At 64.3% G+C, this 55,114-nt stretch carries 58 protein-coding genes, 2 tRNA genes and 1 other RNA gene (1 of these 61 only partly in view); 35 read left to right on the forward strand and 26 right to left on the reverse strand.

The window, feature by feature from the left end:
• From CXY72_RS13300 to CXY72_RS13320, 5 genes are all read left to right on the forward strand, one after another.
• A protein-coding gene (locus CXY72_RS13300) for a S1C family serine protease (RefSeq protein WP_104128150.1) crosses the window boundary here: on the forward strand, positions 1–138 show its final stretch. Its footprint begins 1,482 nt before the window's first position; the window shows 138 of its 1,620 coding nt (coding positions 1,483–1,620); the start codon falls outside the window, past its left edge; the stop codon is at positions 136–138.
• Positions 139–337: 199 nt separating this feature from the next.
• Complete coding sequence (locus CXY72_RS13305) at positions 338–1,336, forward strand: glycosyltransferase family 2 protein (RefSeq protein ID WP_104128313.1); 999 nt, start codon at positions 338–340, stop codon at positions 1,334–1,336.
• 4 nt (positions 1,337–1,340) lie between these two features.
• Complete coding sequence (locus CXY72_RS13310) at positions 1,341–2,165, forward strand: CDP-alcohol phosphatidyltransferase family protein (protein ID WP_104128151.1); 825 nt, start codon at positions 1,341–1,343, stop codon at positions 2,163–2,165.
• A complete protein-coding gene (locus CXY72_RS13315; protein WP_233197828.1) occupies positions 2,152–3,060 on the forward strand; it encodes a glycosyltransferase family 2 protein in 909 nt (302 codons plus the stop codon). The genes CXY72_RS13310 and CXY72_RS13315 overlap by 14 nt, the downstream gene beginning before the upstream one ends.
• Before the next feature lie 19 nt (positions 3,061–3,079).
• Positions 3,080–4,354: a CDP-glycerol glycerophosphotransferase family protein gene (locus CXY72_RS13320; RefSeq protein ID WP_104128152.1), complete on the forward strand. Its 1,275-nt coding sequence runs from the start codon at positions 3,080–3,082 to the stop codon at positions 4,352–4,354.
• A 10-nt stretch (positions 4,355–4,364) separates the two neighbouring features.
• Here CXY72_RS13320 and CXY72_RS13325 read toward each other — a convergent pair whose 3' ends face one another.
• Positions 4,365–5,210, reverse strand: a complete 846-nt coding sequence (locus CXY72_RS13325; RefSeq protein WP_233197829.1) for a hypothetical protein — start codon at positions 5,208–5,210, stop codon at positions 4,365–4,367.
• Positions 5,211–5,358: 148 nt separating this feature from the next.
• Between CXY72_RS13325 and CXY72_RS13330 the strand changes: the two genes are divergently transcribed.
• Positions 5,359–5,700 carry a helix-turn-helix domain-containing protein gene (locus tag CXY72_RS13330; protein WP_104128153.1) on the forward strand — a complete coding sequence of 114 codons (342 nt, stop codon included), beginning with the start codon at positions 5,359–5,361 and terminating at the stop codon, positions 5,698–5,700.
• Here the strand turns inward: CXY72_RS13330 and CXY72_RS13335 are convergent.
• The 3 genes from CXY72_RS13335 to CXY72_RS13345 form a co-directional block, all read right to left on the reverse strand.
• A complete protein-coding gene (locus CXY72_RS13335) occupies positions 5,676–6,425 on the reverse strand; it encodes an ABC transporter ATP-binding protein (protein WP_104128315.1) in 750 nt (249 codons plus the stop codon). The two genes, CXY72_RS13330 and CXY72_RS13335, sit on opposite strands and share 25 nt — an antisense overlap.
• A gap of 23 nt (positions 6,426–6,448) precedes the next feature.
• Positions 6,449–7,249 carry an ABC transporter permease gene (locus CXY72_RS13340; protein ID WP_233197830.1) on the reverse strand — a complete coding sequence of 267 codons (801 nt, stop codon included), beginning with the start codon at positions 7,247–7,249 and terminating at the stop codon, positions 6,449–6,451.
• A gap of 140 nt (positions 7,250–7,389) precedes the next feature.
• Entirely contained in the window at positions 7,390–8,082 is a 693-nt protein-coding gene (locus CXY72_RS13345; protein WP_104128317.1) for an NTP transferase domain-containing protein, read from the reverse strand.
• Between the two features lie 1,158 nt (positions 8,083–9,240).
• On the opposite strand from CXY72_RS13345, the gene CXY72_RS13350 reads away from it, so the two are divergent.
• Genes CXY72_RS13350 through CXY72_RS13360 form a run of 3 tightly spaced genes read left to right on the forward strand, consistent with a single transcriptional unit; the run spans position 9,241 to position 11,857 of the window.
• Positions 9,241–9,990, forward strand: a complete 750-nt coding sequence (locus tag CXY72_RS13350) for an ABC transporter ATP-binding protein (RefSeq protein ID WP_233197845.1) — start codon at positions 9,241–9,243, stop codon at positions 9,988–9,990.
• Complete coding sequence (locus CXY72_RS13355) at positions 9,966–11,540, forward strand: hypothetical protein (protein WP_104128155.1); 1,575 nt, start codon at positions 9,966–9,968, stop codon at positions 11,538–11,540. The genes CXY72_RS13350 and CXY72_RS13355 overlap by 25 nt, the downstream gene beginning before the upstream one ends.
• A gap of 32 nt (positions 11,541–11,572) precedes the next feature.
• Positions 11,573–11,857, forward strand: coding sequence for a DUF3039 domain-containing protein (locus CXY72_RS13360; RefSeq protein ID WP_104128156.1), 285 nt, complete (start codon positions 11,573–11,575; stop codon positions 11,855–11,857).
• Positions 11,858–11,875: 18 nt separating this feature from the next.
• Here the strand turns inward: CXY72_RS13360 and CXY72_RS13365 are convergent, their stop codons facing one another.
• Positions 11,876–13,147 (reverse strand): nicotinate phosphoribosyltransferase, encoded by a 1,272-nt coding sequence (locus tag CXY72_RS13365; RefSeq protein ID WP_104128157.1) that lies wholly within the window; start codon positions 13,145–13,147, stop codon positions 11,876–11,878.
• A 131-nt stretch (positions 13,148–13,278) separates the two neighbouring features.
• On the opposite strand from CXY72_RS13365, the gene murI reads away from it, so the two are divergent.
• From murI to CXY72_RS13385, 4 genes are all read left to right on the forward strand, one after another.
• Entirely contained in the window at positions 13,279–14,163 is an 885-nt protein-coding gene (murI, locus tag CXY72_RS13370; protein ID WP_104128158.1) for a glutamate racemase, read from the forward strand.
• Positions 14,160–14,894, forward strand: a complete 735-nt coding sequence (gene rph / locus CXY72_RS13375) for a ribonuclease PH (protein ID WP_104128159.1) — start codon at positions 14,160–14,162, stop codon at positions 14,892–14,894. The genes murI and rph overlap by 4 nt, the downstream gene beginning before the upstream one ends.
• A gap of 3 nt (positions 14,895–14,897) precedes the next feature.
• Positions 14,898–15,491: an RdgB/HAM1 family non-canonical purine NTP pyrophosphatase gene (gene rdgB / locus CXY72_RS13380; protein WP_104128160.1), complete on the forward strand. Its 594-nt coding sequence runs from the start codon at positions 14,898–14,900 to the stop codon at positions 15,489–15,491.
• Between the two features lie 101 nt (positions 15,492–15,592).
• Positions 15,593–16,501, forward strand: coding sequence for a cation diffusion facilitator family transporter (locus CXY72_RS13385; protein ID WP_104128161.1), 909 nt, complete (start codon positions 15,593–15,595; stop codon positions 16,499–16,501).
• Between the two features lie 18 nt (positions 16,502–16,519).
• On the opposite strand, the gene CXY72_RS13390 is transcribed toward CXY72_RS13385, so the two are convergent.
• The 9 genes from CXY72_RS13390 to CXY72_RS13430 form a co-directional block, all read right to left on the reverse strand.
• Positions 16,520–17,257, reverse strand: coding sequence for a VTT domain-containing protein (locus CXY72_RS13390; RefSeq protein ID WP_104128162.1), 738 nt, complete (start codon positions 17,255–17,257; stop codon positions 16,520–16,522).
• Between the two features lie 306 nt (positions 17,258–17,563).
• A tRNA-Leu gene (locus CXY72_RS13395) sits at positions 17,564–17,645 on the reverse strand.
• Positions 17,646–17,712: 67 nt separating this feature from the next.
• On the reverse strand, positions 17,713–18,657 hold the full coding sequence (locus tag CXY72_RS13400; RefSeq protein WP_104128163.1) for a LysR family transcriptional regulator: 945 nt from the start codon (positions 18,655–18,657) through the stop codon (positions 17,713–17,715).
• A gap of 12 nt (positions 18,658–18,669) precedes the next feature.
• Positions 18,670–19,713, reverse strand: coding sequence for a phosphotransferase (locus CXY72_RS13405; protein WP_104128164.1), 1,044 nt, complete (start codon positions 19,711–19,713; stop codon positions 18,670–18,672).
• Positions 19,710–20,969 (reverse strand): aminoglycoside phosphotransferase family protein, encoded by a 1,260-nt coding sequence (locus CXY72_RS13410; protein WP_104128165.1) that lies wholly within the window; start codon positions 20,967–20,969, stop codon positions 19,710–19,712. Before CXY72_RS13410 ends, CXY72_RS13405 begins: the two co-directional genes overlap by 4 nt.
• 2 nt (positions 20,970–20,971) lie before the next feature.
• On the reverse strand, positions 20,972–22,780 hold the full coding sequence (locus tag CXY72_RS13415) for an ABC transporter ATP-binding protein (RefSeq protein ID WP_104128166.1): 1,809 nt from the start codon (positions 22,778–22,780) through the stop codon (positions 20,972–20,974).
• Positions 22,777–24,012 (reverse strand): glycosyltransferase family 4 protein, encoded by a 1,236-nt coding sequence (locus CXY72_RS13420; RefSeq protein WP_104128167.1) that lies wholly within the window; start codon positions 24,010–24,012, stop codon positions 22,777–22,779. Before CXY72_RS13420 ends, CXY72_RS13415 begins: the two co-directional genes overlap by 4 nt.
• On the reverse strand, positions 24,012–25,289 hold the full coding sequence (locus CXY72_RS13425; RefSeq protein ID WP_104128168.1) for a glycosyltransferase family 4 protein: 1,278 nt from the start codon (positions 25,287–25,289) through the stop codon (positions 24,012–24,014). Before CXY72_RS13425 ends, CXY72_RS13420 begins: the two co-directional genes overlap by 1 nt.
• The gene (locus tag CXY72_RS13430) at positions 25,279–26,466 is read right to left on the reverse strand and encodes a glycosyltransferase family protein (protein WP_104128169.1); all 1,188 of its coding nucleotides are present in this window, start codon (positions 26,464–26,466) and stop codon (positions 25,279–25,281) included. Before CXY72_RS13430 ends, CXY72_RS13425 begins: the two co-directional genes overlap by 11 nt.
• A 320-nt stretch (positions 26,467–26,786) precedes the next feature.
• Here CXY72_RS13430 and CXY72_RS13435 point away from each other — a divergent pair, with 320 nt between their 5' ends.
• The 11 genes from CXY72_RS13435 (at position 26,787) to CXY72_RS13480 (ending at position 35,347) form a co-directional block, all read left to right on the forward strand.
• On the forward strand, positions 26,787–28,193 hold the full coding sequence (locus CXY72_RS13435) for an MFS transporter (RefSeq protein ID WP_104128170.1): 1,407 nt from the start codon (positions 26,787–26,789) through the stop codon (positions 28,191–28,193).
• A 184-nt stretch (positions 28,194–28,377) separates the two neighbouring features.
• Positions 28,378–29,199 carry a 3-hydroxybutyrate dehydrogenase gene (locus tag CXY72_RS13440; protein WP_104128171.1) on the forward strand — a complete coding sequence of 274 codons (822 nt, stop codon included), beginning with the start codon at positions 28,378–28,380 and terminating at the stop codon, positions 29,197–29,199.
• 95 nt (positions 29,200–29,294) lie between these two features.
• On the forward strand, positions 29,295–30,527 hold the full coding sequence (locus tag CXY72_RS13445) for a CpaF family protein (RefSeq protein WP_104128172.1): 1,233 nt from the start codon (positions 29,295–29,297) through the stop codon (positions 30,525–30,527).
• Positions 30,524–31,381, forward strand: a complete 858-nt coding sequence (locus tag CXY72_RS13450; RefSeq protein ID WP_104128173.1) for a type II secretion system F family protein — start codon at positions 30,524–30,526, stop codon at positions 31,379–31,381. The genes CXY72_RS13445 and CXY72_RS13450 overlap by 4 nt, the downstream gene beginning before the upstream one ends.
• Before the next feature lie 13 nt (positions 31,382–31,394).
• Positions 31,395–32,327, forward strand: a complete 933-nt coding sequence (locus CXY72_RS13455) for a type II secretion system F family protein (protein ID WP_104128318.1) — start codon at positions 31,395–31,397, stop codon at positions 32,325–32,327.
• 23 nt (positions 32,328–32,350) lie between these two features.
• Positions 32,351–32,545: a hypothetical protein gene (locus tag CXY72_RS19600; protein ID WP_158252573.1), complete on the forward strand. Its 195-nt coding sequence runs from the start codon at positions 32,351–32,353 to the stop codon at positions 32,543–32,545.
• A gap of 9 nt (positions 32,546–32,554) precedes the next feature.
• On the forward strand, positions 32,555–32,986 hold the full coding sequence (locus tag CXY72_RS13460) for a TadE/TadG family type IV pilus assembly protein (RefSeq protein WP_233197831.1): 432 nt from the start codon (positions 32,555–32,557) through the stop codon (positions 32,984–32,986).
• A gap of 46 nt (positions 32,987–33,032) precedes the next feature.
• Complete coding sequence (locus CXY72_RS13465) at positions 33,033–33,419, forward strand: hypothetical protein (protein ID WP_233197832.1); 387 nt, start codon at positions 33,033–33,035, stop codon at positions 33,417–33,419.
• Complete coding sequence (locus tag CXY72_RS13470; RefSeq protein WP_104128175.1) at positions 33,416–33,862, forward strand: pilus assembly protein TadG-related protein; 447 nt, start codon at positions 33,416–33,418, stop codon at positions 33,860–33,862. Before CXY72_RS13465 ends, CXY72_RS13470 begins: the two co-directional genes overlap by 4 nt.
• Positions 33,863–34,108: 246 nt before the next feature.
• Positions 34,109–34,378 carry a hypothetical protein gene (locus CXY72_RS13475; protein WP_104128176.1) on the forward strand — a complete coding sequence of 90 codons (270 nt, stop codon included), beginning with the start codon at positions 34,109–34,111 and terminating at the stop codon, positions 34,376–34,378.
• 84 nt (positions 34,379–34,462) lie between these two features.
• Positions 34,463–35,347, forward strand: a complete 885-nt coding sequence (locus tag CXY72_RS13480; protein ID WP_104128177.1) for a DMT family transporter — start codon at positions 34,463–34,465, stop codon at positions 35,345–35,347.
• Between the two features lie 50 nt (positions 35,348–35,397).
• On the opposite strand, the gene CXY72_RS13485 is transcribed toward CXY72_RS13480, so the two are convergent.
• The 3 genes from CXY72_RS13485 to CXY72_RS13495 form a co-directional block, all read right to left on the reverse strand.
• Positions 35,398–36,054, reverse strand: coding sequence for a pentapeptide repeat-containing protein (locus CXY72_RS13485; protein ID WP_104128178.1), 657 nt, complete (start codon positions 36,052–36,054; stop codon positions 35,398–35,400).
• Positions 36,055–36,056: 2 nt separating this feature from the next.
• Entirely contained in the window at positions 36,057–36,494 is a 438-nt protein-coding gene (locus tag CXY72_RS13490; RefSeq protein ID WP_104128179.1) for a nitroreductase family deazaflavin-dependent oxidoreductase, read from the reverse strand.
• Positions 36,495–36,739: 245 nt separating this feature from the next.
• Complete coding sequence (locus CXY72_RS13495) at positions 36,740–38,200, reverse strand: MFS transporter (RefSeq protein ID WP_146071180.1); 1,461 nt, start codon at positions 38,198–38,200, stop codon at positions 36,740–36,742.
• Between the two features lie 40 nt (positions 38,201–38,240).
• On the opposite strand from CXY72_RS13495, the gene prfB reads away from it, so the two are divergent.
• The 5 genes from prfB (at position 38,241) to ssrA (ending at position 42,552) form a co-directional block, all read left to right on the forward strand.
• Positions 38,241–39,353 carry a peptide chain release factor 2 gene (gene prfB, locus CXY72_RS13500; RefSeq protein ID WP_104128181.1) on the forward strand — a complete coding sequence of 371 codons (1,113 nt, stop codon included), beginning with the start codon at positions 38,241–38,243 and terminating at the stop codon, positions 39,351–39,353.
• A 77-nt stretch (positions 39,354–39,430) separates the two neighbouring features.
• Positions 39,431–40,567 (forward strand): cell division ATP-binding protein FtsE, encoded by a 1,137-nt coding sequence (gene ftsE, locus CXY72_RS13505; protein WP_104128182.1) that lies wholly within the window; start codon positions 39,431–39,433, stop codon positions 40,565–40,567.
• Entirely contained in the window at positions 40,564–41,478 is a 915-nt protein-coding gene (ftsX, locus tag CXY72_RS13510; protein WP_104128183.1) for a permease-like cell division protein FtsX, read from the forward strand. The genes ftsE and ftsX overlap by 4 nt, the downstream gene beginning before the upstream one ends.
• A 102-nt stretch (positions 41,479–41,580) precedes the next feature.
• Entirely contained in the window at positions 41,581–42,057 is a 477-nt protein-coding gene (gene smpB, locus CXY72_RS13515) for an SsrA-binding protein SmpB (protein ID WP_104128184.1), read from the forward strand.
• A gap of 120 nt (positions 42,058–42,177) precedes the next feature.
• Positions 42,178–42,552: a transfer-messenger RNA gene (gene ssrA / locus CXY72_RS13520) on the forward strand.
• 84 nt (positions 42,553–42,636) lie between these two features.
• Here ssrA and CXY72_RS13525 read toward each other — a convergent pair.
• Positions 42,637–43,368: a PIG-L family deacetylase gene (locus CXY72_RS13525; RefSeq protein WP_104128185.1), complete on the reverse strand. Its 732-nt coding sequence runs from the start codon at positions 43,366–43,368 to the stop codon at positions 42,637–42,639.
• A complete protein-coding gene (locus CXY72_RS13530) occupies positions 43,365–44,549 on the reverse strand; it encodes an XdhC family protein (protein WP_104128186.1) in 1,185 nt (394 codons plus the stop codon). Before CXY72_RS13530 ends, CXY72_RS13525 begins: the two co-directional genes overlap by 4 nt.
• 173 nt (positions 44,550–44,722) lie before the next feature.
• On the opposite strand from CXY72_RS13530, the gene CXY72_RS13535 reads away from it, so the two are divergent.
• The gene (locus CXY72_RS13535; RefSeq protein ID WP_104128187.1) at positions 44,723–46,453 is read left to right on the forward strand and encodes a SulP family inorganic anion transporter; all 1,731 of its coding nucleotides are present in this window, start codon (positions 44,723–44,725) and stop codon (positions 46,451–46,453) included.
• A gap of 108 nt (positions 46,454–46,561) precedes the next feature.
• Here the strand turns inward: CXY72_RS13535 and CXY72_RS13540 are convergent, their stop codons facing one another.
• The 3 genes from CXY72_RS13540 to CXY72_RS13550 all read right to left on the reverse strand — a co-directional run bounded on the left by CXY72_RS13540 (position 46,562) and on the right by CXY72_RS13550 (position 49,867).
• Positions 46,562–48,082 (reverse strand): CYTH and CHAD domain-containing protein, encoded by a 1,521-nt coding sequence (locus tag CXY72_RS13540; RefSeq protein WP_104128188.1) that lies wholly within the window; start codon positions 48,080–48,082, stop codon positions 46,562–46,564.
• A 61-nt stretch (positions 48,083–48,143) separates the two neighbouring features.
• Positions 48,144–49,307, reverse strand: coding sequence for a globin domain-containing protein (locus CXY72_RS13545; protein WP_104128189.1), 1,164 nt, complete (start codon positions 49,305–49,307; stop codon positions 48,144–48,146).
• 116 nt (positions 49,308–49,423) lie between these two features.
• Positions 49,424–49,867 carry an Rrf2 family transcriptional regulator gene (locus tag CXY72_RS13550; protein ID WP_104128190.1) on the reverse strand — a complete coding sequence of 148 codons (444 nt, stop codon included), beginning with the start codon at positions 49,865–49,867 and terminating at the stop codon, positions 49,424–49,426.
• Positions 49,868–49,922: 55 nt separating this feature from the next.
• On the opposite strand from CXY72_RS13550, the gene CXY72_RS13555 reads away from it, so the two are divergent.
• Positions 49,923–50,666: a trimeric intracellular cation channel family protein gene (locus CXY72_RS13555; RefSeq protein ID WP_104128191.1), complete on the forward strand. Its 744-nt coding sequence runs from the start codon at positions 49,923–49,925 to the stop codon at positions 50,664–50,666.
• Positions 50,667–50,669: 3 nt separating this feature from the next.
• Here the strand turns inward: CXY72_RS13555 and CXY72_RS13560 are convergent, their stop codons facing one another.
• A complete protein-coding gene (locus tag CXY72_RS13560) occupies positions 50,670–51,500 on the reverse strand; it encodes an inositol monophosphatase family protein (protein ID WP_104128192.1) in 831 nt (276 codons plus the stop codon).
• A gap of 125 nt (positions 51,501–51,625) precedes the next feature.
• Here CXY72_RS13560 and CXY72_RS13565 point away from each other — a divergent pair.
• Positions 51,626–51,698 (forward strand) — tRNA-Lys (locus CXY72_RS13565).
• A gap of 80 nt (positions 51,699–51,778) precedes the next feature.
• Here CXY72_RS13565 and CXY72_RS13570 read toward each other — a convergent pair.
• Positions 51,779–52,912 (reverse strand): tyrosine-type recombinase/integrase, encoded by a 1,134-nt coding sequence (locus CXY72_RS13570; RefSeq protein WP_104128193.1) that lies wholly within the window; start codon positions 52,910–52,912, stop codon positions 51,779–51,781.
• Between the two features lie 159 nt (positions 52,913–53,071).
• Positions 53,072–53,314 carry a hypothetical protein gene (locus CXY72_RS13575; RefSeq protein WP_146071181.1) on the reverse strand — a complete coding sequence of 81 codons (243 nt, stop codon included), beginning with the start codon at positions 53,312–53,314 and terminating at the stop codon, positions 53,072–53,074.
• 95 nt (positions 53,315–53,409) lie between these two features.
• On the opposite strand from CXY72_RS13575, the gene CXY72_RS13580 reads away from it, so the two are divergent.
• Together CXY72_RS13580 and CXY72_RS13585 are read left to right on the forward strand one after the other, a co-directional pair.
• Positions 53,410–53,646 (forward strand): helix-turn-helix transcriptional regulator, encoded by a 237-nt coding sequence (locus CXY72_RS13580; RefSeq protein WP_104128195.1) that lies wholly within the window; start codon positions 53,410–53,412, stop codon positions 53,644–53,646.
• Entirely contained in the window at positions 53,646–53,840 is a 195-nt protein-coding gene (locus tag CXY72_RS13585) for a helix-turn-helix domain-containing protein (RefSeq protein ID WP_104128196.1), read from the forward strand. Before CXY72_RS13580 ends, CXY72_RS13585 begins: the two co-directional genes overlap by 1 nt.
• Before the next feature lie 140 nt (positions 53,841–53,980).
• On the opposite strand, the gene CXY72_RS13590 is transcribed toward CXY72_RS13585, so the two are convergent.
• Complete coding sequence (locus CXY72_RS13590) at positions 53,981–54,220, reverse strand: hypothetical protein (RefSeq protein WP_104128197.1); 240 nt, start codon at positions 54,218–54,220, stop codon at positions 53,981–53,983.
• A gap of 128 nt (positions 54,221–54,348) precedes the next feature.
• Between CXY72_RS13590 and CXY72_RS13595 the strand changes: the two genes are divergently transcribed.
• Positions 54,349–55,104, forward strand: a complete 756-nt coding sequence (locus tag CXY72_RS13595) for a phage antirepressor KilAC domain-containing protein (protein ID WP_104128198.1) — start codon at positions 54,349–54,351, stop codon at positions 55,102–55,104.
• Positions 55,105–55,114 lie beyond the last annotated feature (10 nt).

Here is a 55,114-nt window from a genome sequence, read left to right on the forward strand (position 1 = left end):
GGCGTGCCGATCACAGACGCGATCGACCTCACCGCTCAGGTACGGGTGCTCCCCGCTGGTGGAACCGCCGACCTCACCTATGTGCGGGACGGCAAGTCGACCACCGTCTCGGTCACGGTGGGCGAATACACCAGCTAGCCGCACTCTGCTCCTCCCTTCTCATCGCGTCGCCGGCTCGCCGGCGACGCGATTCTGGTGAGCGGTGCTGTTTGACACCTTCCGAGGTGATTAGCATTTCCTGGGCTGGTAGGCTCGATCGTCTTACTCATCGAACGGAAAGCTGGCCAGCCAGGTGCACCAACGTGGTGGGGGATTTCTTCTCGGGGTGTCGTACGTGATGCCGGTGCTCAACGAGGCGACGCACGTGCGAGCCGCCGTCGAGAGTCTGCTGGCACAAGACTTTGAGGGCCCGTTCGAGGTCACCCTGGCGCTCGGACCGAGCATCGACGGCACGACCGAACTGGTCGAAGAAATGGCCGCGGTTGACTCGCGTATTCGCGTCGTGCCCAACGACATCGGCTCGACTCCGGCAGGCCTGAACATCGCCATCCGTGCGTCGCAGTACGCGGTGGTCATTCGCGTCGACGCGCACTCGGTGCTACCACCCGAGTACGCCCGCATCGCCGTGGAGACGCTTGAGCGCACCGGTGCCGATAACGTCGGTGGCATCATGGATGCCCGCGGCATCAGCGCATTCGAACGCGCAGTGGCTCGCGCGTACGGTACCCGCATCGGCCTCGGTGGTACCCCGCACCATGTTGGCGGGGCTGCGGGCGCCGCCGAAACCGTCTACCTCGGTTGTTTTCGCACCGCGAGCATCCTGGCTGTCGGATTGTTCGACGAGGGCGTCAAACGCGGTCAGGACTGGGACCTCAATCGGCGCCTCCGTGAAGCCGGTGGACTTGTCTGGTTCACCCCCAAACTGCGCGTGCTGTATCGTCCGCGGCCGACCCTGCCCCAACTTGCCCGGCAGATGCTCTCGACCGGGCTCTGGCGCGGCGAACTGGCCCGTCGATATCCGGCGGCCAACGGCATCCGCTACTTTGTGCCGCCGGCCATGGTTCTGGCGGTAGCTCTCGGGCTGCTCCTCGGAGTGGTCGGAATCGTGCAGCTGGCCGTCGGCGCGGCGCCGTGGTTGTTCCTCGGTCTCATAGTTCCCATCGGGTACCTGGTCATCGTGGTGGCCGCGACGCTCACGGTGGCCAGGCCGGACGGAATTCGTACCTCCCTGAATTTTCTCGTAGTCTTGCCCTGCATTCACTTCTGCTGGGGGGTCGGGTTTGTGTTCGGGTATCTCAAACTCACCAGCAACATCACGGAACACACGGGAAGGTGAGCAGATGACCAGTTCGCCCGAGACCTCACATCGGCGCTTGGCCCGACCGGAATCGATCGCTCAGCTGCGCGCGGTGGCCCAGCCGCCCGAAGTGCGCCTGCGTGCCAACGCCGAGCACTGGACGGCGAGCCTGTACCTGCGCGACCTGTCGCCGTACCTGACCTGGGTGCTGCTGAAGACCCGCATCTCCGCTAACGGCGTGACCGCGCTGATGATCCTCGCCGGCTGGTCGACCACCGCCGCCCTGCTGATCCCCGGAATCTGGGGGGCACTGCTCGCCCTCGCGTTCAGCCAGGTGCAGATGCTCATTGACTGCTGCGACGGAGAAGTGGCGCGATGGCGCGGCACGTCCTCGCCCGCGGGCGTGTTCCTCGACAAGGTCGGACATTATTCCACCGAGTCGCTCATTCCCATCGCCCTCGGAATTCGGGCGGCAGCGTACCCATTCGATTCACCCGATGACTTTTTGTGGAGCAGCCTAGCGTTGCTGCTCGCTCTGATCATCGTGCTGAACAAGGCGCTCAACGACATGGTGCACGTTGCACGGGCTAATGCCGGATTGACGAAGCTCGCCGACACCCACGGCGAGAAGACTCCGACCTCGAGCGTGATCGCCCGGGTGCGCCGACTCGCCCGTTTCGTACCCTTCCATCGCCTGTACCACTCGGTTGAACTGACCATGGTCATCTTCGCTGCCGCCGTCGTCGGACTGTTTCTCGAGCAGCCGCTCGTTGACCGGACCGTGCTGATCGTACTGGTACCGCTCGCGTTCCTATCGCTCATCGGTCATTTCGTGGCCATCATGGCGTCCAAGCGTGTCCGTTCCTGACGCAGCTGCCGGCGCTGCACCGGCCGGCGCTGTGACGGTCGGTGTGGTGGTGCTCACTCAGGGCACCCGTCCGGCTGATCTCGATCGGGGTATCCGCTCGGTGCTGGCCCAGCAGGGAGTGACCCTCGACGTGGTCTGCGTCGGCAACGGTTGGCAACCGACCGGCCTGCCGGTCGGCGTGCACTCCCTCGGACTTCCGACCAACCTGGGCATTCCAGCCGGCCGTAACCGCGGCGTTTCGCGTGTCACCGGGGAATACCTGTTCTTCCTCGACGACGATGCGAGCATTCCCGACCCGAATTTTTTGATCGACGCGATCGGCAAGATGCGCGCCGACCCGACAATCGGGCTGCTTCAGCCTCGGGTCGAAGACCCGGCGGGAATCGAATCGCCGCGTCGGTGGATTCCCCGCATCCGCAAGGGCGAGGCCAGTACGCCCGGACCGGTGTTCTCCGTCTGGGAGGGCGCCGTTCTGCTGCCGCGCAGCGTCTTCGACGCGACCGGAGGCTGGGCCGAACCATTCTTCTACGCGCACGAAGGCATCGAACTGGCGTGGCGGGTCTGGGACCAGGACCGGGTCGTCTGGTACGCCGGCGACCTCGTGGCCAACCATCCGGTCATTCAGCCCACCAGGCACGCCGACTACTACCGGCTGAACGCTCGCAACCGGGTGTGGCTGGCTCGGCGCAACCTGCCAATGCTCTTGGTGCCGCTGTACGTGGGCGCCTGGACGGCGATTCAGGTGCTGCGCTTTGCCCCGAGCAACCGGCCGGCACTGCACGCCTGGTTCGACGGCTGGCGCGAAGGGTGGCGTCATGACCCGGGACCACGGCATCCGCTTCGAGCACGCACGGTCTGGCGGATGACCCGCGCAGGGCGCCCTCCGATCATCTAACGAAAGGTAGTCTTAGCCGGTGGCAATTCGGGAAGACGTCAGGCGTGCAGTCAAGCTGGTCAGGGATGTTATGGCCTCCCGCAAGGCCCAACACGAGCTGCGTGGGCCGCTGCAAGAACGGGAGCTGCGCGAAGACAATCATTTCAAGATTGCCGTGTACTTTGCTGACGGACCCGTCAACATGTACCAAATACGGCAGTGGTACCAGCCGCTCGCAACACTCGCCAAGACGTGGCCGGTACTCGTGATCAGTCGTACCGGCGGCGGCACCCTCAAGCTCATGGACGAGGCGCCCATTCCCGTCGCCTACGCTCGCACGGTGCCTCAGCTCGAGCAGATTGTTGCCGAGCAGGATATTCGTATCGTGTTTTACGTCAACCAGAATCCGCGCAACTTTCAGATGATGCGCTACGGGCGATGCTGGCACGTTTTCATCAACCACGGTGAGAGCGACAAGATGTACATGATCACCAACCAGTTCAAGGCCTACGACTACTCGTTCGTTGCGGGGGATGCTGCACTCGCCCGGCTCGACCGGGTGCTCTGGGACTACGACTTCGATAAGCGCGCCATCAAGATCGGGCGCCCCCAGGCCGACTATTTCAGCGGTCAATTGCCTTACCTGCCCGATGAACGCCAGGTCGTGCTCTATGCGCCCACCTGGGAGGGGGACAGGGCCGCCGCGGCCTACGGCTCTGTCGCTACCCACGGTGTTGCGCTCGTCACTGCTCTGTTGGCCACCGGTACCCACCGCGTCATCTATCGACCACACCCGCGCAGCGGCGTCGTCGACCGTCTCTACGGGGCCGCCAACAAGAACATAATCGCCGCCCTCGCCGCGGCCAATGCCCGAGACCCGCGCGCGCAGCACGTCTATGACTCCGGCCCGGACCTCGGCTGGCAGCTGGCCGCAGCGGATATCGCCATCGTCGACATCTCCGCCATGGTCTACGATCGGCTCGCCACCGGCAAGCCGCTCATCATCACCCGGCCGGTGAACTCGGCGGCCGTCATCGACACGAGCGGCTATCTCTCCGACTGTGAGTGGCTGGCTGCCGATCACGCCGCCGATATTGTGCTCACCGTCGACCGACTCACGCACGATGATGCGGCGGTCGATCGCCTGCAGGGCTGGGTGCACCGTTATTTCGGTGACACCGCCCCTGGCGTCGCGACGGGCCTCTTCCACGGGGCCGTGCAGCACCTGATGGATGAGTGGGACCGATTCGCGGCTGTGCACGATGCCGATCGTGCGATCGTGCCCGATTCTGCACAGAGTCCAGACATGGAATAGTACACCGACGCTACGTCGCTCCGGGCGTGGTCGGCCACGAAGTGGATGCCGCCGGGTCGGCCGGTACGGCCGCCACCGACTTACCGCGTCGCTTTTCGCGAACCGTGATGGCACGCATTTGCGGGTCCAGATCCGGCCGAAAACCGGCGGGGGCCGGACCGAATGCGAGGCGTGACGCGCGCATCACCTTGGTGCCCAGAATGTGGTTTCCCGTACCGCCGATCACCGCTCCGATGCCAAACGGCAGGGCCTTCCCGAGCAGGCTCGCCCCGCCGCGGGTGGCGAACTGGCGCAGAAATGTGCTTTTGAGTCGGTCGGTGAGTGGGCCGAGAACAGCGCGGGGAAGACTGTTGGTGATGAGTTCACCCCAGTAGGTGTTTCTCGCGGTTCCCGAGCCGGTCACCTGACCGGCGAGTTGTCGCACCAGATCGCTGCCCTCTCGGCCGAGCATCATCGTCATGACGAGGGCGCGGGCGCGATCGGGGTCTTCCACCGCGATTCCATGTACCTCGCTCACCGATTGGGTGAACAAAGCCGTCGCTTCGAGAAAACCGGCAGTTTCCACTCCCGATAGTGCGAGGGTGATTCCGGTGCCGACACCGGGAATAACCGCGGTAGCGCCCACCGCGGCACCGCCGGTCGTGACCGCCGCGAGATAGCGTTTTTCCAAAATGCGCACGATTTGTTCGGGGGTGGCTTGGGGATGGCGCCGTCGGATGCTGCGAATATGTGCAAGCACGACGGGGCGGTGTATGGCCAGCACCCGATCAAAGCCCTTGACAAGCCCGGTAGGCAGTGCCCCGCCTTGGGGAGTGCCGCCGGTCGATGACAGCATCGGTATGCTCTTCCTCGCCATGGCTCGCCTTTCTCGGTGCCCTTGGTCGAGTGTACGGGGTACACCGGGACGCGCGCTGGGTTACCTGGGCGCACCCAGATACAAATACTGTCTTTCGTCAAAAGTCCACCCGCTAGTCAAGACTCCGCTGTGCCGCTACAACTGAAGAATGCTTGAGCCCAAATCAGAAGCCTCGCGACTGCTCGGCCTACGCCTGCGAGAGCGCCGTCTGGCGCTCGGGTTCAATCAGGAGTCTGTTGCGCTCTTGGCCGGACTCAATGTCTCGAATTACGCCCGCATCGACCGGGGGCACGGAAACCCAACGATGTACACGCTCATTCGTCTGGCGACCGTGCTGCAACTCGAGTTGAGTGACCTCGTGACCGGTCTCGCTCTCGAGCAGCTGCCGCCGACTCGCGACTCGTACATCGCGATCGAGTTTCGACGTTCCCAGAACGCCACGGCGAATCGGCGGCCAGGCTTGGGTCAGGCTGCTGGTTTGACGCCGTAGTCGGTGTTGTACCGTGCAAGCACGTCCGTGATCGGCCCGTCGAGCACCAGGTCGCCCTTGTCGAGATACAGACCGCGGGTGCAGAAACGTCGCAGATCGCGCTCATTGTGCGAGACGATGAACAGGGTACGCCCGCCCGCCAGGAGTTCCTCGATGCGGCGATAGCACTTTTCCCGGAAAGCTTTATCGCCCACGGCCAAAACCTCATCGACCAGCAGAATCGGCTCCTCCAGCCGGGATATCACCGCAAAGGCGATTCGTACTTTCATACCGCTCGACAGGTGTTTGTATGGCGTGTCAATGAAGTCGGCGATGTCGGCGAATTCGATGATCTCGTCGAAGCGTTCCGTGATCTGCTTGCGTGTCATGCCATGCAGACCGGCCGTCAGATAGACGTTGTCGCGCACACTGAGGTCATCCACGAATCCGCCGGTGATCTCGATCAGTGGCGCCACGCCCTCCGTGACGCGTACCGACCCCTCGTCGGGCAGCACGACTCCGGTCACGAGTTTGAGCAGGGTCGACTTGCCTTGACCATTGCGCCCGACGACACCGATGGCTTCGCCCGGTTGCACGGTGAAGGATACGTGCTGCAGGGCCCAGAACTCACTTGGCCGACTGCGCCGTTTATTGGCACCAAAAAGATCCTTGAAGTTTCGACGCCCACGCCGATTTCGGCGAAAGCGGATGCCGACGTTCTGCAGCGAGATCACGGGCGTTCCCATGGTGGACGCTCTCACCTCGGCCACTAGATCTCCTTCAGAACGGCACGTTCGGTGCGGCGAAAGACCAGCAATCCGAGCCCGAGGAAGAAGAAGGACATGACCGCGCTGATCACGACCGTGAACCAGTCGAGCTGCTCGGGAAAGAAAGCCGAGCGATAGAGACTGAAAATGCCGGTCAGCGGGTTGAAAGCAGCCCAGAAATGCAATTCGGGCGGTAAGTCGGTGGTGCCGTAGATGATAGGGGAGGCGTAGAACAGAAATCGCAGGATGAGTTTGACGGCCCGTTCCAGGTCGCGGAAGAACACCACGAGCGGAGCCACGAGCAGTCCGACGCCGGCGGTCAACATTGCCTGGATCACTATGGCGAGGGGGAAGAACAGCGCGTCGATGCTGAGTTCGGCGCCATACACGACTGCGAACAGCACCAGCACGGGCAGGGATGCCAGAAACTCGATGCCCTTGGACAGCACCAGACGGTTCACCCAGATGGTGCGGGGGATGCGCGTTGAGCGGATGAGTTTCGCCTCGCGCAGAAATGCGCGGGTGCAATCCGAGACAGCACCGTTGAACCACATCCAGGGCAGCAGGGCAGCCAGGAGAAACACGATGTACGGGGTGTCGCCGACGCTGCGGTCGAAGACCTGGGTGAAGACGAACCAGTAGATGCCGGCCATCACGAGTGGATCGAGAATGGACCAAAAGTAGCCGAGCGCTGAGGTCGAGTAGCGCACGCGCAGATCGCGCTCCGTCAGCAACCACAGCGAATGCCGATACCGGGCGAGCGGCGTGCGCTGTTCGGGGCGCACCTGGGCGTAACTACTCACGCGATCTATCGTATGGGAGCGCGGGCGGCGTTTCGTGCCAGTCGTGGCTGGTTCCTTCTATGCGGGGCTGGTTCCCGATGCAGCGACAACGAAACCCCCACGCCGAGGCGCCGGGGTTTCGGATGGGGCAAGTGCGTTGGTTAGACGAACAGGTTGGCGCGCTCGAGGTCCTCGGCGAAGTCCACTTCGACGGCATAAAAGTCGGAAATATTCACCGGCTCGACCAGCATGCGGTTCTGTTCGATAGCCAACTCGATGCCGCGTTCAAAGTAGTCCTGGTCGGCGACCTTGGCCAGCTGGCGGATCAGGGTTGCTTTGTCCGCGCTCGACACGTAGTTGATGCCGACGGCTTCGCCGAGGCCGTTCCTGACGGTCTTCGACAGTTCCTTGATATAGCCTTCGGCGCTCGTGGTGTATTTGACTTCTTCATCGGACACCTTGTCAGTGTTGACGGTGACGAAGGACTGGTCACGGGCCATCATGGCGGCAGCGCGGTCGAGGATGGCCGGGTCGAAGACCACATCGCCGTTCATCCAGAGCACGCCGCCGGACTTTGAAGTCTGCAGCGCACGCAGCAGACTCTTTGAGGTGTTGGTCTGGTCGTACTCCTCGTTGTACACGAAAGATGCCTGCGGGAACGCTTCAATGATGTGCTCGAGCTTGTATCCAACGACGATCGTAACCTGGGCAGCGTTGCCGAAGGCATGGTCGATGTTGTCGAACTGCTGCTGCATGATCGTGCGGCCATCGCTCAGTTCGGTGAGGGGCTTAGGCAATGAGCGCCCGAGACGGCTGCCCATTCCGGCCGCCAGAATAACCACCTGCGTCTTAATTGCGTGCGTTTTCTCCGACTGCGTCGTCACGATTATCTCCTCAAGAATGGTTGGGGTGACGCCGCAAAACCCGCTCTCGTTGCGAAGAGTTTGCTTAGGATTCACCCACATGTTCACGTAAAGACACACCGTTATGTCAGTCTCACCCTAACCTGTCGTCTCAGGATGAGGAAAGAATTGGCTCAGCACGTGTCCATTTCGTGATCCGGCACGGAGCCTACTCACAGGTTGAAACGGCCGCTGCCATTCTTGCGGCGCCCTCATGTCGGTGCTCCTTGGTAGATTGGCGGAGTGACTTTTGTGCCGCCCGACCCTGAACGAGACGACGAGCCTGTCGTGGACCGTTCCCCCGACTCGACGGAACCGCTCGCCGCGGATTCGACAGGCAGCAAGGCGGCGGCCAGCAAGCCGGCAGTGCGTAAGCCAGCAGTGCGCAAGCCGGCGGTGCGTAGGCCAGCGGCGGCCAAGTCGGCTGACACTCCGGCAGTTGCGGACGAGGGCGCAGGTAAGCCAGCTGTGGGGGAGCCAGCAGTGCGCAAGCCGGCAGTGCGTAAGCCAGCAGTGCGCAAGCCAGCGGCAGTCAAGTCGGCTGACACTACGGCAGTTCCGGTCGAAGGCGCGGGTAAGCCAGCCGTGCGTAAACCAGCTGTGCGTAAACCAGCTGTGCGTAAGCCAGCGGCGGTCAAGTCGACTGACACTCAGGCAGCTGCGGACGAAGGCGCAGGAAAGCCAGCCGTGCCTAAGCCAGCAGTGCGTAAACCACCAGTGCGTAAACCACCAGTGCGTGAACCAGCAGTGCGTAAACCAGCAGTGCGTAAACCAGCAGTTGGCACGTCGACGATGCCGAAAAAGCTGACGGCGCCAAAATTACCGGACGTTGCCCCGCCGGCCCGGGCGACTGAACAGACACTCGCCGAGAACGCAACCGACGAAACCACGCGCCCGTATGTGACCCGCGATGCGCTCGTCGCGATCGAAACGGAACAGCCACTGGGAACGCCCGTCGCGCCGCTGCCCGAACCGGGCATCGATCCACGTCCACAGGAAACGCCCGGAACGACCACACCTCGCGCCATCTCAGAGCCAGCCGCAACGGCCGTCATCTCGCCGGCGGCGACGTCGGAAAATGTCCCCGTTGTCGTTGAAGCTCCAACAGTCATTGAAGCCCGGGGACTCGTGAAGAGATTCGGTCACAATGTTGCGGTCTCCGATCTCGACCTGACCGTGCGAGCCGGTTCGTTCTATGGCATTGTCGGGCCGAACGGGGCCGGCAAGACCACGACCCTGTCGATGATCACCGGCCTGTTGCGGCCGAGCGCCGGGAACGTCACGGTGCACGGTATCGACGTCTGGGCTCGGCCGAACGAGGCCAAACGTGTGATGGGCGTTCTGCCTGACCGGCTTCGACTCTTTGACCGCCTCACCGGCGCACAACTCCTGTACTACGCTGGCACCCTGCGCGGCCTCGACAACGACACCGTGCGCAGCAGGTCAGCGGACCTCGCTGTGGCTTTCGGCCTCGAGGACGCCCTCAACCGTCTCGTTGCGGACTACTCCGCCGGCATGACGAAAAAGATCGCCCTGGCCTGTGCAATGATTCACTCCCCACGGGTGCTCGTGCTCGATGAGCCGTTCGAGTCCGTCGACCCGGTTTCTGCGGTCAACGTGACCGAGATTTTGCAGAAGTATGTGGCCGCCGGTGGCACTGTCGTGCTGTCCAGCCACGGTATGGACCTGATCCAGCGCGTCTGCGATCATGTTGCCATCATCGTGCAGGGCCGGGTCCTGGCAGCGGGAACCATCGACGAGGTCCGTGGCTCGAAGTCGCTGGAAGATCGGTTCGTCGAGCTCGCCGGTGGGCGCAAGGTCGCGGAAGGCATGGAATGGTTGCACAATTTTTCGGACTGAAACTCCGGTTGCTAACCAACCTGTTTCGTCGTAGCCCGTGGCAGGTTGTCGGCCTGGTCGTGGGACTGCTCTATGGTCTCGGTGTCTCCATCACAATTCTCGTTGCACTGGTCACTTTGCGGTTCGTCGGTGACCCCACACTGATTCGCGATTCGCTCACTGTGGCCGGATCGGCCGTGGCGCTGGGCTTTCTGATCATCCCGATCGTGGTCGGCATCGATGACAGCATGGACCCCCGTAAGTTTGCCTTTCTCGGAATTCCGAACCGTTCGTTGTCGCTTGGCCTGGCCGGTTCGGCGCTCATCGGCGTTCCGGCGTTCGCCCTGACGATCGTGCTCCTCGGCACCGTGGTCACATGGTCGCGCGGAATCGGTCAGACTCTGCTCGCTCTCATCTCCGCCGCGCTGATCCTTACAACCTGCATTCTGCTCTCGCGAGTCAGCGCATCCCTCGCGGCCTTTCTCCTGTCGACCAGACGCTCCCGCGAGTTCACCGGGCTGATCGGTGTCGTTGTGCTGGTCTTGATTTCTCCGCTCGTTGTCGTGCTGTTCAGCACGGACTGGGGCCGACATGGCCGCACCCTGCTGACCGCTCTCGCCACGATTCTGGGTTGGACTCCGTTCGGGGCAGCGTGGGCCGTTCCCGGCGACGCTTCCACCGGCGCCTGGGGTGAGGCCATCCTCAAACTGCTTATCGCCCTGGGGTCCACCTACGCGCTCTGGCTGATCTGGCAGTTCGTCGTGGCCCGCATGCTGGTATCGCCCGGCCATGAAGCAGCGGCGAAACAGTATTCCGGGCTGGGTTGGTTCGACCGGCTGCCGCACGGTTCCGTTGGCGCTATCGCCGCTCGTACCTTCACTTACTGGGCGCGCGACTCACGGTACTGGGTGTCGCTGATCATGATTCCCATTGTGCCCATCATCGCCATCCTGCCACTGAGTATCGTCGGCGTGCCGCTGCATTACCTCGCGCTCGTGCCGGTGCCGCTCATGTGCATTTTTCTCGGGTGGACCATGCACAATGACGTTGCCTACGACAGCACAGCAATCTGGCTGCACGTGGCTTCGGGAACGCACGGCCTGGCCGATCGTATCGGCCGGATCCTTCCCGCGCTCGTCATGGGCATACCGCTCATCGGCATTGGCTCGGTCATCAGCATTTCGTTCTACGGCGACTGGTCGGTGCTGTTGTCGATGCTGGGCGTGAGCACGGGCATCCTGTTGGCCGGTTTGGGCTTCTCGAGCTACACCTCTACTCGTTTTCCCTACCCGGTCACCAAACCCGGTGACAGCCCGTTCGCCCAGCCGCAGGCCACAGAGACCGCCGCGGGACTGGTGCAGTCGCTCACCTTCACGGGCTCAATCATTGTGGCGCTACCCGCGCTCATCTTCGCCTATCTCGGAATCGTCGAGGATCCGGCCTGGCATCTCGTCGCGCTCGGCGCCGGCGTCGGCCTCGGACTCGTGGCTGTGGTCGTGGGAATCTGGGTCGGTTCGCGTGCCTTTGACCGGCGCGGTCCTGAGATGCTGGCTTCTGCTCAACGGGCCTGACCCGTCGCGGGCAGAGTGTTTAGACTGGTGCCATGACTGAATTTCGTGTGAGCATTGCAGAACCCGGCCAGCCCGGCGGCGGAACGTCCACGCTTGATCGTGAGCTCGAGGAACTTCTGAACCAGGAGCAGATCGAACCCGGCGATCACGAACGTTTTTCGCACTATGTTCCCAAAGACAAGATTCTCGAATCGGCCATTTCGGGCAAACCGGTCAAGGCCCTGTGCGGCAAGAAGTGGCTACCGGGACGCGACCCGGAAAAATTTCCGGTCTGCCCGACGTGCAAGGCCATCTACGAGAAGATGAAGGCCAAGTAGCGCCTAATCCGCCCGGACTTATCGATACAAGGTCGGGATAACGGGCTCGCCGCGCCCTAAACGAAAAGCCTCGATTGGCAGTTCCTGCATGACGGATGCGTTGTGCGCGCGAGCGCGCAGCGTTCCGGCCGGTCCCACGTATCGTTCGTCGACGGTGCCGTCGCTGATCAGCGGAACCAAGAGGGCGCGTTCGAGGCCGCTGCGGGAATCAAAACTGTTGCCGGGGCCGTCACCGAGCAGAATGATCTCTTCCTGCGCGGTACCGGCGGAATCCACTCGGCGAAGCGCACTCTTGCGGCCACCGATGGACAGCTTCGCGGTCGACGTTTTGGCGACGGAGATCCAGTCGTCGCCGTGGCCCTTATGCGCGACGAGCTTGTAGACCAGGCCGGCGGCCGGCTCTCCCGAACCGGTGACCACCGAGGTGCCAATGCCGAAAGCGTCGACCGGGCTGGCCGACAGAGCCGCGATGGCGAACTCGTCGAGGTCGCTCGTGACGGTGATTTTCGTGTTGACGGCGCCGAGAGAATCGAGTTGCGCTCGGGCCGCCGCGACGACGATGGGTAGATCGCCGGAGTCGATGCGAATCGAGCCGAGCTCGGGCCCGGCGATCTTGACCGCCAGTATAATGCCGGCCGGCACATCGTAGGTGTCCACGAGGAGCGTTGTGGCGGTACCGAAGGCATCCACTTGCGCTTGGAACGCTTCTTCCTCGCTGTCGTGCAGCAAAATGAACGAGTGGGCGGCTGTCCCCATGGTGGGCAGGCCCCATTGGCGGCCGGCTTCGAGGTTGCTCGTCGACGCAAAGCCGGCGATATATGCGGCGCGGGCGGCGGCGACCGCCGAGTGCTCGTTGGTGCGGCGTGATCCCATCTCGGCGATCGGGCGGCCGAGGCTCACGGAAACCATGCGGGCGGCGGCGCTGGCGACCGAGATGTCGTAGTTGAGCACGCTGAGAATGAGGGTCTCCAGAATGACGCCCTCGGCGAAGGTGCTCTCCACCAGCAGCAGGGGAGATCCGGGAAAGTACGCTTCGCCTTCCTGGTAGCCCCAGACGTTGCCGGTGAAAGAATAGTCGGCCAGGTAGTCGAGGGTGGGAGTGCGCACGACGGCGTTGTCGGCAAGCCAACTCAGTTCCTCGGTGGTGAAGCGGAATTGGCGAATCAGCTCGAGCAGGCGGCCGGTACCGGCGACGATTCCGTAGCGCCGGCCGGTAGGCAGCCTCCGGGCGAACGCTTCGAACATGCACTCACGGTCGGCGGTCCCGCTCTGGATAGCAGCGTCGACCATCGTGAGCTCGTACCGATCGGTACGTAAAGCCGGGGTGCGGGCAGCTGGGCCGCCAGGTGCTGGCACGGGGTACGTGGGGGACGGGGTCACCCGGCACAGCTTATCCGCTTGTCGGGCTAGGCTTAGTCTCCGTGACGGATGCACCGATTGGTATTTTTGATTCCGGAGTCGGCGGCCTGACCGTCGCCCGGGCGATCAAGGACCAGTTACCCAACGAGTCCATTCTCTACATCGGCGATACGGCCCACTCGCCGTACGGGCCCAAGAAAATAGCGGACGTACGCGGGTTCGCCCTGGACGTACTCGATGACCTCGTGGCGCACGACGTGAAGCTGCTGGTGATCGCGTGCAACACGGCTTCGGCGGCGATGCTGCGGGACGCCCGTGAGCGCTACAGCGTGCCCGTGATCGAGGTCATTCAGCCGGCCGTGCGCCGCGCCGTCGCGACCACGCGCAACCAGCGAGTGGGAGTCATCGGTACCCTCGGCACTGTCAACTCGCGTGCCTACAACGACGCCTTCGCCGCCGCACCCCAGATCACGCTGTTCAGCACGGCCTGCCCGCGGTTCGTTGAGTTCGTCGAAGCCGGCGTCACGAGCGGCGCCGAGGTACTCGCCGTCGCTGAGGAGTACCTTGCGCCGCTACGCGCCGCGGGCGTCGACACCCTCGTGCTTGGCTGCACTCACTATCCCTTTCTGCGCGGTGCCATCTCATATGTGATGGGAGAGAACGTCACGCTGGTCTCGAGTGATACCGAAACAGCCAATGACGTCTACCGGGTGCTGGTGAGTCAGGGTTTGGAACGCGCACGCACGAGCCCACCCAGCTACCGTTACGAGGCCACCGGCGATAGCGCCGAGGATTTTCTGGCCCTGGCCCATCGCCTGATCGGACCCGAGGTCAGCCGTGTCGACCTGATCGAGACCGGCACACTCAACCTTGCCGAACTGGCAGCATCCAGTCGAAGCGGACCCCCGAATTCCCCCTCCACCCGAATCACTAGGAGCACACCGTGACCGAGACCCTGCGCGCCGATGGGCGCACCAACGACGAACTTCGCTCGATCACGATCGAGCGCGGCTGGAGCGACCAGGCCGAAGGCTCGGCGCTGATCTCGTACGGCCGCACCAGGGTGCTCTGCACGGCGTCGTTCACAAACGGCGTTCCGCGGTGGATGAGCGGCAAGGGTAAGGGCTGGGTCACCGCCGAATATTCGATGCTGCCGCGCTCGACCAACAGCCGCATGGACCGTGAATCGGTCAAGGGCAAGATCGGCGGTCGCACCCACGAGATCAGCCGCCTGATCGGTCGCAGCCTGCGCGCGGTGGTCGACATGAAGGCGCTTGGTGAGAACACGCTGGTGCTCGACTGCGACGTGCTGCAGGCCGACGGAGGAACCCGCACCGCGGCCATCACCGGCGCGTACGTCGCTCTCGCCGATGCACTCGAATGGGGGCGCACCAAGAAGTTCATCTCGCAGAAGGCGCAGCCGCTCATCGACAGCGTCTCGGCCGTGTCTGTCGGCATCATCGGCGGAGTGCCCATGCTCGACCTCGCCTATACCGAAGACGTGCGCGCTGACACCGACATGAACGTCGTCGTCACCGGGCGCGGCAAGTTCGTCGAGGTGCAGGGCACCGCCGAGGCTGCACCGTTCGACCGCAGCGAGCTCGACGTTCTACTCGACCTCGCCGTGAAGGGCGCCATCACCCTGACCGAATTTCAGACCAGCGCACTGGAGCGTTGAGCGGTGCAGATCGTTCTCGCAACGCACAACGCCCACAAGGTCGAGGAGTTGCGGCGCATCCTGACCACGCAGCTGCCCGGCATCGAGGTGCTCGCCTATGACGGCCCCGAACCGGTCGAAGACGGTGTCACTTTTACCGAGAACGCACTGATCAAAGCGCGCGCCGCCGCCGCCCACACCGGGCTCCCGGCAATCGCCGACGACTCGGGAATCTGCGTCGACATTCTCGGCGGGGCACCGGGAATCTTCTCGGCGCGTTGGTCGGGACCGGCCAAGGATGCCGGTGAGAACCTGCGCCTGCTGCTTTGGCAGCTCAGCGACGTTTCCGAGGAGCACCGCGACGCCCACTTCACGTGTGTGGCCGCTCTCGCCCTGCCCGACGGCACCGAGCGGGCCGTGACCGGCGAATGGCCTGGGCAGCTTCTGTTCCAACCGGCTGGCGCCAACGGTTTTGGATATGACCCGATCTTTCTGCCCGAAGGCTATGCCATTTCGGCGGCCGAGCTTTCGGCCCATGTAAAGAACCAGGTCAGCCATCGGGCGATCGCGTTCGAGGGTCTCGTTCCGGTGCTGCGCGAGGTGCTCGGCGCCTCCTGACGCTGCGTCAGATCGAGCAGTACTCGGATGTTGAGAACGGCATTCATTCCCATCTAGCCTGCGGGCTGGCAAGCGGGTTCGCGCGGCTCTAACGTTGAGCCATGGGTCACGATCACGCGCACGGCACCGACTCCAACCGGAGGCGACTGGCCCTTGTCATTGGCATTGTGTTCGTCGTGCTGCTGCTCGAGGCGATCGGTGCCTGGCTGACCGGATCGCTCGCTCTGCTGGCCGATGCGGGGCACATGCTGTCCGACCTGCTCGGGCTCATCGTTGCCCTGACGGCCACCGTCATGGCGGCACGCCCGGCGACGGACCGGGCCACCTTCGGTTTTCAGCGTACCGAGGTGTTCGGCGCGCTGATCAACGGGTTGATCCTGCTTGGCGTGGCGGGCGTCGTTTCGGTCGCTGCGATCGCTCGCCTGATGGCGCCGAGCGAGAGCGCTGTGCTGCCAGCTCCCATGCTCATCGTGGCCATCATCGGTCTGGCAGCGAACATCGCCGGAATGCTGCTGCTTCGTCCGGCGGCTGCCGGGTCGATCAACATGCGCGGCGCCTACCTCGAAGTGCTCGGCGACGCCCTGGGATCTGTTGCCGTGATCGTGGCCGCCATCAGTATTCTGATAACCGGTTTTGCCCAAGCGGATGCTGCCGCCTCGCTCGTCATCGCCGCCATGATCGTTCCGCGCGCTTTCGTGCTGTTACGGGACGTCGTGCGTGTGTTCAGCCAGTCCACGCCGGCCGACACCGATATCTCCGAGATTCGGCGCCATCTGCTCGGCACGGATGGCGTGGTCGACGTGCACGATGTGCACGTCTGGGCCATCACCAGCGGTGCGCACGTGTTCACCGCGCATATCGTCGTGGAGGCGACCGTGCTGGCACAGGGCACCGACGCTTTGCTCGATGAGCTGTCGGGATGCCTCAGCAAGCATTTCGACGTCGCTCACTCAACCTTTCAGCTGGAACCGACCGAGCACGCCGAGCATGAAGACCACCAGCACCGCTGAGCGAATCAGATGACGGCCTCAGCTCTCGTGGCGGCCGGTGTGGTTGGTCTTGAACGTCTCGGGGTCGAGCAGGTGACTGCCCGTGGCTGTGGTGGGCTGGCCGCGCAGTCGGCGGGCTTTCACGATTGACTGCACGTAGTGGTACACCGTGGGAATAAGGGTGATGACGACCGCGCTGAGCAAGATCAGGTCGATGTACGTCGTGACGAATTCGGCCACCGGCGGAATATAGCCGAGAAAGTACCCGCCGAAGGTCAGGCCGCCGCCCCAGAGCAGCGCGCCGATCAGGTTGTACAGCGTGTACTTGCGGTAGTCCATATGGCCGACGCCCGCCGCGACCGGTGCGAAGGTACGCACGATCGGCACGAACCGGGCGACGATGACGGCGACACCGCCGAATCGCGCGAAGAACGCATTCGTGCGGTCGACGTTCTTGATGCTGAATAGGCCGGACTCCTTGCGTTCAAAGACGCGCGGACCGAACTTATGTCCGATGAGGTAGCCGATTTCACCGCCCAGGAACGCGGCAAATCCGATGGCCAGGGCGACCCACCAGATATCAATCCGGATGACGCCGGCGGCGGGGAACGCGAGCAGACCGGTGATGATCAGCAGGGTATCGCCCGGAAGGAGAAACCCGACCAGCAGCCCGGTCTCGGCGAAGACGATCGCGCAGACGACGAGCAAAGCCCAGGGACCGGCCGACTCAATGATGTGCGTCGGGTCGAGCCAGGGAATCAGTGCGGTGTGAATCACGCGGGGAACTCCAGTCGGCGGAGGGCAGACGTTCGGGAAGCGACGGCGGGTGCCGAGTCACACGGTAGCGTCGAATAGTGAGAGAACGCCGGGCCGCCGGGCCCTGAAACAGTGGGGGCCATCAGATAGTTGTGGGGCTGGTCGAGGTCGCGGGCCGTGCCATCCGCGCAGGACGCCCCTGCTGAACGGAATGAACGTTCCCAAAAAAATGCCGGTTCGGCAAAAACCGAACCCTCGCATGACCCGAAGGACGTCGACGATGCCCCCGTGGGAAGCATGCTGTCAAGGGCTGAAGGGCGAACCATGTGCGGGAGAGGGGACTTGAACCCCCACGCTCGAAAGCACAGGATCCTAAATCCTGCGTGTCTGCCAATTCCACCACTCCCGCTGGTGCCTTTCTAGTGTAGTTGTCCAGCTGCACGGTTGGGTGTAGTTGTCCGGTTGCGCGGATCGGTCTAATCGGCGGGGACCGTCCCCGCACTGACGTTACGGCCGAGTAGCGCCGGCGCATAAGACTCCATTTGCGCGCGGAGTGCCGCGACGAGCGCCGCGACGGCCGGCAGCCGCAATGACTCGGTGCGTAAAACCATCCAGTACGGCAGTCGTTCCTGAAAATCTTCTGGAAGGAGGCGCACCAGGTCTGTATGCTGATCGGCCATGAAGCAGGGCAGAAATCCAACTCCGGCGCCGGCCCGGGTTCCCTCGACGTGCACGAACACGTTGGTGGAGCTGAGCGACTCCCGCATCTGCGGCACGAGCCGCCGAGGGGCATCGAGATCGTCGACCTGAAGCATGGAATCCACGAAATACACGAGGGGATGCTCGGTCAGCTCGGCAATGGTGGTCGGTGTGCCGTGGGCCTTGAGATAGTGCCGTGAGGCGTACATTCCGAGGCTGTAATAACCGAGCAGAATCGACTCCGCCCGGTGCACCTGTGGCTCACCCACGACGACTTCGATGTCCAGTCCCGAACGGTGCTGCAGGGCCCGCCGGGTGACGGTGACGATTTCGACGCGCAAGAGCGGATGCCGGCGCTGCAGTACGGCCACGGCCGGGGCCGCGATATAGGCGCTGAAGCCGTCCGTCGCCGACATGCGCACCACCCCGGAGATCTTTTGGGCTTCGGCGTCGGAACCACGCAATAGGCTGACCGCAGATTCCACCCCCTCGGCCGCGGTGCGGGCGCGTTTTCCGAGCTCGGTCAGCTCCCAGCCGCCCACGGCGCGGGCCAGGAGACGGCCGTCGAGGGCCTTTTCGAGGGCGGTGATGCGCCGGGACACCGTGGTGTGGTTCACGCCCAGGCTTTCAGCCGCGGTGGTGAATCGGCCGGTGCGGGCGACCGCGAGAAAGATGAGGAGATCATCGGGAGTGGGAGCGGTGCCAGCCGGCGGAAAGGTCATACGCAATTATGCCTAGGCGCCCGGCTGCCGGCAGGTCTCGGCGCGCAGCACCGCGGCGAGCGCGGCCCATCGGGGTCGGAAGGCGTAAAGGCAGCCCAGACGAAACCAAGCCGCAGCTTCGTATGCGTTCACGCGTTCGGGACCGACGTGAAGTTCGTCGGCGACCGAATCGATCAGGCGTGCGGCGTGCGTGCGGCGTTCGGAGCTGAGAAGCCCCTGCCGCTCGCGAAGCGCCAGGTGCGCGCGCAAATTGCCCAGGTCGAGAGCAGGCTCCGCATTCGCTGCGGTGTCGAAGTCGATCAGACCGCTACCGTGCGTGGAATCCCACAGAATCTGTTTGTCGTGCAGGTCTCGATGGGCCGGGCGCAATGCGTCGGCTGTTCCAGCGACCAGCCCGGCGGCAACTCGATCGGCGACCTGCACGAGGCGAGACGACGAGGGTGACGGGGTGAAACTGGTCAGTTTCGCCGCCCACGACCGTACGATGGCCGCTTCGGCGAACGCGTCGTGCGCGGGAAGTGACGGATCTGCCGGTGCGGAGCCGATCGAATCCACCCACGCGCTGCGCCAGGCGTGCCAGCCGCGACCCCACTCGAGGCCAGCGGCCGGATCCGCTCCGAGATCATGCAGTGAGCGTCCGGGAACGGTGGTGGCGGTGACGACGTCTCTCGTCACTGCCACGATGCGCGGCTGGAGGAAAGCGGATGCCAGCCCCTCGACGTTTTGCATTGCCGCCACTGCAGCGGCCGCGCGACCCGGCCGAAAGACCTTCGCGTAATTCGAGCCATCTGCAGAACGCACGACAGCGCGACGCCCGGGACGGTGTACCACGATCCAACCCGATCGGGCGGTAGCGGTGAGGTCGGGGAGCTGGTCGTCGTGGCCGAAGCGGCCGAGGACGGCGCCGCTTGACGCTGTCCAACGGCCACCACGTACCTGACCGTCGCGACCGGCCCGCGCCTCGAAGGTCGCTCCGCTATGACGATCAGGCCAGGCGCGTTCAATCTGCCAGGTGGTTCCGTCGTCGTCGGCGCTGGGGGGCAGTGAAAGCATCATGATTCCAGCACCTGTTCGGCGGCGGTGAGAATGTGTTCGACGTCACCGACCCAGTCCGCGGCCCGGTACCGGAACGGATCGATGGCGCGGCTGAGCAGCGCGTGAGCGAGCCAGCTGTTGATCGCATCCGGGTGCAGTTCGCCGCCCGCGTCGGCGTAGCCGTCAAACAGGGCGACGGCGAGGTCCGGGCTCCTGAGGATGATGGCGGCCGCGGCGAAGGAACCGAGGTCGCGCTCCGGATCCGACCAGCCGACCCGATCGAAATCGATCAGGTGGATCTCGCGGGGTCTAACGAGCACCTGATCGGGCGAGAAATCACCGTGGGTGAGAACTGGGTTGCTGGGCCGGTCCGATGTGGCACGGCGATTGTTGATGGCCTGGGCCAGTCGGTGCGCGCGGTGGGCGAATTCGGGCAGGACGACCGCAATGGCGCCCGCCGCACGCGCGGATTCGGATTCGGCCAACGCCGGGTCGGCGGTGCGGGCGCCGATCGCAAACTGGCCGGGTGCCAGGCGGAGGGAATGCAGCGCTGCCAGCGCCCGCCCGGCCGCACCCGCCGCATCCGTGCTGTGGACGGCGGCGAGGTCACCGGTACCCCACCAGTGACCGGCGACGACATCACGCAGGCCTCCGGGATGCCATAACCGAACGACCGGAATGCCCTCGGAAGCAAGGTGATCGAGAAATTCGACCTGACGGAATTGTTGGTCGGCCCTTGCGCGGTGGGTGCGCGGCGTGACCTTGACGACGAGATCGGTCGCCCCCGACGTGCGCAGGAGCAACCGCCGGTGCGGGTTGTGCCGGAGCAGGGTCGATGTTTCGGTCAGTTCAGGGCAGACCTGATCCAGCCGCGTGAGAGTACCGGCGAGCCTGCGGTCAGCTGATGCCGTGCCGTGCACGGTTCCCCGGATACCCTCCATTCGTGCGGCAGCGGCGTTGCCGCGTCGCGCGTTCATCAGACTCTTGTCCACCTTGCTGTCGTCGACATAGCTGGCGAGCCAGCCGTGGTCACCCCACCGGTCGTGCGGTTCGGCGAAACGGTCGCTGGAGTAGGTGATCACCACGCTTGATGCCGGCTTGTAGCGGATGCGGGTGACGTGTGCCGGGCAGTTGAGTGCGGCGGACAGCTCCTCGTCGTCGTTGAAAACCAGTCGGAGCGCCGCCACGCGGGGATCCCGAGAGATCAGATCCTGCTCAGCGGCGTGAGACCTCGCCGTGACGCGGCCGTTCGGCAGCGGGCTCGTAATGGCCATCATCGTCACGACCGGATCCGAACGGTCGTCTCCTGCTCGGCCAGCCAGTTTGACAGCCGGCTGCCGGGTGACTTGAGAAGTTCTGCCGGGGACCCATCTTCGACGATCCGACCGTCTTCGAGCCACAGCACCCGGTCCGCGCGATGCACGGCGTGGGAAGCATGGGTGATCGTGATGACCGTTCGACCCCGAATAAGGGTTTCCATCGAGGCTTCGACGACGCTGCGACCGCTGGGGTCGAGACCGGTCGTGGCCTCGTCGAGGATGACGATGGGGGCATCGCGCAGGACGGCACGAGCAATGGCGATGCGTTGGCGTTGGCCGCCCGACAAGGTGTTGCCACGACCGCCGAGTATCGTCTCGAAGCCGCTCGGCAGGGCGGTGATGAATTCTTCGGCATTGGCAATCCGGGCCGCGTCCTCGACGTCGGCGTCGGTCGCGTCTAGGCGACCGTAGCGGATGTTCTCCCGCACGGTCGTGGCGAACAGCACGGAATCCTGCAGCAGGATCGACACCTGCCCGCGCAGGCTGCGCAGCGTCACCTCCCGCACGTCGGTGCCGTCAATGCGCACGCTGCCGGAGGACGGGTCGACCATGCGCAGGATAAGACCGACCAGGGTGGATTTGCCTGAGCCGGACGGACCGAGCAGACACACATTCTGCCCGGCCGGAATCTCGAGCGACAGCCCGGCGAACAACGGCCGGCCGTAGCCGTCCGGGGCGTGCACGTCCTTGAACGTCAACCGGCCCATGCTGTGGTCGAGCGGCCGAGCGGTCGGCGAATCGAATACCTCGATGGGTTCGGCGAGGAGTTCGGCGATGCGTTCGCCCGAGGCGGTGGCCCGCGCGATGCGCCCGGTGTACTTGGCCAGGTCGCGCAGCGGTTTCATGGCGATCTTGAGATACATCATGAACATGACCAGTTCGCCGAGAGTCATCTGCCCGTCGATGACGCGCCATCCGCCTCCGGCGAGCACGATCGCGGTCGCGACTCCGACGATGATGTCGGTTCGGCGTTCGAGCCCGGCAGCCAGACGGCGACTTTTGATCCCCTCGCGCAGCGCGGTCTCATTGCCGCTGCGGAAGGCTCCGGAGACGGTGTGCTCCAGACCGTATGCCTGGACCACCCGGATAGCATCGAGCGTTTCGGCTGCGGTATTAGCGAGTGATCCTTCGCCCTTCCTGGTGGTGCGGGAAGCGGAGGTGATGGCACGTGAACTGCGTCGCGACGACAACAGGTACGCTATGGCCGCGCCCACAACGACGAGGGCGAGGAGCGGATCCAGCACGACCATGACGATCGTGAGCACGAAGAATGTCAGCACGTTGGCGAAAAGTGGAAGCCCGGCCGTGACGGCGACTTCCTGCAGCCGGCCGATGTCTCCGACCAGGCGTTGCACCGTATCACCGGACCTGGCGGCGGCGTGGTAGCGCAGGGAGAGTTCCTGAACGTGGGTGAACACCCGCGTACGCAGGTCGGTCGCAACGCGAGACCCGACGAGGGCGAACGCTACCGTGCTCAGATAGCTGCTCACGGCGCGCCCCGCCGTCAGCGCCACCAGAGCTGCTCCGCAGACGAGCAGCAGCCCAATGGTCGCCGGCGGCGTGGTTGAGCCGGCCGGAAGGGTGGCGCCGAGACTGGCCGTGACCGAATCGATCACGAATTTCACCGGCCACGGTTCGAGAACGCACAGCGCGACCTCGATCAGCAGCGCGATCAGGCCGCCGCTGACCAGTTTCCAGTGCCGTCCGATGTGGGGGCGGACGATGCGCAGGCTTTGACGTAGGGCACTGGGCTCGCGTGAGCGCGTCATCGTCGGCCACCGATCAGCAGCGCGGGTTGCGGCGCGACCGCGTCGGCGGCCTTCAGCTGCGCTTGGTCGGCCGCGCTGAGGTGGCCGAGGATCCGGCCCACTACAGCCCACCAGTCATGCCGCTCAACGGCGAGTGCGCGTGCGGCGCGGCCCAGTCGCACGCGCAGGGCACGATCGTCATTCACCCGGCCGAGCGCATCCGCGAGGGCCACCTCATCGCCGGGCGGAACGAGCAGCCCGGTGCAGTCGTCGACGATGACGGTGGGAATCTGGCCCACCGCCGAAGCGACGACGGGGAGTCCCGCTGAAAGGTACTCGTAGAGTTTGAGGGGAGAGAAGTATTGGTCCTGGCCGGCCGGATACGGTGCGGCGGCCACGTCGAAGCCTGCCAGCAGCTCGGGCACCCGTTCCGGCGCCACGGCCCCGGTGAACTCCACATCGAGCGGGTAATTCGAAGCCAGCTGGCGCAGCGCCGCCCGTTCTGGCCCATCGCCCACGATGCGCAGGCGCCACGGCAGTTTGGCGGCACGCCGACCGGAATTCGCGCGTGCGGCAGATTCAGCCCGGGCGGTGGCGCGGATCAGTACATCGACGCCATGCCACGGTTTCAGGGTGCCGATGAAGCCGACGGTGAACCCGGACGTCACTGACGCGTGCGCTGGGGGCACGATACGCCGGGTATTCACTCCATTCGCAACGACTGTGATACGACGAGGCGATGTTGTGAAGGGTCGGACCCAGGCGGCGACGGGCTCGGAGACGCACACGACCACGGCTGCGGCCGTCACCACCCGCCTGGTGTCGGCACGGGCGCCGGCCTCGTCCACGAGGGTACGATGCGTGCGCTGTTCATCGATGAGCGGGGCGTTGACTTCGAGGATCACGGGGGACCCCGTTGCGCGGGCGATGACGGCCGAGGCTGTGCTGAACAAGGAGTAGCGCTCGTAGACGAGGTCGCATCCGTCTTCGATCGCGGCGTCGGCGAGGCTCTGCGCGGCGCTGGCGATGGCGCGTTCCCGTTCGGCTGGTGACTCGGTGGCCGCTACCGTGCGCACGACGACGGGGAGGTCGTGCAGGTCAGCCGGTACGTCGCTGCCACGCCGGGTGCAGTACACGGTCACGGTCATATCGCGGTCCCGGAAGGCGCGCACCACTTCTTGCACGTGCACCGAGGAGCCCTTCGTGCCGAAGACGGGAACACCGGGGTCGACACACAGATAGGCGACGCGCATCAGGCCACCGCCATCGGTGCGAGTGACGCCGGGTGGTTCGCTAGTTGGCTCGCAGCAGAGTCGGTGTGGGCACACAACTCGCCCAGTACTCGGGCCTGACGGGCAGAATCGAACGACTCCTCGACCACCCGGCGGGCGTTTCGGGCGAGCCGACCGAGGTTCGCGGCGGGATCAGCGGCTCCGCGCATGGCAGCCACCAGGTCGTCAAGACTGCCGGAGCGGCACAGGATTCCGGTCTCTCCCGCGCGGACGATCTCGGGGATACCCGTCACATCCGTTGAAATGCAGGGAACGCCGAGGGCCATCGCCTCGAGTATGGAGGTGGGGAGCCCATCGGCGTTGCCATCGCTGCCGACGATGCAGGGAGCGACGAACAGGTCAGCGGCAGCCAGCCGCAGGGCCACCTCGGTCTGCGACACCGGGCCGAGCAGCCGAACGATACCGAACAGTCCGAGACGATGGATCTGTTCGCTCAAAGCCCCGGTCAGTTCGCCCCCGCCCACGATGTCCACGGTCAGCGCGACGCCGCTATGGTGCAGTGCGTGCGCCGCATCGACCAGCAGGCTGAAGCCCTTTTTCTCGACCAGGCGACCAACAGCGATCACCGCGAGGGGCGCACTGGGTGGTCGGTGCTCGGTGAATGGAAAGCGGGCGAGTTCCAGTCCGTTGTAAACCCGGTGCAGTCGTAAGGTCTCGGCCGGGAACCGGCGACGCAGATAATCGAAGTTGTATTCGCTCACCGTTACGGCATGATGGGCCCCGGCCAGTTTCACAGCCAGGTCCGTCGGGTCCACTGACTCGTGGAAAAGATCTTTGGCGTGAGCCGTGAATGAGTACGGCACCCCCGTGAGCAGCGACGCCAGGCGGGCCACCGTTGTGGCGACCGAGGCGAAGTGGGCGTGCAGATGGGTGATGCCGTATTCCCTGACGGCGCGGGCCAGGCTGACCGCCTGCACCGCGTCGTCGACATCGGCCAGCAGCAACTCGTCGAGACAGGCGGACATTGCCGACCCGACGCCGGTCTTGGCCGTGGACTGGAATTCCGCCCAGAGCAGGGAGGTTTTCCACGGCCGGTCGATGTAGACGACCGGCGCGGCCACGCGGGCTAGTTCCGCATGAAAGCGAGAATCGACCGGCGGCCGCAGGGAGAAGATGACCAGATTCTCACCGGCGGCTTCGCGGGCGAGGATCTCGGACACGACGAACGTCTCCGAGAGCCGGGGATACATTTTGAGCACGTAGCCGATCCGAGGGGATCCGGAATGGTCAGACAGCATGTTGCACCTCCGCGGGTTCGCGAACCCGCTGTTTGGAATTGAGTAGTGCCGCCGCGAGCACGGCGACTGTCTCCAGGCCGTCGAGGTTCACTGCGCTGCGCGGAACGACCCGGCCGACGTTCGCAGCGAACCAGGCCGACAGGAAGGCCGGAGTCGCGGTGTCTGTCGTCACGGTCTCGACGAGTCCGCGGCGGGCCAGTGCTGCGGCGCGAATCGTCTGCTCCTGCCGTCGGGCCTCGCGCGGTACGACCAGGGTGGGCGCAGCGGTCGTCATCACTTCGCTGATCGAGTTGTATCCGCCCATACACACGACGGCGGCTGCGCGGCGGAGTAAGGCGAGGGCATCCGGAACCGAACGCAGGATGCTCGTGCCCTCGCGTGCCACGGACGTGATCTCGGCATGATGGGCGTCGGGCATCTGTGGGCCGGTCACGACTAGATGTCGGTATCCGGGTGGCGCGGTCGCACGGGCCGCAGCCGAGGCGAGACGATGACCGTCGGAACCGCCGCCAACGGTGGTGAGGATGAAGGGCTCGCTGTCGCTCGTTGTATGCCCGATCGGCCGACCGTTGGCGAGGTAGCCGGTATGCACCGCGAGGTTGAGTAGCGAGGACGGGATTTCTCCGGTCTCGAATGCATTGTGCACGCGCGGGTCGCCGTACACCCAGAGCGCGTCGAACAACCGTCGGATAGCGCTGGCACCGCCGATGGCCCGCCACTCGGCGAGGGCGACGGCGGGACGGTCGAGCACCTCGCGAAGGCCAAGCACGATGGCGCACTCGGGCCGGGTTGAGCGCAGGCTCACCAGGGCGCTTTCGAGTTCTCGGCGGGCGCCGAGTGCGTGCCGATCAACGATCAACAGGTCGGGGGCGAACTCGCGCAGGGCGACGCGCAGAATGCTGGCGCGAATCGACGTCATCGTGTCGATGCCCAGTGTGAGATGACGCGGGCGGTAGCCGTCAACACCGGTGGTGATGCCGGGCAGCACCAACCAGTCCCAACCGGCGGGAGTGGGGAAGGACGTTGCGGCACTCTGTCCGGTGACCAGAAGTCCGCTCACCGGTTCGTGGATGATGGACGGAAGGTACAACGACAGTGCGTGCGCGATGGCGAGGTTCCGCCGTACGTGTCCCAGCCCGATCGAATCGTGCGAGTACAAAACAATCCTGGTGACCATGGCATTCCTCCCGGGTTTCGACCGTCGTGGTCGTGAAATCAGAGTCCGGCCTGCGCGTGAGGTACGGATGAGTAAACAGTGAGTGAATTCTTAGGGATCACATATGAACTGGCGGTGCAGTGCCTGAGTAAATTCGGAACGGGCACCCCGTTGAGCCATGATCTGCGATTATGCACATCGGCTCTGTTTTTTTGGTTCTTGTTACCAGCCCGTTGTGCGTGGATACTCAGACACGTCGTACTTTTGTGGGGGCGACCGATTCCTTACCGCACGCCGCTGCGGCCAAGTACGTGTCATCGACGACACAAAGGAGACAGTCAATGAGTGTCAATCAACGCGTGGGGACTGCCGGTTCTGGTCAGGCCGCTCGCCCCGCTGGCAGCGAAACCGAAAAATCCGGACTCAAGAAGATCGTCGCCGCCTCCATGGTCGGAACGGTCGTGGAGTGGTACGAGTTCTTCTTGTACGCCACCGCTGCGAGCCTGGTCTTCGGTACGGTCTTCTTTCCGAACGCCGGCAGCGAACTCGACGGCATCATCGCCGCCTTCCTCACCTATGCCGTGGGATTCATCGCCCGGCCGCTCGGTGGCATCGTGTTCGGCCAGATCGGTGACAAACTCGGGCGCAAGCACACCTTGCAGGTGACGATCATCATGGTGGGTGCCGCCACCTTCCTCATGGGCTGTCTACCCGGCTTCGACACCATCGGCTACTGGGCACCCGCCCTGCTCGTGGCCCTTCGCTTTATTCAGGGCTTCGCTGTCGGTGGGGAATGGGGCGGCGCCGTTCTGCTCGTCGCCGAGCACAGCCCGAACCAGTCCCGTGGCTTTTGGTCGAGCTGGCCGCAGGCCGCCGTACCGATGGGCAACCTGCTCGCCACTGTGGTGTTGCTCACCATGACGGGGCTCCTGTCGCCCGAGCAGTTTCTCAGCTGGGGCTGGCGTGTGGCCTTCTGGCTCTCCGCGATCATCGTCGTCATCGGCTATTACATTCGCACCCACGTGAGTGAAGCTCCGATCTTTCTCGAGGCCCGCGCGCAGGTCGAAGCCGAGAAGGCCGTCAACTATGGCGTGCTCGAGGTCGTACGCAAGTACCCTAAGGGAATCCTCGGAGCCATGGGCCTGCGGTTCGCCGAAAATATTCTGTACTACATCATCGTGAGCTTCACGATCGTCTACCTGAAGACCGTGCACGACTACGACACCGGCCAGTTGCTGATCGCCCTGCTCATCGCGCACGTCGTACACTTCATCGTCATTCCCCAGGTCGGTCGTCTCTCTGACCGAGTGGGCCGCAAACCCGTCTACCTGGCCGGCGCCGTGCTCGGTGCTTCCTGGGCGTTCTTCGCCTTCCCCCTGTTCGACACCCTCAACCCGGTGCTGATCATTCTGGCCGTCACGGTCGGGCTCTGCTTCCACGCCCTCATGTATGCGGGCCAGCCCGCCATCATGAGCGAAATGTTCCCCACCCGGATGCGCTACTCCGGGGTGTCCCTCGGCTACCAGGTCACCTCGATTCTGGCCGGCTCGATGGCGCCGATCATTGCCTCCGCGCTTTTGCAGCAATACCAAAGCTGGGTTCCGGTCGCGATCTACATCATGATCGCCTGCGCCATCACGGTGGTCGCTGTGGTCACACTCAAGGAGACCACGGGAGCGTCCTTGCGTGAGGTCGACGCTGTCGACGCCCGGAAGCACGGGCTCGAGCCGGTCACCACCGGAAACTGACCCGGCCCGAACCATTGGGTCAGGAAGCACGGGCTCGAGCCGGTCACCACCGGAAACTGACCCGGCCCGAACCATTGGGTCAGGAAGTAACCGGGTCAGGGAGACCACGCACCGGTGGAGCCTCGCCACCCACCGACCTGCCCGTGCAGTGATCGTGCAGTGATCAAGCAACCAAAGGAATATCATGACTGATCTCACCGATGCCGCCGCCGATCGTGTCACCGCCGCTCCCGTTCGCACCAGTGCGCAGCCCCTCGCCGGGCGTCGCGCTCTCGTCACGGGTGGTGCGAGCGGCATCGGCGCCGCCGTCGTTCGGGCGCTCGCTGCCCGCGGCGCGCACGTCGTCGTTGCCGACATCGACACCGCCGGTGCCACCGCCCTGGCCGAGGAGGTCGGTGGGTCGATCTGGATCGTCGACCTCATGGAGACCGCCGCCCTCACCGACGAGGCGCTCGCGTCTGCGCTCGCAGGGGTGGACATCCTGGTCAACAATGCCGGCATTCAACGCATCAACCCGATCCAGGACTTTAAGCCGGCCGATTTCCACAACATCCTGACCCTCATGCTGGAGGCGCCGTTCCTGCTGATTCGGGCCGTGCTGCCGCAGATGTATGCGGCGAACTTCGGGCGCATCATCAATGTGTCGTCGGTGCACGGCATTCGCGCCTCGCCGTATAAGAGCGCGTATGTATCAGCCAAACACGGGCTCGAAGGCCTGTCCAAGGTGACCGCGCTCGAGGGCGGCGCGCACGGAGTCACGAGCAATTGCGTTGCTCCCGGCTATGTGCGCACGCCGCTGGTCGAGAAACAGATCACCGATCAGGCACTCGTGCACGGCATTCCGGAGTCGGCGGTGCTGAGCACGATCATGCTCACCGAGAGCGCGATCAAGCGGCTGGTGGAACCGGCCGAGGTCGGCTCGCTCGTGGCCTGGCTCGCCTCCGACGACGCCGCCATGGTCACCGGGGCGAGCTACACGATGGACGGCGGCTGGTCGGCTCGCTAAAGCGGGGTCGATCATTTTTTGCTGTTCAGAGGAGAAAAAAACAAGCCCTGTGGAGAATCCGCACGAAGAAGTGCAAAAGAGGCCATCATGCGGGCATGACCGAAGCCGTTCGTATCATCACAGACCAGGTGCGCCAGCGGGTACGCCGCGAGGGCGTTGACCTCGCGGCCAACAACGCGTTGGTGGAGCAGTACGTGCGCGACGAACTGCGCCGATACAGCGAGCGGGCGCTCGGCGGGCTCGCACCGATGATCGCCGATGAGTACCAGGCCGCCCGCGAGGTCGTGGCCGCGCTCACCGGGTTCGGCGTGCTCCAGCCGTTTCTCGACGATCCGGAGATCGAAGAAATCTGGATCAACGGCCCGGCCCGAGTGTTCGTAGCCCGAGATGGGGTACCCGAGCTGACCTCACTGCTGCTCGGCGAGCAAGACGTGCGTGACCTGGTCGAGCGGATGCTGCAGGCTTCCGGTCGCCGCGTCGACCTCTCGTCGCCGTTCGTCGACGCTTCGCTACCCGACGGTTCCCGGCTGCACGTGGTGATTCCAGACATTACGCGCAAGCATTGGGCGGTGAACATTCGCAAATTCACCCGGCGCATCCGCGATCTCAACCAGCTGGTCGGCCTCGGCGCGCTCACTCAGCAGGCATCCGATTTTCTTCGGATCTGCGTGCTGGGTGGGCAGAATATTCTGGTGTCCGGCGCCACCCAGACCGGCAAAACAACCATGCTGAACGCTCTGCTCTCATCTACGCGTCCGGGCGAACGCATCGTGACCGTGGAGGAGACCTTTGAACTCGACCTGTCGGCCCGTGATGTCGTCGCGATGCAGTGCCGGCAACCGAGTCTGGAGGGAACCGGGGAGATCACCCTGCGCCGGCTGATCAAGGAGTCGCTGCGCATGCGGCCCGACCGGCTCGTGGTGGGCGAGGTGCGCGAGGCGGAAAGTCTCGACTTGCTCATCGCCCTGAACAGCGGGTTGCCCGGAATGTGCTCGATTCACGCCAACAGTGCCAGGGACGCGCTCGCGAAACTTTCAACCCTGCCGCTGCTGGCCGGCCGTAACATCGACTCCTCGTTCGTGCTGCCCACCGTGGCGGGCTGTATCGACATCGTGGTGCACTGTGAGATCGATCGCCACGGCCGCAGGCGGGTCACCGAAATCATCGCTCCGAGCGGCCAGTTAGCCGGCGTGACCATCGAGGCGAGCCCTCTCTTCCTCTCTTTGCATGGCCACCTCGAGCCGACCGGTTCGCATCCCACCAAGCTCGCCAAGTTTCGCGCAGCGGGAGTCGATCCGGCGCAGGTATTGCGGCAGGGGGCCGCATGACTCTCGTACTCGGGTGCCTGCTCGGGAGCGGTCTCGTCATGATTTTCGCGCCGTTACTGTGGCCGGCCGGGTCCACGCCCCAGCGGGCCCGAGTGGGCGAGCGGATGCGGGCGCGCCTGGTTCAAAGCGGGCTGCGGTCCGTTCCGGTGCCGGCATTCCTGACGTTGTCGGTGATCGTGGGTGTGGCATCCGCTGCCCTGATGCACGGAATCTTCGCGGTGCTCGCGCTCAGTGCTGTTGCCGGTCTGGCCGGGCTGTTACTGCCCTGGTCGATCGTGTCGTGGCGGGCGGCGGCCAGGCGCCGGGCCAATCGCACAGTGTGGCCCGATGTCGTCGATCATCTGGTGTCGGCACTCCGCTCCGGGCTGGCGTTGCCAGACAGCGTGAGCAGCCTCGCCCACGCCGGTCCGGTCGCGACAAGCATCGCTTTCGCCCAATTCGAGCGCGAATATCGCGCCACCGGCAATTTCAACTACTGCGTTGACGAGCTTAAACGTTCCCTCGCCGACCCGGTTGCCGACCGCATTCTCGAGACGCTGCGGATGGCTCGCGAAGTCGGCGGCAGCGACCTCACTGTCGTACTGCGCAGCCTTTCCGCTTGGCTGCGCCAGGATGCCGCGGTGCGGCTCGAGGTGGAAGCCCGCCAGTCGTGGGTTGTGAACGCCGCCCGACTGGGCGTGGCGGCACCGTGGATCATTCTTATTCTGCTCGCCTCCCGCCCCGAAGCGGCCATTGCCTACAACTCGCCGGCCGGAATCGTCGTGATCGCGAGCGGCCTCGCCCTCTCGGTCATCGCGTATCGAGTGATGATCGCTCTCGGTCGACTTCCGGAGGAGCGCCGATGGTTCTCGTAGTCGACGGGTGCCGGTGAGCGCCGCATTTGGCTGGGCCGTGTTGTGCGGAACGGGCCTCGGTGTGGGGTTGTGGTCGCTCGTGAGCTTGACGCCGCGGCTGACCAGGCCCCGCCTGATCGACCGCGTGGTGCCCTACATTCTGGATATTTCTCCGGAAGCGCGCCGCATCGTCGCCCGGCGAACGGTGAACCCGATTCCCGTGCTGGGAAGCCTGTTCGCACCGCTGTTCGGCGTGCTGTCACGGGGGTTGTCGAGTCTTCTCGGCGGCAGCGAGACCGTTGCACGCCGACTGCACCAATCCGGGTCGGTAAAGACGGTCGAGGAGTTTCGTTCCGTGCAACTCGTCTGGGCCTTGCTGGCGTTCGCCGTCGGAACCGTGATCACCATCGTTGTGCTGTCCGAGCTGCTATTGGCCGCTCGTCTTTCGCTACCGTTCCTGGCAGCACTCGGCGGAGTCGTGTTGCGGGACTGGCTGCTCCACCGGGCCGCCACCGCACGACTGGCTCGGATGCGCAGCGAACTGCCGACCATTCTTGAATTTCTCACCCTGTCGCTATCGGCTGGAGAAGGCATTCTGGATTCGATCCGACGGGTGTCGCTCACGAGCACTGGGGAACTGTCTCGCGAATTCGCGGGCGTGGTTGCTGACGTTCATACCGGGATCCCCATTGGTTCCGCATTACAGTCGCTGTCGCGCAGCATCCAGTTGCCGGAGGTGACCCGGTTTGTCGACCAGGTGACCGGCGCGCTGGACCGTGGGTCGCCGCTGGCCGAGGTGTTGCGGGCGCAGGCGCAGGATTCCCGCGACCAGACCAAGCGCACGCTGCTCGAGCTGGCAGGCAAGAAAGAAGTTGCGATGCTCCTGCCGCTGGTTTTTCTGATTCTTCCGATGACTGTTCTGTTTGCCGTTTTTCCCGGACTCGTCGTGCTGCAGGCCGGGTTCTGACGCTCCACTGCACCATCCATCCCATGAGAAAAGAGAACGCCATGACCCGAATCATGCTCCGCTTCAACAGCCTGTTCCGCGATGAAACAGGAGACGTGCCCGGTTGGGTGCTGATCACCCTGATGACGGCCGGCCTCGTTTTGATCATCTGGGGGCTGGCCGGGCCGGCCCTTAGCGGTGTATTCCAGCAGGCCATGGATCGCGTGAGCAGTTTCTGACCGGTCGACATGCTCAAATTCGCTAAGCGGATGCGACGCCTCGCCTCGCCTCGCTGCACCACGTTGCGCGATGAGGCGGGTTCCGCCGTGGCCGAATTCGTCATGGTGGTGTCATTACTGACTTTTCTGACGCTCATGGTCATGCAGCTGGCCCTCGCGCTGCACATTCGCAACACGGTGCTCGACGCCGCGGCTGAGGGCGCCCGCTACGCCGCGCTCGCCGACAGCAGTCTGCCTGCGGGCGCCCAACGCACCCGCGATCTGATCACGACAGCTATTGGAGCGACCTATGCCACCGATGTCGTGGTGCAGTACAAAGTGAGTGCCGGATATCCCACTGTTGAAGTTCGGGTGGTCGCACCGCTGCCCCTCATGGGACTGCTCGGTGTCCCGCATGGATTGGACGTGGTTGCTCATGCTGCGGTCGAATCGTTGCGGTAGAAGGTCGGAGGCGGGTTCGGCTTCGCTCGAATTCATCACGGCGGGCATGATCCTGCTGGTGCCCCTGGTCTATCTGGTGCTCGCGCTGTCCGCCTTGCAGGGAAGTGCGCTCGCCGTCGAGGGAGCAGCCCGGCAGGCGGCCCGAGTCTACGTGCAGGCCCCCGACGAGGCCACCGCGACGGAACGGGCCCGTCGCGCCGTTGCCTTCGCGCTCGAGGATCACGGGCTCGACCCGGGCGACGCCGAAGTGCAGATCGAGTGCGCTGGCGGAACAAGCCGCTGTTTGACCAGCCAGGGGCTCGTGACAGTCACCGTGCGAATCGGCATTGCGCTGCCGTTGGTGCCCGACATGCTCGCACTGAACCAGAGCGCGAGTGTGCCGATGACCGCGGCGTCGACCCAGATGGTGTCCCGATTTGGCGGTCTCGGATGACCAGGCATCGGTTGCCCACCTCGAACGAAGATGGTTCGACCCTGTTGCTCACTATTTTCTATGGCTTTCTGGCCCTGAGCCTCGTGCTCGTAGCCCTGTCGGCGACGTCGCTTTACCTCGAACACAAGCGGCTGCTCAGCCTCGCTGACGGTGCAGCGCTTGCCGGGTCTGAGGCGTTCACCCTCGACACGGTGCAGGTGGGTGTGGGCGGGCCGCGGCCGCAGCTGAGATCAAACGACGTGTCGGCTGCGGTCGGTGAGTATCTGCGCCTCGTTCCGCACGACTCATTCGAGGCGCTCGCCGTGATGAGCGCAGCATCCGCTGATGGGCAGAGCGCGTCGGTGACGCTGCGCTCCTGGTGGCGTCCACCCGTGCTGACCCTCGTCGTGCCAGACGGGGTGCCACTCACGGTGACGGTGGTGTCCCGGGCGGTGTTTCATTAACGGGGGCGCACAAAATCGCACTGGTAATTTCAGGATAGGAGCGTACGCTACCCAGACACGTTGTCGACGTGGCAGCCCCCTCCCTTGTCGGGGGCTTCAGGTTTTGTACCGCAGTCGACACCGTGCCAGCCCCGGTCCCCGGTTGGTAGTGCCGGCGATCTTGAGTCGTCGTTCAACCGGGCTGGTCGCCGCCGGTTGACGTGGCCCAACCGGCGGCTATGCAACACCGAGATCGGCTGTGAAATCATGGATGCATTATTGGACGAACACGTCGTGGACGAGCTCGACTTCGATGCACTCCTCCCCTGCGAGGGCGTGCACCACGATCGCGGACTCAGTGGTCACGACCCGGCCGAATCGGGGGGGTACCTGGTGATTTCACCGTGCTGTGGCCCCAAGGTGATTCAGTGTGCGTCGCGGGTGGACGCCATGCGCGTCTCCGGCGTGCTCTACTGCGGGTCTTGCCGGCACGAGCACCTCACCAGCGAATACCAGTTCATTCCGTTGCAGGTATAGCCGGCGGTTCGCGCCGCTATTTTCAGAGCGGATGCCGCGAGCGGTACTGTCGGTAGGTGCCCTGAAGGCGCCGACAGGAGCAGCGTGCGTACCAGGCGGGACAAACTGAGCGGTGCGGGAGCTCAGCTCGCCACCGAGGTCAGCATCAACTTCGGCTCAGCACTGGCCGGACTCCTCATTCCCGTCGTCGGCTCGCCCATCGTGGTCGCCGCCCGCCAGATCGTCATGGTCGTCGTCGTACTGCCGCTCGCCCGGCCCCAGTTGAAAAACCTGACCTGGACCCGAATCTGGCCGGCACTGGCCCTCGGCGTCGTGCTCGCCGTCATGAACCTCACCTTCTACCAGGCCGTGAGTATCCTCGGACTCGGCATCGCAGCGACGATTGAATTTTTGGGCCCCTTTGCCCTGGCTTTGATCACGAGCCGGCGCATCCTGGACTTTGTGTGCGCTGCGGCGGCTGCCGGGGGAGTCTTTTTGCTGACCTGGTCGGACGGCACTCTCGACCTGCTCGGAATTGCGCTGGCGCTCACCGCAGCGGCCTCATGGTTCTTCTACATCGTGCTCACCCGCCATGTAGCAACCGAATTCGCGGGACTGGAAGGCATCTCAGTTGCGAGCATGGTCAGCCTGGTGATCGTGGTACCGATTGCACTGTTCACCCTCGATTTGTCGGCCTTCACCTGGGGCGTCGTCGGACTGCTCCTGCTCGTGGGCGTGGTCTCCTCGGCCTTTCCGTATACGCTCGACACCTATATTTTGCGGCGGATCAGCCCGCGCCTGTACGCGATCATCACAAGCTTCGGCCCGGTGATCGCTGCAGGTTTTGGCGCGCTCGTGCTGGGCGAGACCTTCACGCTGCTGCAGCAGATCGCCATCGTCGTCGTCTGCGTGGCGGCCGGCGCGGCAATTGCGACCCAGCGCGACCGGCCAATGTCCGACCTGGAGCTGACCACGACCGCCATTCCCTAGGGCTGATAAATCTGCGGGGCCAGACCGTGGCATCCACTCATCGAACGGCGCTACTCGACGCGCAGGCCGAGGTGCGCGGCCAACAGCGGTGCCAGCAGGCTCAGTTGGGCGTCGTCGATCGTCGCGCCCCGCAGTCCCTCAAGGCCGTGCACGGCCGAGAAATCACTCGAGCGCAGGTCGACATCTTTGAGCTGGGCGCCACCGATCTCGAGGGTGCCGATGCGGCAGTTCTGCAGCTCGAGTCGCTGCACGGTGGCGCTGCCGAGGTCGAGTTCCTCGATGATGCAGTCACTGAGGAGCATGTCGGTCAGGGTGGCGTTGCGCAGGTTCACGAAATCGAGCTTCGAGCCGTCGATGTGCACGGAACGCATCGTCGCCTCGTAGGTTTCGACCGAGCCGAGCCGGGCGTGCTCGATGCGTACGTCACGCCAGCTAGAGCGCGGCGCGCTGAACACCGGCGCATGCAGGTCGGTCGCGAGGCACTCCGAAAAGGAGGCCCCGCGCAATGCGGTTTCGTGTAGGGACACCCGGCTGAATTCGCACTCCTCGAAGGTGATGCCGGTGAGGTCGCGGCCATCCAAGTCAAGGCCGGTGTACCGTTCGGCTTCACGGGCGTCGCCGGAACGCAACAGCACACCATCGTCGTCAACGAGGTCGGGCAGGATGATGCGGTCGATCAACGCCTTGCGGGTGGTTGTTTGCGCCACTTTTATTCGATGGGTTCGAGTACGAAGACGGGAATCTCGCGATCGGTTTTGATTTGGTAGGCGGCGTAGTCGGGGAATGCCGCCACGGCGCGGCCCCACCAGGTGGCTTTTTCGTCGCCGGTGACCTCGCGGGCGCGCATGTCCCACTTCTGAGTTCCGTCCTGCAACTCGATCTCGGGATGCGCAACGACATTCGCGTACCAGACCGGGTTCTTGGGGCTGCCGCCGAGCGAGGCGACGGCAGCATACTGGCCGTCGTGCTCGACCCGCATAAGCGGGGCCTTGCGCAGCTTGCCGCTCTTCACGCCGAGGGTGGTCAGCACGATGACGGGCATGCCGCGCAGGGTCGTGCCCTCGGTACCGCCGGACTTCTCATATAGGTCGACCTGATCGCGCACCCACTGGGCGGTGCTTGGCTCGTATTCTCCGATGAGGGGCATGCGTGGACCAACGCTCGAGCTTCCCAGATCATTCCAAGAACAATCGGCGCATAACTCCTGCAATTTAGGACCTTCCAGAAGCGGATGCCCGCAAATTCGCGACAAATTTTTCGGCCGCGAGGAAATTGCAGGAGTTACGCGCGGGGGGAGGAGGAGACGGGAGAGAGGGGAGGAGGAGACGGGAGAGAGGGGGGAGACGGGAGAGAGGAGAGGGGGAGTCGGGAGAGAGGGGAGGGAGCGGGCGGCTAGAGCAGGCTGCGGGGGCGGTGGGGAGCGAAGCGGGGAATGTAGCGGCTGAGCAGCGCGGCGCCGAACAGGCCGAAGACCCCGACGATGCCGCTCGCGATCGACAGCGAAGCGAGCGCGGTGATGCCGGCCAGGGCCAGTGGCGCGGCGGCACTGCCAAAGTCGGCGGTGAATCGCCAGGCGCCGAGAAACGGCGCCGGGTACTGCTGCGGCGCGAGGTCAGCGCCGAGCGTCATGAGCAGGCCGCTGCCGATGCCGTTGGCCAGAGAGAGAAACATCGCGATGCCGATGAACCAGCCGACGTTGCTCGGCAGATCGTGTGTGAACGCGAGTGCGACGTGGCCGATGCCGAGGCCGATCATCGACGGTACCGCGCTCCAGATGCGACCGAAGCGATCCATGATCTGACCGCTGGCGTAAAACAAGACGAAGTCAATGCCGCCGGCGATACCGATGATGAGCGCCGTGTCGGGCGCACTGATGCCGATGCTGACCGCCCAGAGCGGCAGCATGACGGTTCGGCTGGCGCGCATAGCGCCCACGAGGGCGGCGCCGGTGCCGAGCCGCACGAGCACGTTCCGGTGGGATCGGATGGTCTTAAAGAGGCCCCGTGCGGCGAGTGCTGCGGTATCCGTTTCGGCGGCCCCGGGCGGTGTGACGTCGGCCGGCGACGCGGATGCTGGCCCTTCCGGTACAGCCTGTTCCGGTACAGCCTGTTCCGGTACGGCCTGTTCCGGTACGGCCTGTTCCGGTACGGCCTGCTCCGGTACAGAGGATTCCGGTACAGGGGATTGCGGTACGGCCTGTTCCGATGCGGTGCGTTCCGGCACCGCGCGTTCCGGTGCGGCGCGCTCCGGCACAGCGCGGTCCGACACGTCGAGGTCACGGGTGGGGTCCGGCAGAATCACCAGTATCGCGACGGCGAGCACGCAGCAGACGATGAAGACCCAGAACGCCGCCTGGGTGCTGCCGGTGAGGTGGATCAGCGCGGCGGACAGGAACGGCCCGACGAACCAGCCGGCCCGAAACACGCCGCCGAGCGTTGACAGTGCGCGGGCCCGGTACATGAGGGGTACGTAACTGGTCATGAAGGCGTGCCGGGCGAGGGCGAACACGGCCGTCGCGATGCCGATCAAAAAGATTCCCAGGCCGAGTACGAGCGGGTTGGGTGCCGTGAGGCAGATGATCACCGCGCCGATCGTGATGACGGAGGCCCAGATCATCGAGTTGCGTTCGCCGATGCGGGAGACGACCCAGCCGCTGGGAATGTCGCCGACCAGTTCGCCGAGCATGACCATGGCGGCGATCACCCCGGCGATGGCGAGCGTGGCGCCCAGGTCATTGGCGACCAGCGGAATGAGCGGAATTATTGCGCCCTCACCGACCGAGAACAGCAGGGTGGGTAAGAACGCCGTCAGGGCGATGGATCGCAGGTTGAGGGCCCGCTGCGCATTACTCATCAGAACCGATGCTACGCCAGCCCGGTAGGCTGGGCGGAACATGATTGACTTGGATTTCTCAGTACAAATCGCCGCGCTGCGGACCACGTTTGGCGACATCCGTTCGGTGATCGACATTGATCGTCTGCGCGCGGACATTGACGACCTCAGCGGTGAGGCCGGAATGCCCGATTTATGGGACGACACCGAGCACGCGCAGAAGGTGACGAGCGACCTCAGCCACCGGCAGGCGCAGCTGGCGCGCATCGAGAGCATCACAACGCGACTCGATGATCTCGAGACTCTCGTGGAGATGGCCAACGACGGCCAGGGCGACCAGGAACTGGCTGATGAAGCCACCATCGAACTCGCCAGCTTGCAGAAATTGCTCGGTGAGCTCGAGGTACAGACCCTACTCAACGGCGAATTCGATGAACGTAACGCCGTCATCACCATTCGCGCCGGTGCCGGGGGAGTGGACGCCGCTGACTTCGCCGAGATGCTGTTGCGCATGTACCTGCGCTATGCCGAACAGCACGACTTCCGCACCACCGTGCTCGACATCAGCTACGCCGAAGAGGCCGGCATCAAGAGTGCCACCTTCGAGGTCGACGCCGCCTACGCCTTTGGCACGCTCAGCGTCGAGGCCGGCACCCACCGCCTGGTGCGCATGAGCCCGTTCAACTCGGCCGGCAAACGCCAGACCTCCTTCGCCGCGGTCGAGGTGGTGCCGCTGATCGAACAGACCGAGTCGATCGACGTGCCCGACGGCGACATCCGCGTCGACGTCTTCCGTTCCAGTGGTCCCGGTGGCCAGTCCGTCAACACCACCGACTCCGCCGTGCGCATCACCCACCTGCCCACTGGCACGGTGGTGAGCTGCCAGAACGAGAAAAGCCAGATTCAAAACCGCGCAGCCGCCATGCGCGTCTTGCAGTCGCGACTGTTGGTGCTCGAGCGTGAGAAAGAAGCGGCTACCAAGAAAGAACTGGCCGGCAACATCACGGCGAGCTGGGGTGACCAGATGCGCAGCTACGTGCTCGCGCCTTACCAAATGGTCAAGGACCTGCGCACCGAGTATGAGGTGAACAACCCGGGCAACGTCTTCGACGGTGACCTGGACGGATTCATTTCGGCCGGCATCCGCTGGCGCAAGAAGGCTCCTGAAGACTAAACGGATGCTGAGCCTTCGCTGCTGGCGGGTATGTCGCTGTTGGGAAAATGCCCGCGGATGCCTAGGCTCTAAGAGCTATGATCCGTTTTGATCACATAACCAAGAAGTATCCCGGCACCACTCGGCCGGCACTGAACTCGATCGACGTCGAGATTTTGCGAGGCGAATTCGTCTTTCTGGTCGGCGCCTCCGGATCGGGCAAATCGAGCTGCCTGCGGCTCGTGCTCAAGGAGGAGAAGCCGACCAGCGGCAGCATCCACGTGCTCGGCCAGGACCTGAGGTCGATCTCGAACCGCAAGGTGCCGTACTTTCGTCGCAATATGGGTGTGGTTTTTCAGGACTTTCGTCTGCTGCCGAACAAGAGCGTCTTCGACAACGTCGCCTTCAGCCTGCAGGTCATCGGCAAGAGCCGCGGGTTCATTCAGGAAGCCGTGCCGGACACGCTCAAGATGGTTGGCCTGGCCGAAAAATCCCAGCGCCTGCCGCACGAACTCTCCGGTGGTGAGCAGCAGCGGGTGGCTATCGCCCGCGCCATCGTGAACAAGCCGCAGATTCTGCTGGCCGACGAGCCCACCGGAAACCTCGACCCCACCACGAGCGCTGAGATCATGTCGTTGCTCGCGAGCATCAATGCCAGTGGCACCACCGTCATCATGGCCACCCACGAAGCTGGCATCGTCGACCAGATGCAGCGCCGGGTGATCGAGCTCGTGCACGGTGAGATCGTGCGTGACGAGCGCCAGGGCGGCTACGCCACCGCCTCCATTCCCACCATCGTGCAGGCGTCAACGGCGGATGCCCCCACCAGCGAGCCGGCGCCCGTCGCCTACGCCCGGCCCGCCGCGCCGGAACCCTCGTTGACGCATCCTTCTGCGCCGGTTCCCGAAACCTCCGTATCGTTGCACCAGGCCGCGGCGGCGGCCGTTGCGGCAGCGTCGGCCGTGGCGCCAGCGCCGATCGCTGCACCTCTTGTCGACGCCCGCGCTATCGACGATCCTGCTATCGACGATCCTGCTATCGATGCCCCCGCTGTCGATGTCCCCGCTACCGACGCCGTCCTCACGACACCAGCGCCGCCGATGGCACGCCCGGTGCTGCCGGTCGCCCAAAATGATGACCCGGAGCAGCTCACTCTCGCCGAGAAACTCGGGCTGCGGGCACCGGGAGAGAAACCCGATCAAACGGGCGAACAGAACGTGGGGCCAACCCGATGAGGCTCGGTCTGGTGCTGTCCGAGGCCGCGAACGGTCTTCGGCGCAATGCGTCCATGGTCGTCTCCGTCGTGCTCGTGACCTTCATCTCGCTGACCTTCGTCGGTGCGGCCATTCTCATGCAGATGCAGATCGGCCAGATGAAGAACTTCTGGTACGACAAGGCGCAGGTCGGCATCTACATGTGCTCCGACATCTCGCCGGGTGAAACCTGCACCGGCGGCGACGCGTCACCGGAGCAGATCGCCGCCGTCGAAGCCCAGCTGACCTCGCCGACCCTGGCGTCCTTCATCGACAACTACTATTTCGAGACGCACGAGCAGGCCTTCGAGAACTTCAAGAAGCAGTTCGCCGGCAACCCGGTCGCCGACTATGTCACGGCCGACCAGCTCAACCAGACGTTCTGGGTGAACCTGAAAGACCCGTCCCAGTCCGCGGTGCTGGTGGAGAGCCTGTCGGGGGTCGCCGGCGTTGAGAATGTCGCTGACCAGCGTAAATACCTCGACCAGATCTTCTCCGTGCTCAATGTGGCGAGCTACACGGCCATCGGTATCGCCGGGTTGATGCTGATTGCGGCGGCGCTTCTGATCGCCACCACCATTCGTTTGTCGGCGTTCTCCAGGCGACGGGAACTGGGCATCATGCGGTTGGTGGGCGCGAGCAACCGGTTCATTCAAACGCCGTTCATTCTGGAAGGCGTCTTCGCGGCGCTGCTCGGCTCGCTACTGGCCGGCGGCGCGATCGTTGCGCTCGTGTACTTCTTCGTGCAGGGCTACCTCGGTGCGAGGCTCACCGGATTCGCCCTGGTCGGCATGGACGATGCCCTCGTTGTGGTGCCCATTTTGCTCGTGGTCGGTGCGGTGCTCGCCGCGTTCTCGGCCAACTTCGCCATCACTCGCTACCTCAAGGTCTAACCCACAAGCGGATGCCGGGCACGGCAGGGTTCCGCTAGACTGGTGGGCTGTCTGCCGAACGGCCGACGGCATTCGCTTGAAAAAAAGAATCGAGGTGAACACATGCCCAGGGAACGTGGAGAGAAGGTCGTGGCGACCAACCGCAAGGCCCGACATGACTACCTCATCAGTGACACCTACGAGGCGGGGATGGTCTTGAGCGGCACCGAGGTCAAGTCGCTCCGCGCTGGTCGGGCGACCCTGGTCGACGGCTATGCCTTCATCGACGGCGGCGAGGCCTGGCTTGATGCGGTGCACATTCCGGAATACTCCGGCGGATCGTGGACCAACCACCCCCCGCGTCGCAAGCGCAAACTCCTGCTGCACAAGAAGGAGATCGTCAAGATCAGCCACAAGACCAAAGAGGGCGGCTACACACTCATTCCGCTGCGCATCTATTTTGCGGACGGTCGGGCGAAGGTGGAAATTGCCGTAGCCAAGGGCAAGAAAGAGTACGACAAGCGCCAGACGTTGCGGGAACGCACCGATAAGCGCGAATCGGATCGCGCGATGTCGGCGCAGCGCCAGCTCGGCGATTAGCCAACTTCTGTAGTAGTATGGAGGGCTGCACCCAAGCGTGCAGTTTGGTAATTCAACAGCGTGTGACATGAACCCATCGCCGGCCACGGTGTTGATTAAGACGCCGGGCGCGATGTGTATGGGGATGATCGGTTTCGACATTGTTTGCGCAATTGTGAGAAGCGGGTCGAGGATGCAGGGTTATCTCGTAAACGATCTCTGCAAAACAATAAGTGCCAAATCAAACCGCACTGACTTCGCTCTCGCTGCCTAAGCGAAAGCACTAACGAAGTCCGCCAGACCGGGAATGCTCTCTACCCGGATCCTGACGCCATTTAGAGAGCTTGCTTCTACATTGAGCCACGGGGCGTAGAGGGACTCAAACGAAGGCTGGGCCTGTCGGAGTAGATGCCAGTGGCAAATTCCGGGGCCGAGAAAGCGACTTCACTGGATACACCCGTAGAAGGCATATGACCACAGCAATGGACCGGGGTTCAATTCCCCGCATCTCCACCATCGGTTCTGTCACACGTTGTTGAGTTTCTTCTCGCAACTGGCCGCCTCACCGGGCGGCCAGTTGCGTTTAACCGGATGCGGCGGTCAGCGCAGGCGCAGGCCGATCGCGGTGCGGATGGCGTCGCGCTGGCCGCCGGAGTGCACGATGTCGTTTCCGTGCACAGTGAGCTGGCTGGCGTGAAAGCGCAGGGCGGCCACGACAGTGTCGCGCGAGGCGTCGAGGTCGAACCACTCGGCATCCGCTGCGGGAGTGTCGAGAATCTCGGCGTAGGGGACCGCGAGGCTGCGGCTGGCGGCGAGGGCGGCGTCGTGGACGCGCACGTGGTCGGGATGACCGTAGCCGCCGGTCGCGTCGTAGCTGATGACGAGGTCTGGTCGCACATGCTGCAGTACCGCGACCAGGTCTTCGGTGACCTCGGCGAGTGGGGCGCGAGCGAGGGCATCCGTTTCCGAATCAGGTGCCGGTCCGGCCAGGCTCGGGCGAATCCACTGCATCCCGGAGTCGCGGTAGCGGCGAGGGGGGAGCCCGGGTGCGCGCGCCGGTGCTTCGCCCAGCCAGAAGCTCTCATCGACGCCGAGCGTGAAGGTGGCGCGCGCAAGTTCGCGCTCGCGCTCCTGGGCCAGGGCTATGGTTCCGGCGAGCGGGGAAAGCGGTCCGGCGACGACCTCTCCGCGCTCACCGCGTGTTGCCGTGACCAGGCTGACTCGGATGTTGCGGCTCGCGAGATGCGCGATGAGACCGCCAGTGCTGATGGTCTCGTCATCGGGGTGCGCGTGCACGAACAGCACGGAGGTGACGGAGTCGAGCAGGCTCATGCCTCGATCAACTTCTGGCCGGGGGACGCCGATGGCTCGGTAGGCGGGTCGGGGTCGACGAGGTCGTCATGGTGGATGGAATCGACGAGAGTGTGCAGCGGCTCCCCGCTACCGCCCCACTGCAGCGAGATGATCTCAGCGGCGATCGAGACCGCGGTTTCCTCGGGGGTGCGCGAGCCGAGGTCGAGGCCGATCGGGCTGCGCAGCCGGGCCAGCTCGGCATCGGTTACCCCTACCGCGCGCAGACGCTCCAGGCGGTCAGCGTGGGTACGCCGCGACCCCATCGCGCCGATGTACGCCACGGGTGGTCCGTGCAGGGCCGCTTCGAGCAAGGGAACGTCGAATTTGGGGTCGTGGGTCAGTACGCAGATCACCGTGCGGGGATCGATGAATCCGCCGGCGATCTGTTCGCGCAGGTAGCGGTCGGGCCAGCTCACCACGACCTCGTCGACGCCGGGAAACCGGGCGGCGGTCGCGAAGACGCCGCGAGCATCGCAAACCGTGACGCGGTAGCCGAGAAAAGTGCCGAGCCGGGCCAGGGCGGTGGCGAAGTCGATCGCCCCGAACACCAGCAGGCGCGGCCGGGGTGCGTAGCTGGCGAAGAACACCCGCAGGCCCTCGCCGCGCCGTTCGCCGTCTGGGCCGTAGGTGAGGGTGGTGTTGCGGCCGGCGGCGAGCAGACCCTGGGTGTCGTCGCCGACGGCGTGGTTGGCGCGGTCAGAGCCCAGGTCTCCCTCGAATCCGTGCGGGCGCACTACGAGGTGTCGGCCGATCCAGCCGGCATCCGGATGCTCGATCACCGTGGCCACGCCAACCGGGCGCCCGGCAGCCATGTCGTCGTGCACGCCATCGAGCAAGGCGAAGGTGGCGCGGGAGATGGGTTCGATGAAGACGTCGAGGATACCGCCGCAGGTGAGCCCCACGGCGAAGGCGTCGTCGTCGCTGATGCCATAGCGTACGAGCTGCGACACGCCGTCCTTGGCTACCTGGGTGGCGAGTTCGTAGACGGCGCCCTCGACGCAGCCCCCCGAGACTGATCCGGCCACGGTACCGTCGGCGCTGACCAGCATTGAGGCGCCGGGCGGGCGCGGCGCGGACTGGAAGGTTCGCACGACCGTGGCAAGGCCCGCCGTGGTGCCGCTCTGCCAGCCGGTGAGGAGGGTATCCAAAACCTCGCGCATATCGGTGTTCCTTCTATTAGCGTGGCGATCGTGGCCACACGCGCACCGACCAATTCGGTATGCGATGAACGATACCGTGGCCAGCAGGCCGAAAGTTTCAGGTGCCGTCGCAATTCATTTCGCGCGGTGCATGAGCGAGTCCTGCACAATGATGGATTCGGGAGAGGAAGGACATGGCTGCGACATGGCTGCGGAGGTGGGTGCCGGGGATCGACACGGCGCTCAGCTACCGGCGTGCGTGGCTACTGCCCGACCTGCGTGCGGGCGTCGTCCTGACCGCTCTCCTGATACCGGTCGGCATCGGCTACGCCGAGGTGGCGGGGCTTCCGCCGGCATCGGGCCTGTACGCCACGATCATCCCCCTGGCCGCTTATGCCGTCTTCGGGCCGTCGCGCATCCTTGTGCTCGGCCCCGACTCGGCACTGGCGCCGATCATCGCGGCCGCGATCGTGCCTCTCGCCCTTGGTGATGATACGCGCGCGGTCGCCCTCGCTGGGCTCCTGGCCATCATGGTCGGAGTGATTCTCACGCTTGGTGGAATTCTGCGCCTCGGGTTCGTCACCGACCTGCTCTCCAAACCTATCCGCGTTGGCTACCTCAACGCTCTCGCCCTGCTGGTCATCGTGTCGCAGCTGCCCACCCTTTTCGGTTTCTCCATCGAAGCGGACTCAGCGCTGCGCGGTGCGATCGGGATCTTCGCCGGAATCGCCGGCGGCCAGGTGAACGTGACTGCGACGCTCTTTGGCCTCGGTTCGCTGGCCGTCATCGTTGTCCTGTCGTGGCGCAGTACCCGGATTCCGGGTGTGCTTGCGGCCGTCGTGCTCGCGACAGCAGTGACCGCGGTCTTCGGGCTTCGGGATGACCTGCCTGTTGTCGGCGCGCTTCCCCAAGGCTTCCCCGCACCCGCACCCGCGCTCGTTGGTGTGCAGTGGGCGGATGCTGCGGCTTTAGTGGCTCCGGCACTGGGTATCGCGCTCATCGCCTTCGCCGACACCGCCGTGCTTTCACGATCGTTTGCTGCCCGCCGCGGAGAGAATGTCAACGGTAGCCAGGAAATGAGGGCGATCGGCGCGTCGAACATCGCGAGCGGACTGCTCGGTGGATTTCCCGTCTCGGCGTCGTCCTCGCGCACCCCCGTCGCCGAGAAGGCGGGGGCTCGCTCCCAGCTCACCGGAGTCGTTGGTGCTGCCCTCGTTCTGGCCTTCATGCTCTTCGCGCCCGGTCTCACGGACTTTCTGCCCTCGGCGGCGATCGCTGCGGTCGTCATCGTCGCCGCGGCCGGGCTCGTCGATGTGACAGGGTTCATCGCGCTCGTGCGCATGAACAAGGTCGATGCGACGCTCTCACTCGCGGCCTTTCTCGGGGTGCTCGTGGTCGGCGTGATCGAGGGGATCGTCGTGGCAATCGTTCTCTCGCTCGGCGCATTCGTCAGCCAGGCCTGGCGGCCCTACCGGGCCGAGCTCGGTCGGATCCGCGGTCTGCGCGGCTACCACGACCTGTCGCGGCATCCGGAGGGCGAACGGCTGCCCGGCCTCGTCATCGTTCGCTTTGATGCGCCACTCTTCTTCGCCAACGGGGGAATCTTCGACGACTATGTGCGGGCCACGGTCGCGGCTGCCGGTAGCGGGATACACACGGTCATCCTCGCAGCGGAGCCCATCACCGATATTGACACAACCGCTGTGGAGGAACTGCTCGAACTCGACGATTTTCTGGCTTCTCGCGGCATCACGCTCGTCTTTGCCGAGATGAAAGGCCCGGTGAAAGACCACCTGCGTGACTACGGATTGAGCGGGCGGTTTCCTCCGGAGCGATTCGCGGGCACTGTCGGAGAGGCAGTCGATGCGGCTACCGGAACGCTGCGCGGCGATCTCGACAGCACCCAGTGGGACACGGACGTCTGACGAGAACGTCCCGACCGCCCAGCCACCGCAGCCGTGTCGCCCCCGGTGCATCACGCAGCGTCGCCCGGCGCGGCCCCAAGGTGTACGCGGCGCTCTGGAGCTGAACTGTCAGGGGCGGTTTGTCCAGGCCTTCCAGAAGAGAGCCTCGGCCTCGGCTGCTTTCTGCTGTTCCTGGGCGTGCAGGCGGCCGTAACTGAAGGTGTTCTCGCCGCGAAGGTAGGCGTCGACCCCGCCGCGGCGCAGCAGGCGCTCACGGGCGATGACACTGTCGTGCTGGTCGCCGAGCATGGTCTGCAGTTTCTGGGCGAATCCGCTCACCCGCACGGCACGCTTCGGGTTGAGCGGATGCGCCGTCTCGGCCGCGTAGCGCAGCCTCTTGGCGCGCTTGCGCACCTCGTGCAGGGCAAGGTCGCGTTGTGGCCCCGGCACGGTCTCGGCGGCGCGGCGCACGGCGCGGCGCAGTCTCTTCCACTCCTTCGCGACCAGGGCGGGCACGACCACGCGGGCGTCCTGGTCGGCCGTAGCCGTGAATGGCGGCGAGGCGACGAGGGCATCGAGGGCGTCGAGCAACCGAAAGTAGCGGTGGGTGTCGAGGGTGGTGCCGAGCGTGCGCACGGCGGTATCGGCATCCGTTTCAGAGCGAGTCTCCAGGCGTGCCCGAATCGGGCCGAGGAGCAGAACCGGAGGCTCGCGGTCGAGTAGGCCGGTGAGGCGGCGTTGCAGCACCTCTTCGTCGCGGGATCCGCCGAGCACGGCAGCGAGCCAGCCGAGTTCGGTGCGCAGGTAGTGCACGACGGTGGGGTCGACGAGCGATCGATAGGTGGCCAGCACCGAACGCAGCCGGCGCAAGGCGACGCGCATCGCATGCACAGAGCCGGTCGCGTGCTGGCGAACCTGCGGGTCCTGCGCACGAATGACGCCGATCTGCTCGCCCAGGCTGGCCACTAAGACGTTCCCGGCCGGTCCGGTGGGCGTTGGGCGCCGCCGATCTGGGGGCGGTTCCGCGGGCATCCGGTCGCCGAGGGTACGCGCGAGTTTCGACGCGTGCCGTGACACAAGGATGCCGGCGGCCGCAAGCACAGCCTGCCCCGCGTCGAGCATGTCCTCCGGTCCGTCGACAAGTTCGATCTCCCATTCGCGCCACGCCGCGGAGGACGGTCGGTCGATAAGTCGATCGGCGCGCACCCGATCGTCGCACAGCACGGCGAGGGTTTCGCCGCCCGCACCGATCAAGGCGTGCACGCCGCGGGTGGTGCGAAGGCGCGCAACAGGAACGAGCGGTGCGTCCCGCACGTAGACCTGCACGAGCTGCGCGAGCGACTCGGGTACGACATCCGCTTCGCCCTGCCCGTCCCCGCCGCCGAGGGGCGCGTGAATCTCTCGGCGACGGCCAGCAGTCTCTGGCAGTTTCAGGTGCCATCCGGCGTCGTCGCCGCCGGTGCGCCGGCGCAGCGTGATGTGCACGGCGCTGAGTACGAGATCGTTCGTGTCGAAATAGATGGCCTCGAGATCGAAGGTCATCGGTTCCGCGATGGCCTGCACGCCGGGCAGATCGTTCAGCCGCGGCAACGGGGTCAGCTCGTCGACGTCAAATTTGCGTTCTATCTCGATACCACCGTTAGCGTCCACGACTCAGCCTAGCGCGGGCGTTCCGGGCCAGGGCGAATCGTGCTGCGCCCGGGAGACCGGGTCAGGCGTTGGCAAGCCACAGGTCGGGGCCGAAGATCTCGTAGTGGATACGATCGGCCGGCACGCCGGACTGCAGCGCCTGCGCGCGCAGGCTGCGCATGAATGGAAGCGGACCGCAGAGGTAGACCGAGGCATCCTCGGGGATCGTCACGTTCTCCAGTGACATGAAGCCCTCGTGGTGGCCCGCGCTCGGAATCTCCAGCCAGAGCTCGAGTTCGGCCGCCTCCAGTAGGGCGACGTCCTCGTTCATCTGGTCGCGCAGTGCCCAGCGTTCGAGGTTGCTCTCGGCGTGGAGTACGAGCACTTCACGCTTTGAGCCCGTGTCCACCAGGGAACGCAGGATGGAAGCGCTGGGCGTGCAGCCGATTCCGGCCGAGGCCAGGATCAGCGGGCCGGTGCCCGCATCGAGGGTGATGTCGCCACACGGCACAGAGAGGATGAGCGTGTCGCCGACCTGCACGTCGCGGTGCAGCACGGGGGAGACCTCGCCATCGGCGTCGAGTTTGGTGGTGAAGACTCGCGTCGTGGCCGTGCCGGCCGAGAGGGAGTACTGGCGCACTTGGCGGATGCCGTCGGGCATGGTAGCGGTGACGCTGATGTACTGGCCCGGCAGGGCGGGCGTCACGGGAGTGTCGTCAGCCGGTTCGAGGGTGAACGTGACGGCGTCCGTTCCAGCCGCTTCCTTCTTCACGACGGTCCAGGGGGCAAGCGGCTTGTCGCTGGCGAGTCCGGCGTAGAGGCCCTTCTCCATCTTGATCAGTGCGTGGGCCATCAGCCAGTAGACCTCGGCCCAGGCGGCGGCGATTTCGGCCGTGATGACGTCGCTGAGTTCGTCGGCTATGCCCTCGAACAGGTACTTGTAGACGATGTCGTACTGCTCGGGCTGAATGTCGAGGGAGATGTGCTTGTGGGCGATGCGGGAGAGCATGGCCTCCGGCGTGGTGTCAGGGTTCTGCACCAGGTGGGTTGCGAAGACGGCGATGCTGCCGGCGAGGGCCTGCTGCTGCGTGCCGTTCTTCTGGTTGGAGCGGCTGAACAACCCGTCGAACAATTCGGGGTGCGCGGTGAGCATGCGCTTGTAGAAGTTTCTCGCGATCTGGGGCATCCGCTCGCCGACCAGCGGCAGGGTGGCTTCGATGAGGGGGAGGGACTGGGCCGAAAGCATGAATACTCCTTCTATATGACCGACTCCCGTTTGTGGGCGTCTTCTACAAAAGTAGCATTTGATATGCCAATTAAACGGATGCTTTCTACAAGTCGTAGAAAGAAGGGACTTTAGTCCTACCGCATCACTCCGAGTTCGATCAAAACAGGCCCGGCAGGTTTTCCGTGCGGAAGACTGGCGATGACGAGGTCATCCAGCTCGCGGTAGAAGGCATCCCGGGCCCGGCGGAGGGCGGCGCGCAGGCCGCATCCGCTCAGTAATGGGCAGGGTCCGTCGGGCGAGTCGCAGGCGGCGAGGTCGGTGCGCGTGTCGAGCTGGCGCAGGAGTGCCCCCACGGTGACCTCTCGGCCGAGCGGGCTGATACGCACGCCGCCGCTTCGCCCCCGAATGGCCTCGACCAAGCCGAGCTCGCGCAGGCGCAACAGCGCCTTGGTCACGTGGTTATAGGGGGTGTCGACCTCGGCGGCGACCACTCGCGAGGTGAAGGTCACAGTCTCCGGCGCCGCGCAGAGCAGCATGACGACGCGCAGGCACACGTCCGAAAAAGCGTTGATCCTCATGCCTTAACTGTAGATGCGCCCGTCCCTTTCGCCGAGATGAGAGAGAATGGGGCAAGTGAACACTGAGTCGGAGACACTGTTTGAGGTAATCCGCTTCGTGGACCTGGCCGGCGTGCTCGCCAACGCCATTCTCGGCGGGGTCGCCGCGCGCACGGCCCGCCTCGACATCGTCGGTTTCGTGGTGCTCGCGATCATGAGCGGGCTCGGCGGCGGCATGATCCGCGACACCCTGCTGCAGCAGGGCAGCCCAGCGGCACTAATCGACCCGGCCTATCTGATCGTTGCCATCCTCGGCGGGGTCATCGCCTTCTTCGTCACGTTCAACGGCCGGTGGACCCGACGGGTGCTGTTGCTGCTTGACGCGCTCGCCGTGGGGTGCTGGGCGGCGGTGGGTGTGCAGAAAGCGCTTGATGCCGGTCTCGGCTGGCTGCCGGCTATCCTGCTCGGCATGATCACCGCGGTCGGCGGCGGTATGGTGCGCGACATCATGCTGCTCAAGGTGCCGACGATCTTCGGCGGCAATACGCTCTATGCCACGAGTGCCCTGCTGGCGAGCGCCGAGATGGTGATTCTGAGCAAGCTCGGGTTCGTGGCGGTCGGTACCGGCGTGGCCATCCTCAGCGGCGCCGCGCTGTCGCTGCTGGCCAAACGCTATGGCTGGATTCTGCCGACCGGCTACGCGCTGCGCATTCCGGGGCCGATTCTGCTTCTCAGCCCCCGGGTCTGGCGCCAGCGTCGGCTCGACGCGCGCAGGGCCCGCGACGGCACCTTTCCCGACGATTCGGGTACTTCGGCCTGACGATCACGGTGTCTGTGAGGGTGCCCGCTCCGGGTTCAGCACCGCGAGCGTCGCCGCGTGCAGCAGTGTGTTGGTGGCCAGGGCGCTGCCGTGCCAGGGGCCGGGCTGGCCATCGGCCGAGGTGAACGTGCCGCCGGCCTCCTGCACGATCGGCGCGAGCGCGGCCATGTCGTAGGGTTGCAGGTCGAATTCCCCGGCCACGTCGAGGTGGCCTTCGGCGAGCAGCATGTATGACCACATGTCGCCGTAGGCGCGGGTGCGCCAGACCTGGCGGGACAGGGTAACGAGCTCGTCGAGGTGCCCGGCTTGATCCCACTGCTGGAGACTGCCGTAGCTGATGGATGCCTCGGCGAGGGTCTCGATGCCGGAGACGCTCAGGCGGGTGGGGGCAGCATCCGCCTGCGTCGTGTCGATTGACCACGCGCCATTGCCCGCTGCCGCCCACCAACGTTTGCCGAGCGCGGGGGCGCTGACCACGCCGAGCACGGGAACGCCGTCGATGGCGAGGGCGATGAGGGTGGCCCAGATCGGGATACCGCGGAGGAACCCGGCGGTGCCGTCGATGGGGTCGATGATCCACTGGCGGGAAGTGGACCCGGCGGTACCGAACTCTTCGCCGAGGATGCCGTCGTCGGGGCGGTGTTCGGCGAGCAGGTCGCGAATGGCGCGCTCAACCGCCTGGTCGGCATCCGTTACCGGTGTGCGGTCGGGTTTGGTCGTCACGACCAGGTCGAGCGCGGTGAAGCGAGCGCTGGAGATGGCGTCGGCGGCTTCGGCGAGGTCCAGCCCGAGCTGGAGGTCGTCGGAGAGGGCGTAGATTCGCGGTTCGGTCACCCTCCCAAGGATAGTAATTTCGTGAGCGGATGCCGGTCACCGCCCCTGTTCGACCTCGATTGGCATCGAGGCCTCTTGGGGTGTTAGGGTTACACGTTGCCGCGGGTCGTTCCGCTGCCTCACATGCACCTCTAGCTCAATTGGCAGAGCAACTGACTCTTAATCAGTGGGTTCCCGGTTCAAGTCCGGGGGGGTGCACAATGAAAGACCTGGTCAGATAGTTGATCAGGTCATTTTTTTATGTCCGCCTGAGTCAGTCGCGATGCGAAATCCGCGACTTACTCGCTACTTTCAAACATGCTTTCAATGACTCCTGCAAAGTCCGCAACTTCCCGCTGGCGCTCCACGTAATACTTCACAGTAATGTCCGACGAGCCGTGACCAAGCTGGGCCTGAGCCGCCTCGATGCGGACCTGCTTGTCCAGATGGGTAGCTACTGCCTTGCGGAAATCCCGGGGAGTCTTACCTTCGTAAACGGTCCCGTCGATTGCTTGACGCCATTGTCGCCGCGAGTTGTTAGGCCAGCGGTAGGTGCCCGTGCTCGACGGGAAAACCATAGGGTAAACGGATTCGACACGGCGCTGCGTGAGCATGCCCAGAACGGTCGCCGGCAACGTTAGTCCCCGGTTGCCCGCCTCAGATTTAGGGTGCGCCTGGCGTTGCAACTTCCCGGTCACATCGTCCACCACGAGTGTCCCTGTAATCCTCAGCACACCCGTATCGACTTCGACGTCTTCCCACCGAATGGCGAGAGCCTCACCCTGGCGGCATCCGGTAGCCATCAAGAGCATGCTGAGCTCGCGCAGCTCTGACGTGTGGCCTGAATCGTAGGCAACGAACAGCGACCGCATGGCGTGGATATCCGAAAGCGCGATCACCTTCACCTCGCGTTTCTTTGGGCTGATCGACATCGTCTCCTTCATGGGATTTCGATTGACCGCCCCTTGACGAGTCGCGAGCGCAAACATTTGAAGTAATACTGTTCGCGCCGTGCGCGCAGCTGTGGGTGTAACCATGAGCCCTTTGAGGAATCGGTCGAGCCGGGGGATTGTCGCCTCTTTCAGGCGAAGCTCACCGATGCCGGGGACGATCTTGCTGCGGATGCTACTGCGGTACGTCGTGAGCGTTCCCGCTACGGTCTCCTTGATCTTGAGCTCTTCGAGCCACTTTCCGGCCAGTTCCTCGATTGTCGATTCGGGAGACAGGAGGTCGCCTCCCGTTTGCTCTGCGATCTTTGCTTTGAGTGCCTTCTCTAAAATGCGCGCAGCCTCGGGCTCAGTGCGGCCGTTCCGCTGCATTCGACTCCGGCGCCCGGTGGAGCCGCGGTAGTAGGCGGACGCCTGCGCCTGACCGTTGACGGTACTGCGTGTGATCTTGCCCCACGCATCGAGGTCGAGGGGAGGTCTAGGCATGATTCACTTCTAACATTCGGTAGACGGTGTCAGTGGTTCCCCATATGATCGAACATATATTCGAAATCAGACGGGGGAATGACGTGTCAGTGAATGCAGAGTCGACGTTGATGGAAGCGATTGAAGAGGCTCGTCGTAGCGGAGTGAGGCTTGAAGTGATCATCGCTCAAGTCGCTGCTTCGCTCGCTCCATAATGATGGTCACATCTATGTTCAATGCGCCTGCGATCTCCAAAAAGAATCCAAGCGGCATGGACCGCTCCTTTTTCAAGTAGTTGCGCGTGGAGTCGTAGGGCCTGCCGAGTATTGCAGCAAACTGCTTCATGCTGATGCCAGATGCTCCGAGCTCGGCGTTGATCTGGTCAATGATTGCGGACTGCAGCGCGTCATTTTCTTTGGTCATGCGCCTCATCATATGGACTAATCGACCAATTGTCTAGATGAAATTGGCCGCTTTTTAGGGTTGCGGTTGGCCATACGACCACATAACCTAGTCATATGACCATTTACAACACCGCGGCAGATGTAGCAGCACGCATCACGAAGGCCCGAAAAGATGCTGACCGAACCGGAACTTGGCTTTCCATGAACTCAGGGATTTCCGAGAAGACCCTGAGTCGTCGGTTCGCCGCTCCAGAACAATTCACCCTGGCAGAACTTAGTGCAATCGCCCGGGTTCTCAACTGCGATTTCGATGAAATCCTAATCGGTAACACCGCGGCACTGGCCGCCTGATGTGCACCCTCTCCGCTAACTGGCTCAATGAGCATGCCGTTGCATCCAAAACGGGAATCAATGTCGAAACTCTCCGCATCTGGCGCCGGGCCAAAAAGCACATCCCGTTCTCCAAGATTGGCCGTCTCGTTCGCTACGACGAGGGAACTGTCGACGCCTACATGAAGTCGCAAGAAGTGGCCGTGGCAGCGTGACCGCTCTCACCCAGACGATCTGTTGCGTCCTCCGAAACGTGGTGGCGTCTCTCGCGCCCGCTCCACAGGGTGGGCAACCACAGTGGGCCACGCAGGCGCTTACTGACGCACTCGCAGTAAACGCCCCCAGTCGCTCTGCCCTATTGAAGGCGGCTCGGGATCTGTTTGTCATTTTCGGCCTCATAAGCGAACGCGATGGGGATACCCGCCGTCACCAGCAGTTCGAGGTATGGCTGTTGCCCGGGGGCAATAGAGGCTTTGAGCCAACCGGAGATCTCCGAGTTGATGATGGTATCGATGCGTTTGATCATCGTTGCTTTTTCCGCATCATCTATAGCGGGGCCTACAGGGGTGCCGGCGTAGATCAGTTTCCAGGCCATCAGGTTTCTCCTTCAGATACGGCTTCGGTGCTCGATACGCCGGATGCCTCACAAGCAACTGTAGGAGACACCCCTGACCGCTCTGATTCTCCTTCGGGCAGCTCCGGGGCAACCTCGGGAGGTGCGCTGTGACCGCCCTCGACATCTTCACCTACAGTGGCCAGCAGGTCAGAACCGTACTTATCGACGGGGAGCCGTGGTTCATCGCCGGTGACGTGACCATGCTGCTCGGCTATTCCAATGGGCGCGACGCCGCGGCGAAGCTTCCCGAGCGCATGAAGAGTTCCGTCGTTCTGACCGACGGAACTCCTGGCAACCCGAACAGAGCGATCCTCAACGAGGCTGGTGTAAATCGCCTCATCATGCGGTCAACCCTCCCTCAGGCTGAGGCCATTCAGGACTGGATTGCCGAGGACGTTCTCCCCGCAATCCACAAGACCGGCAGCTACTCCACTACCCTCGCTCTCACCGAGGACCAGATCGTGCAGCAGGCGCTCACCATTCTGGTGGCGAAGACCGCAGCACTTGAGTCGAAAGTCGCCGAGCTTCAGCCGTCCGCGCTCGCATGGGACGAGCTCGCCTCTGCATCCGGCGATTACGAAGTGGCCGACGCGGCGAAGATCCTGGCTCGCGCTGGCATTGAGACAGGACGCCAGCGTCTGTTTATCCAAATGCGCGACATCGGATGGATTCTGCGCGGCGGTCACGGTAGCTGGAAGGCGTACCAGTCGACAGTCGATAGCGGCTACCTCACCGAAAAGCCGGTGAAGCATTTCCACCCCAAGACGGGCGAGGTCGTTCTAGACCCGCCTCAGGTGCGCGTCACCGTCAAGGGGTTGGAGCGATTGCGAGTCCGGTTGGGCGCGCTGATCCTCACCCCATAACACATCACAT

This window comes from Cryobacterium sp. Y57 (assembly GCF_002929505.1).
Taxonomy (GTDB): domain Bacteria; phylum Actinomycetota; class Actinomycetes; order Actinomycetales; family Microbacteriaceae; genus Cryobacterium.

Bases quoted from the DNA above. Each gene is read 5' to 3' on its own strand.
- smpB (WP_104128184.1), top strand. From the start codon at position 41,581: ATGCCCAGGGAACGTGGAGAGAAGGTCGTGGCGACCAACCGCAAGGCC.
- CXY72_RS13310 (WP_104128151.1), top strand. From the start codon at position 1,341: ATGACCAGTTCGCCCGAGACCTCACATCGGCGCTTGGCCCGACCGGAA.
- CXY72_RS13445 (WP_104128172.1), top strand. From the start codon at position 29,295: ATGACCGAAGCCGTTCGTATCATCACAGACCAGGTGCGCCAGCGGGTA.
- CXY72_RS13405 (WP_104128164.1), bottom strand. From the start codon at position 19,713: ATGATGCTTTCACTGCCCCCCAGCGCCGACGACGACGGAACCACCTGG.
- CXY72_RS13585 (WP_104128196.1), top strand. From the start codon at position 53,646: ATGTGCACCCTCTCCGCTAACTGGCTCAATGAGCATGCCGTTGCATCC.
- CXY72_RS13335 (WP_104128315.1), bottom strand. From the start codon at position 6,425: ATGGGAACGCCCGTGATCTCGCTGCAGAACGTCGGCATCCGCTTTCGC.
- CXY72_RS13575 (WP_146071181.1), bottom strand. From the start codon at position 53,314: ATGACCAAAGAAAATGACGCGCTGCAGTCCGCAATCATTGACCAGATC.
- CXY72_RS13435 (WP_104128170.1), top strand. From the start codon at position 26,787: ATGAGTGTCAATCAACGCGTGGGGACTGCCGGTTCTGGTCAGGCCGCT.
- CXY72_RS13495 (WP_146071180.1), bottom strand. From the start codon at position 38,200: ATGAGTAATGCGCAGCGGGCCCTCAACCTGCGATCCATCGCCCTGACG.
- CXY72_RS13305 (WP_104128313.1), top strand. From the start codon at position 338: ATGCCGGTGCTCAACGAGGCGACGCACGTGCGAGCCGCCGTCGAGAGT.
- CXY72_RS13525 (WP_104128185.1), bottom strand. From the start codon at position 43,368: ATGAGCCTGCTCGACTCCGTCACCTCCGTGCTGTTCGTGCACGCGCAC.
- CXY72_RS13590 (WP_104128197.1), bottom strand. From the start codon at position 54,220: ATGGCCTGGAAACTGATCTACGCCGGCACCCCTGTAGGCCCCGCTATA.
- CXY72_RS19600 (WP_158252573.1), top strand. From the start codon at position 32,351: ATGAGAAAAGAGAACGCCATGACCCGAATCATGCTCCGCTTCAACAGC.
- CXY72_RS13355 (WP_104128155.1), top strand. From the start codon at position 9,966: ATGGTTGCACAATTTTTCGGACTGAAACTCCGGTTGCTAACCAACCTG.
- CXY72_RS13365 (WP_104128157.1), bottom strand. From the start codon at position 13,147: ATGGTCGACGCTGCTATCCAGAGCGGGACCGCCGACCGTGAGTGCATG.
- CXY72_RS13330 (WP_104128153.1), top strand. From the start codon at position 5,359: ATGCTTGAGCCCAAATCAGAAGCCTCGCGACTGCTCGGCCTACGCCTG.
- CXY72_RS13570 (WP_104128193.1), bottom strand. From the start codon at position 52,912: ATGCCTAGACCTCCCCTCGACCTCGATGCGTGGGGCAAGATCACACGC.
- CXY72_RS13545 (WP_104128189.1), bottom strand. From the start codon at position 49,307: ATGCTTTCGGCCCAGTCCCTCCCCCTCATCGAAGCCACCCTGCCGCTG.
- CXY72_RS13385 (WP_104128161.1), top strand. From the start codon at position 15,593: ATGGGTCACGATCACGCGCACGGCACCGACTCCAACCGGAGGCGACTG.
- CXY72_RS13450 (WP_104128173.1), top strand. From the start codon at position 30,524: ATGACTCTCGTACTCGGGTGCCTGCTCGGGAGCGGTCTCGTCATGATT.
- CXY72_RS13550 (WP_104128190.1), bottom strand. From the start codon at position 49,867: ATGAGGATCAACGCTTTTTCGGACGTGTGCCTGCGCGTCGTCATGCTG.
- CXY72_RS13470 (WP_104128175.1), top strand. From the start codon at position 33,416: ATGACCAGGCATCGGTTGCCCACCTCGAACGAAGATGGTTCGACCCTG.
- CXY72_RS13580 (WP_104128195.1), top strand. From the start codon at position 53,410: ATGACCATTTACAACACCGCGGCAGATGTAGCAGCACGCATCACGAAG.
- CXY72_RS13440 (WP_104128171.1), top strand. From the start codon at position 28,378: ATGACTGATCTCACCGATGCCGCCGCCGATCGTGTCACCGCCGCTCCC.
- CXY72_RS13430 (WP_104128169.1), bottom strand. From the start codon at position 26,466: ATGGTCACCAGGATTGTTTTGTACTCGCACGATTCGATCGGGCTGGGA.
- CXY72_RS13410 (WP_104128165.1), bottom strand. From the start codon at position 20,969: ATGATGGCCATTACGAGCCCGCTGCCGAACGGCCGCGTCACGGCGAGG.
- CXY72_RS13400 (WP_104128163.1), bottom strand. From the start codon at position 18,657: ATGACCTTTCCGCCGGCTGGCACCGCTCCCACTCCCGATGATCTCCTC.
- prfB (WP_104128181.1), top strand. From the start codon at position 38,241: ATGATTGACTTGGATTTCTCAGTACAAATCGCCGCGCTGCGGACCACG.
- CXY72_RS13425 (WP_104128168.1), bottom strand. From the start codon at position 25,289: ATGCTGTCTGACCATTCCGGATCCCCTCGGATCGGCTACGTGCTCAAA.
- CXY72_RS13415 (WP_104128166.1), bottom strand. From the start codon at position 22,780: ATGACGCGCTCACGCGAGCCCAGTGCCCTACGTCAAAGCCTGCGCATC.
- ftsX (WP_104128183.1), top strand. From the start codon at position 40,564: ATGAGGCTCGGTCTGGTGCTGTCCGAGGCCGCGAACGGTCTTCGGCGC.
- CXY72_RS13465 (WP_233197832.1), top strand. From the start codon at position 33,033: ATGATCCTGCTGGTGCCCCTGGTCTATCTGGTGCTCGCGCTGTCCGCC.
- CXY72_RS13535 (WP_104128187.1), top strand. From the start codon at position 44,723: ATGGCTGCGACATGGCTGCGGAGGTGGGTGCCGGGGATCGACACGGCG.
- CXY72_RS13460 (WP_233197831.1), top strand. From the start codon at position 32,555: ATGCTCAAATTCGCTAAGCGGATGCGACGCCTCGCCTCGCCTCGCTGC.
- CXY72_RS13360 (WP_104128156.1), top strand. From the start codon at position 11,573: ATGACTGAATTTCGTGTGAGCATTGCAGAACCCGGCCAGCCCGGCGGC.
- ftsE (WP_104128182.1), top strand. From the start codon at position 39,431: ATGATCCGTTTTGATCACATAACCAAGAAGTATCCCGGCACCACTCGG.
- CXY72_RS13475 (WP_104128176.1), top strand. From the start codon at position 34,109: ATGGATGCATTATTGGACGAACACGTCGTGGACGAGCTCGACTTCGAT.
- CXY72_RS13420 (WP_104128167.1), bottom strand. From the start codon at position 24,012: ATGCGCGTCGCCTATCTGTGTGTCGACCCCGGTGTTCCCGTCTTCGGC.
- CXY72_RS13530 (WP_104128186.1), bottom strand. From the start codon at position 44,549: ATGCGCGAGGTTTTGGATACCCTCCTCACCGGCTGGCAGAGCGGCACC.
- CXY72_RS13325 (WP_233197829.1), bottom strand. From the start codon at position 5,210: ATGGCGAGGAAGAGCATACCGATGCTGTCATCGACCGGCGGCACTCCC.
- CXY72_RS13490 (WP_104128179.1), bottom strand. From the start codon at position 36,494: ATGCCCCTCATCGGAGAATACGAGCCAAGCACCGCCCAGTGGGTGCGC.